Consider the following 56476-nt stretch of genomic DNA (forward strand, 5'->3'; position numbering starts at 1 on the left):
TCGTCTGCGCTGGCTCAGCTTGCCGCCTCGCCGCCGCCCCGTCTGGCGTCCCGTCTAGCACCTCAGCGCCGCCGGTGAGGGGCTATTTACGTATTCCCTCGGTGGGTCGCAACCCCTTTTTTCATTTTTCGTCATAAAAAATGCACGAAGGCCGGAAACCGCGTAAAAACAGGGCCACCAACGGACGGCCTTGGAGGAACGTAGCGCCCGCCCCCTCAGCTATGGGCGCAGACAAGCGGACTCCCGCGGCGCTTTGAGCCTGATCTGCGCTTGGCGGGACCACATAGTCCAGTAAATGGAGCCCTCCCATCAGACGCACTACACTAGAGAGATGTTCCTGACGCCACTCCTCGAGTCGGCCGTACCCCGGCTCAGACCATGAGCGACGAGGACAGAGACCACCAAAGGAACACGCGCGCGGCGGAGCCAGAGCATGGAGAGTAAGGGAGAGGAACGAGGCCAGACCTTCTGGCCAACCACAGGATCCTCAGCGCACAGGAAGAGCCCTGAAGCCCGAAACCAAAAAACGCCGCTTAATCCGAAGATTAAGCGGCGTTTCTATGGTGCCCAGGAGAGGACTCGAACCTCCACGGCCGTTAAGCCACTGGTACCTGAAACCAGCGCGTCTACCAATTCCGCCACCTGGGCACAGGTGGTGAGGGGCGTTTAAATATGTCCGCAGGGAGTGTCAACGCAGTTTTTGAAGTTTCTTCAACTTCCCCTCCGTGCGCCGCTTGCCCGGTCCTCGGTGGGCCGGTATTCAAGGTCAGATAGCTCACAGCGGGAGAAGGCAGATGAGCAAGCTCGTCACAATTTACGGCGGTTCCGGCTTTGTCGGACGCTACATCGCACGGCGCATGGCGAAACTCGGCTGGCGCGTGCGTGTCGCGGTGCGCCGGCCCAATGAAGCGCTCTTTGTGAAGCCCTATGGTTCGGTCGGTCAGGTGGAGCCGGTGTTCTGCAATATCCGCGACGACGAGTCGGTGCGCAGCGTGATGCATGGGGCGGATGCGGTGGTGAACTGCGTCGGCACCTTTGATGCGCGCGGCAAGAACAACTTCGACGCTGTGCAGTCCGAAGGCGCGGGCCGCATTGCCCGGATCGCCGCCGAAGAAGGTGTCGAGAGTTTCGTGCATCTGTCGGCGATCGGCGCCGATAAAGAGAGCGCCAGCAGCTATGCCCGCACCAAGGGGCTTGGCGAAGAGGCGGTGCTGGCCAGCTTCCCCAGCGCGATGATCCTGCGCCCGTCGGTGATCTTCGGCATGGAGGACAGTTTCTTCAACCGGTTCGCCGGGATGGCGCGGATGGGTCCGGTGCTGCCGCTGGTCGGTGCGGATATGAAGTTCCAGCCGGTTTACGTGGATAATGTCGCCGAAGCGGCTGAGAAGGGGCTGACCGGGGTGGCCGCGCCGGGCATCTATGAGCTTGGCGGGCCGGAAGTGAAAAGCTTCCGCGCCTTTATCGAAGAGATGCTGAGCGTGATCCGCCGCCGCAAGATGCTGCTGAACCTGCCTTTTGGGCTCGCTTCGGTGATGGGGCGCGTTTCGGAGTTTGTTCAGCGCATCACCGGCGGGCTGTTCACCGCGCCGATCACCCGCGATCAGGTGATCATGCTGCGCAAGGACAATGTGGTGTCGGACGGAGCCAAGGGGCTCAAGGATCTGGGGATCACCCCGGTTGCGCCCGAAGCGGTGCTGCCCGACTACCTGTGGCGCTTCCGTCCCGGCGGGCAATATGACGCCATCAAGGAATCGGCCGCCAGCCTGCGGACCGAGTGAGCGCAAAGCCGGCCCCGGGGCCGGCTTTTTCTTTGGCCGCCCACGGCTCACCCCCACATTCGGAGAAGAGGAAACCCAGATGACCGACCTTCCCCAAACCGGCAGCTGCCGCTGCGGCGCACTGCAGGTCGAAGTGAGCAAACCGCCCATGATGACCGCCGCCTGCCATTGCCGCGGCTGCCAGAAGATGAGCGCCAGCGCCTTTTCCCTGACGATGATGGTGCCGGGCGACGGATTTCGCGTGGTCTCCGGCACGCCAGTGAAGGGCGGGATCAAAGGGCCTGACCTCGATCACTATATGTGCGGCGAGTGTCAGAGCTGGGTGTTCACCCGGATCGTCGGGGTCGAGAATTTCGTGAATGTCCGCCCATCGATGTTCGAGGTGCCGGACTGGTGCACGCCTTATATCGAGACGATGACCGTGGACCGCCTCGACTGGGCGACCACACCGGCCGAGCATCACTATAAGGGATTCCCTCCCGAAGCGGATTTCCCGATGCTTCTGGAAGGCTACTCCAAGGCGCGCGGCTGAGCTCTGTTCTGAGCCGACTATGAAAAGCGGCGCGTGGAGGCCCCCACGCGCCGCTTTATTTTTACTCATGCCTCTGTCTCATGCGGGCCGCCAAGACCCGCCGGATCAGAAGTCGAGGTTCTCCACGCTCAGCGCGTTTTGCTGGATGAACTCGCGGCGCGGCTCCACCACGTCGCCCATCAGCTTGGTGAAGAGATCATCGGCCTCGGCCATGTCATCCACCTTCACCTGCAGCAGGGTGCGGGCATCGGGATCAAGCGTCGTCTCCCACAGCTGGCCGGGGTTCATCTCGCCCAGACCCTTATAGCGCTGCAGCGACAGGCCCTTCTCACCCTCTTCGAGAACCGCCTCGAGCAGGCCGAGCGGGCCAAAGATCGCCTGACGGCGGTCCTTGCGCTCCAGCGTTGCCGGGGTCTGATAGACCGCCTTCAGCGCATCGGTGAAGCTGCCGGTGCGGCGCGACTCGCCCGAGCGCAGCATCGGGCCGTCGAGCGTGCGGACCTCTTCAACGCCGCGCAGGATACGCGCGAGACGGATGCCACGATCCTGCGTGATCCGGCCCTGCCAGCCCTTCTCATACTCCAGCGCGATAAGATCGAGCCGCTGCGCCACCTTGTCGGCCACGCCCTGCAGGTCGCTCTCGACCGCGCCGGGCACGAAGGCCCCGGCGATCGCCGCCTGCTCGAGGATGTGGCGCGGGTAATGCGTCGGGAAGGCATCGAGCACGCGCTTGAGCTGCCGCGCCTCTTCGATCACGCGAACGAGGTCTTGCCCGGCGATCACCTCGCCGTTGCCGGTGGTCAGATGCGCGCCATCGACACCCTGATTGATCAGGTATTCATCAAGCGCGTTCTGGTCCTTCACATAGACCTCGGACTTGCCGCGGGTCACCTTATAGAGGGGCGGCTGCGCGATATAGAGATAGCCACCCTCGATCAGCTCCGGCATCTGCCGGTAGAAGAAGGTCAGCAGCAGCGTCCGGATGTGCGCGCCGTCGACGTCGGCGTCGGTCATCAGGATGATCTTGTGATAGCGCAGCTTCTCGATGTTGAACTCGTCGCGGCCAATGCCGGTGCCGAGCGCCATCACGAGGTTGCCGATCTCTTGGCTGCCGAGCATCCGGTCGAAACGCGCGCGCTCGACGTTGAGGATTTTACCCTTCAGCGGCAGGATCGCCTGCGTGCCCCGGTCGCGCCCGGTCTGCGCCGAGCCGCCTGCCGAGTCACCCTCGACGATGAAAAGCTCGGTCTTCGACGGGTCCTTCTCGGAGCAGTCCTTGAGCTTGCCGGCAAGATAGTTCACGTCCATCGCGGTCTTGCGACGGGTCAGTTCGCGGGCCTTGCGCGCGGCCTCGCGGGCCAGCGCCGCCTCGACGATCTTGCCGACGATCTGCTTGGCCTCATTGGGGTTCTCTTCGAACCACTCGGCCAGACGTTCGTTCATCATCCCCTCGACCGCCGGGCGCACCTCGGAGGAGACCAGCTTGTCCTTGGTCTGCGAGCTGAACTTCGGGTCGGGCACTTTCACCGACAGCACGCAGGTCAGACCCTCGCGGGCGTCATCGCCGGTGAAAGAGACCTTCTCTTTCTTGGCGATGCCCGAGGACTGCGCGTAGTTGTTGATGGTGCGGGTCAGCGCGCCGCGGAAGCCCGCCACATGGGTGCCGCCGTCGCGCTGCGGGATGTTGTTGGTGAAGGGCAGCACGTTTTCGTGGTAGCTGTCGTTCCACCACATGGCGATCTCGACGCCGATGCCATCCTTTTCGCCGGTCATATAGATCGGCTCGGGCATCACCGGCTGCTTGGAGCGGTCGAGATACTTCACGAACTCTTTCACGCCGCCTTCGTAATGCAGCTCGGTCTTGAGCGGCTCGGCGGGACGCTCGTCCTCAAGAATGATGCGCACGCCCGAGTTCAGGAACGCTAGCTCGCGCAGGCGCTTCTCCAGCGTCTCAAAGCTGTACTCAAGGTTGCTGAACGTGTCGGTCGAGGCAAGGAAGCGCACCTCGGTGCCCTGCTCGCCCTCGGCGTCGCCCACCACGCGCAGATGCTCCACGGTCTCGCCATGGCTGAACTTCGCGTAATGCTCCTTGCCGTTGCGCCAGATGCGCAGTTCGAGCCAGACCGAAAGCGCGTTCACCACGGAAACGCCCACGCCGTGCAGACCGCCCGACACCTTGTAGGAGTTCTGATCGAACTTACCGCCGGCGTGCAGCTGGGTCATGATGACCTCGGCCGCCGAGACACCCTCTTCCTGGTGCAGATCGACCGGAATGCCGCGGCCGTTGTCGCGCACCGAAACCGAGTTGTCGGCGTGAATCTTCACCCGGACAAAGTCCGCGTGGCCCGCCAGAGCCTCGTCGATGCCGTTGTCCACGACTTCGTAAACCATGTGGTGCAGGCCCGAGCCGTCATCCGTGTCCCCGATGTACATGCCGGGACGCTTACGGACAGCCTCCAAACCCTTGAGAACTTTGATGGAATCCGCGCCGTATTCCTGCGGTGCGCTTGCCGGTTCGGCCATGCCGCGATCCTTCGTGATTTTTGTTGATTTTATACGGTGTTCTGCCGCGATTGTCACGCCGATGACACAAGATTTGGTGTTAAACCGTGCGGTTTTCAACCACCGATTGCCCTTCCCGCTCGGTCACCTCGAGATGCTGCGCCCGCTCTCCCAGTTCCGCGAAAAGCTCCGGCCCCGTGCCCGTCATCCACGCCTGACTCCCGAGCGCGCAAATCTCGTCATAAAGCGCCGCGCGGCGACCCGCGTCGAGATGCGCCGCCACCTCGTCGAGCAGTAGAATGGGGGCCGCACCGGTCTCGGCGGCCAGCGCGCGGGCGTTGCTGAGAATGAGCGAGATCAGCAGCGCCTTCTGCTCGCCGGTCGAGCAATCCTCGGCGGGAACCCCCTTGGCGGCAAAGACCCCGCGCAGATCGGCGCGATGCGGCCCCACCAGCGTGCGCCCCGCCATCAGGTCCCGCGGACGGCTCGCCTCCAGCGCGGCGCGCAGATCGCTGGCGCTGTCCGGGCAGGGCTGCTCACCGTCGATGAGTTCAAGCTCGGCGGCCGGGAATTGCGTCTCGGCCTCGGCCTGCGCCCCCGCCAGCCGCGCCAGCGCCGCGCGGCGGTTGGCCTGCAGCGCGGCCCCCGCCTCGGCCATCTGCCCCTCGAGCGCGCCGTACCAGAAACCGTCGCGCACCTGATCGCGCAGCAGCCGGTTGCGCTCGCGCATGGCCTTCTCATAGGCGAGGCTCTGCTCGGCGTGGTCAGGGAAAAAACTCAGCGTCATCCGGTCGAGGAACCGCCGCCGCCCCTCGGGGCCCTCGATCCACAGCCGGTCCATCGACGGGATCAACCACAGCACCCGCGCCATCCGCCCCAATTGCACCTGCGGCGCGGCTTTGCCGTCGATATGCACCTGCCGCGCCGCGCCCGCCTCCGAGCGGAAGGTGATCTCATGCAGGCTGCCGCCGGTCTCCAGCAGCCCCTCGATCTTCCACCCCAGCGCCTCGGGGCGGCGCACCATCTCCTGCGCCGAGGCCCGGCGCATCCCGCGCCCCGGCGAGAACAGCGAGACCGCCTCGATCAGATTGGTCTTGCCAGCGCCATTGGGGCCATGGAGCGCCACGGGCCGCGCGTCGACCTCGACCGACGCATGGTGGTGCGAGCGGAAATGCGAGAGCGTGAGGCGAGTGAGATGGAGGGACATTGGATCGACAGCTTTCGCAGGAAGGCAGGCGCTGCTGAGCGTATTTTTGGAACAATGAAGGGCAGAAGCCGCGCCCCTGCCCTTCATTGTTCTTCAAATACGCATGGCGCGACCGAAGGCGGCGCGCGGCGCGGGTCAGACCCGCATCGGCATGACGACATAGACCGCAGACGTGTCGGTGCCTTCGCGCATCAGGGTCGGATCGCCCGAGGAGTTGAACATGAAAACGGCGTTCTCGCGGTCGACCTGGCTGGCGATCTCCAGCAGGTATTTCGCATTGAAGCCGATCTCCAGCGGCTCGTCGCCATAGGCCACGGCCAGCTCTTCCTCGGCAGCACCGCTGTCGGGGGCGTTGACCGAGAGCACGAGGCGGTCTTCATCCAGTTGCAGCTTCACCGCGCGCGAGCGTTCCGACGAGACGGTTGCCACGCGGTCCACCGCCTTGGCGAACTCGCCCGCGTCGACCTCGAGGCGGCGGGTGTTGTTCATCGGGATGACGCGCGAATAATCGGGGAAGGTGCCGTCGATGACCTTGGAGGTCAGCGTGATGTCGGGCGTGGCGAAGCGCACCTTGGTTTCCGAGACCGAGACCGCGATGTCCATATCATCCTCGTCGAGCAGCTTGCGCAGCTCGCCCACGGTCTTGCGCGGCACGATCACGCCGGGCATCTCCTCGGCGCCCGAAGGCAGCGGCGCGTCGATGCGCGCGAGGCGGTGACCATCGGTGGCGACGCAGCGCAGCACGCGGCCGTCTTCGCTGTCGGTGACATGCATGTAGACGCCGTTGAGGTAATAGCGCGTCTCTTCGGTCGAGATGGCAAATTTCGACTTGTCGAACAGCCGGCGCAGCACTTCGGCCTTGGCGCTGAAGTTCGACGAATATTCCGACGAGGCCATGACCGGGAAGTCTTCTTTCGGCAACGTCGCGAGGCTGAAGTTCGAGCGGCCCGCGGTCACCGTCAGGCGCCCTGCGGCATTGTCGGCGGCCAGTTGCACCAGCGCGCCATCGGGCAGCTTGCGCACGATTTCATGCAGGGTCACTGCCGAGACGGTGGTGGCGCCCGCCTGCTCGACAACCGCGGGGGCGCGGTCGAGCACTTCGATATCGAGATCGGTCGCGCGGAAGCTGGCCGTGTTCCCTTCGGCTTCGATCAGCACGTTCGCAAGGATCGGAATGGTGTTCCGGCGTTCGACCACCGATTGTGCCTGGCTGACTGCCTTGAGCAGTGTCGCCCGTTCTATGCTGACTTTCATCGCCCTGTTCCTCGGTTGGCCGGAGGGGCAGCTTGGCGCAAAACCGGAGCTACTCCAACCTGTTTTGGTGATTGATCAGATAGATTGCCTGCAGCGTCAAGGCCGCGGGGCCGCCCGAAGGCAGCCCCGTTCCCATTTGTGGTCGTGCGGTCTCAGGCTTGGCGCCTCAGGCTGAGGTGTCAGGCCTCGAGCGCGCGGCGCAAGAGCTCGATGTCATCGGCGATCTGGCTGTCCTGCATGCGCAGCTCTTCAATCCGCTTCACACCGTGCATGACCGTGGTGTGGTCGCGCCCGCCGAAACGGCGGCCGATCTCGGGCAGCGAGCGCGCGGTCAGCTGCTTGCACAGATACATCGCCACCTGACGCGGGCGGGCGAAGTTGCGCACGCGCTTGGGGCCGATCAGATCGCTGAGGCGGATGTTGTAGTGATCCGCCACTTTGCGCTGGATCTCTTCGATCGAGATCTTGCGGTCAGAGGCGCGCAGCACATCGGCAAGGCAATCCTGCGTCAGCTCCATGGTGATCGGCTGGCCGACCAGCGAGGCGAAGGCGAAGAGCCGGGTCAGCGCGCCTTCGAGCACGCGCACGTTGGTCGAGATGCGATGCGCGAGGAACTCGAGGATGCCATCGTCAAGCTGCAGCGAGGGATATTGCTTGCGGTAGGTGTCGACCTTCGACTGCAGGATGCCGAGACGCAGTTCGTAATCCGTCGGGTGCAGGTCGACCACGAGGCCGGACTGCAGGCGCGAGCGGATGCGGTTCTCAAGATCCTTGATCTCATCCGGCGCGCGGTCGGCCGAGATGACGATCTGCTTGTTCTGGTCCACCAGCGCGTTGAACGTGTGGAAGAACTCTTCCTGCGTCGAATCCTTGCCGGCGATGAACTGCACGTCGTCGACCATCAGCACGTCGACCGAGCGGAACAGCTCTTTGAAGTCCATCATGCGGCGCTCGCGCAGGGCCTGCACGAAACGGTACATGAACTGCTCTGCCGACAGATACAGCACGTTCAGATCCGGGCGGCGGTTGCGCAACTCCCAGGTGATCGCGTGCATCAGGTGCGTTTTACCAAGACCCACGCCGCCATAGAGGAACAGCGGGTTGAAGGTCACGGTCTCGGCCTCGGCCACGCGGCGCGCCGCGGCATGGGCCAGTTCGTTCGGTTTGCCGACGATGAAATTGTCGAAGGTGAACCGCGCGTCGAGCGGCGCGCTCGGCAGCAGATCACTGCCGCCCTGCGCGGTCGCAGCTGCGGTGCCTGCCTGCGTTCCTGCATAGCCGCTCGCCTGAGCTTCGGCCTGCACGCTTTGCAGCGCCGGTTCGGGCTTGTTCGCCGCTGCCGGGCGCGGGCTCGGTCGGCCCATGGCCGGACGCGGCGCATTGCTTACCCGAAATTGCAGGCGGCGGACCTGCGAATCCAATGTCGAGATCTGCGACAGCAGCAGGTCTCCGAAATTTTGCGAAACATAGGTGCCGATAAAATTTGTCGGCGCCAGGAAGACCGCCACCCCATCGGCCTCCAGTCCCTTATATTCAAGGGGTTTGATCCAGGTTCGATAATTGTTTTCCCCGATCGTGCTGCTCAGCCTGTCTTGCAGCGCGCCCCATTGTTCCTGCGTCATGTATCCCCGCTCCGTCTCTTCACCGGTTCTTCTGTCCCTCGGGCGACACACACATATGCCCGACCGAGCCAACCGCAGGGATGCAAGAACTGGCCCCATGCCAAAGGTGGCATGGACCGGGATGAGATATCTCTGTCCCAGTGATTTAGGAACGCAGGAAGACTCCCCGGGATTCCCAGTACCCCGAAGCGACCCCATGACGGTGCCTCAATCACCCATATTACAATTGGACTGGCAGGATGAATTCACCCCGGTTTCGGCGTCTGTGCAGCAGACTGCCGAAGCGACGGAAACGTTCCACGATTCCCGTGGTAGTGTCCCCGATTGCCTGTCCCCCCAGCGATGTGACTCGCCTGATGAAATTACCCCTCTTCCGCGAAGAGCGGCAACCGAACTTCAAACTTGACTCACCGGATTCCGAAAAAAGAATCTAGGGCTCCAAAATCTTGTGTGAGTCACAAAAAAAGGCACCACCAATGGCGATGCCTTTTCGGTCACACACTTTTGAGGTGTGTCATTTCAGTCGGGCAGAATGCCCTTAGCCGAGTGCTTTCACGCGCGACGAAAGACGCGACATTTTGCGTGCAGCGGTGTTCTTGTGGAAGACGCCTTTGGTGACGCCGCGCATCAGCTCGGGCTGTGCGGCGCTCAGTGCGGCGAAGGCTGCGTCCTTGTCGCCCGAAGCGATCGCTTCTTCGACTTTGCGCAGGTAGGTACGGATGCGCGAACGGCGTGCCTTGTTGACGGCGTAACGCTTTTCGTTCTGACGTGCGCGCTTTTTGGACTGGGGCGTGTTTGCCATGATGAAACGGTCCTTTTCTGTGGCCGATGGGCCTGGTTATGGCCGACGGCCTGGTCTGAATTTCGGACGCGCAATATCCACCAGACCCGGATCTGTCGTGCCGGACCGATTCTTGCCTTAGCGGGCATCACGCGCATGTAGCCGCGGCGCATACCCCATTTTCCGCCGGTTGCAAAGGGCATTGCCGGAAAACTTGGGGAATGGGCATGGAATCGGCTAGGATCGGGCTCCCGCGGGGGACCGCGGAGGGTTCTGACTGAAAGGAGGAGTCAGCCATGAACACCATCCAGATCACTCAGGCGGCGCAGGCGCTGTATCGGGCCCACGGCGGCAGGGCCGAAGCCGAGGCTGCCGCAAAGGTGCGTGAAAACGAGGAGAAAGGGGATACGGCAGAGGCCGAGACCTGGCGCGCCATTCAGGCGGCGATCCGGCAGGGGCGCGGCCCGCTTCAGGCCTGATCCCCTCTGACGCCAAAGGTGCAGCCCGTCCCCGCGGGGACGGGCCACGCAAAGCTTAGCGGTCGCGGAACTGCGGGGTCCGCTTTTCGAGGAAGGCCGACATGCCTTCCTTCTGGTCTTCGGTGGCAAAGAGCGAGTGGAACAGGCGGCGCTCGAACAGCAGCCCCTCGTCCAATGTCGTCTCGAAGGCGCGGTTGACCGCCTGTTTCGCGGCAATCGAGGCCAGCATCGACTTCTCGGCGATCTTGGCTGCGGCGCTTTGGGTCTCTTCCATCAGCTGCTTGACCGGCACGACGCGGCTCACCAGCCCCGAGCGCTCGGCCTCTTCGGCATCCATGAAGCGGCCCGTCAGATGCATGTCCATCGCCTTGGCCTTGCCGACGTAGCGCGGCAGACGCTGCGTGCCGCCGATCCCGGCGATGACGCCGAGGTTGATCTCGGGCTGGCCGAATTTCGCGGTCTCCGATGCGATGATGAAATCGCACATCATCGCCAGTTCGCATCCCCCGCCAAGCGCGTAGCCGCTGACCGCGGCGATCACCGGCTTGCGAACCTTCGAGACCGCCTCGGTGGCCGGTTCGAAGAAATCGCCGAGATACATCTCGACGAAGGTTTTTTCCGACATTTCCTTGATGTCGGCCCCGGCGGCGAACGCCTTGGCCGAGCCCGTCAGGATGATGCAGCGCACCTTGTCATTGGCATCCGCCTCGGTCAGCGCCTGCGCAAGCTCGCCAAGAAGCTGGCTGTTGAGCGCATTGAGGGCGTCCGGGCGGTTCAGGGTAATAGTGGCAACGTCGTCGTCTACTTCGACGATAATCGTCTCATAGGCCATGACTTCGGGCTCCCGTCCGTTGGCATTGTCGCGCAGCCTTACCAACTTGACCCCTGCAATCAAGCTATCTTTGGCAGTTCGGACAGTAGAAGGAAGAGCGGCCAGACTGCACGATCCTGTGAACGGTGTTTGCGCAACCGGCTGCGCGGCAGGGCTGGCCCTCGCGTCCGTAGACATCGAAGCTGTGCTGAAAATATCCAAGCTCGCCATCGGCTTGGCGATAATCTTTCAGCGAAGAGCCGCCCGCCGCGATGGCCTCGCTCAGCACTTGCCGGATGATCGGCACCAGCGCAGAGATGCGTTTTTCCGAGATTTTATTGACGCGGCGTGAAGGATGGATGCCGGCGCGGAACAAGGCTTCACAAACATAAATGTTGCCCAAACCCGCGACGATCTTTTGATCCAGAAGTGCCGTCTTGATCGGCATGCTGCGGCCCTTCAACGCCGCCACAAGGTGGGATTCGCTGAATTCATTGCCCAGCGGCTCCGGCCCGATCGCCGCGAGCAGCGGATGCGCCTCGGCGGTCGCGGTCTCCATCAAATCCATTGCGCCGAAACGTCGCGGGTCGTTGAAGGTGATGCGCGCGCCGCTCGCCATCTCAAAGACCACGTGGTCATGCTTTTCCGGTGCCGGGTGCTCATGCACGAATCTGCCCAGCGGATCGCCAGAGATCAGCATCCGCCCCGACATGCCAAGGTGGATCAGCAGCGTCTCACCCGTGTCGAGATCGCCCAGAATGTATTTCGACCGCCGCCGCAGCCGCAGCACCCGCGCCCCGGTCAGCCGTTCGGCCATCCGCTCGGGGAAGGGCCAGCGCAGATCGGGGCGGTTCACTTTCGCCTCGGCGATAAGCTCTCCTTCCATCACCGGAGCAAGTCCGGCACGGACGGTTTCCACCTCGGGAAGTTCGGGCATCACGGATCCTTTCGACTGGGCCGCATTGCAGCGCGGCGCGCGGGCTCTATAAGGAGTCTCGGACACAGGACGGCAAGGCCCATGACCAAAGAGACCGGAAAAACCACCCATTTTGGGTTCACCGACATCCCCGAGGAAGAGAAGGCTGGCCGCGTGCGCGGGGTCTTCGGGTCGGTCGCGTCGAAATACGACGTGATGAACGACGCCATGTCTTTCGGCATTCACCGCATCTGGAAGGACGCGATGATGGACTGGCTGGCGCCGCGCCCCGGGCAAAAACTGCTCGATGTGGCGGGCGGCACAGGCGACATCTCGTTCCGCTTCCTCAAGCGCGCGGTCCACGGCCACGCCACGGTCTGCGATCTGACCGAGCCGATGCTCGTCGAGGGCCGCAAGCGCGCCGAGGCGGCCTCTATGGCCGATGAGCTCGATTGGGTGGTCGGCGACGCCATGGCGCTGCCCTTCCCCGACAACAGCTTTGACGTCTACACGATCTCCTTCGGCATCCGGAACGTCACCCGCCCGCAAGAGGCGCTGAACGAAGCCTACCGCGTGCTGAAACCCGGTGGTCGCCTGATGGTGCTGGAATTCAGCCAGATCCCCAATGATCTGATGCAGAAGGTCTATGACCTTTATTCGTTCAACATCATTCCGCGCATGGGGCAGGCCATCGCCAACGACCGCGACAGTTATCAGTACCTGGTGGAATCGATCCGCAAGTTCCCCGATCAGGAAACCTTCCTCGGGATGCTGCGCGCGGCGGGCTTCGAGAACGCCAAATACCGCAACCTGAGCATGGGGATCGCCTGCCTGCATTCGGGCTGGAAGATCTGATATGAAGGGTCCCCACAACATCTGGCGGCTGGTGCGCACCGGCGCCACCTTCGAGCGGACCGGCGCCATGAGCGTGGTGCTCGACGCATTGGACGCGCCGCCGATGCTGCGCGCCGCGTCGAGAATCATCGCCAAGCCGTTCAAATGGCTCGGCTACGAGGGCGACCCCGCGATGCCGCCGGTGACCCGCGCGCTCTCGGCACTGGGACCCGCCTACATCAAATTCGGTCAGGTGCTCTCGACCCGCCCCGACGTGGTGGGCGAGGATCTGGCCAACCAGCTTCGGGTGCTGCAGGACAAGCTGCCGCCCTTCCCCACCGAGGCCGCGAAAACCCAGATTGAAGCCGAGCTTGGCGTCTCGGTCTCCGAGATTTTCTCGGAGTTCAGCCCGCCCGTCGCCGCCGCCTCCATCGCGCAGGTGCATAAGGCGCGCCTCACAGAGACTGGCGAAACCGTCGCGGTCAAAGTGCTGCGTCCCGGAATCGAGCGCGCCTTCCGCAAGGATATCGACGCCTTCTGGCTCGCGGCCGATGCCATCAACTTCCTTTCTCCCGCGTCGCGCCGTCTGCGTCCGCGCGATGTGATCGCCCATTTCGAGGGCGTGGTGAATGGCGAGCTGGACCTGCGGCTTGAAAGCGCCTCTGCCAGTGAGTTCGCCGCAAACACCGTGGATGACGAGGGCTTCCAGCTGCCCGAGGTGATCTGGGGCCTGTCGGGCCGCCGGGTGATGACCATGAGCTGGGCCGAGGGCGTGCCGCTTGGCGACAATGCCGCGATCGACGCCGCCGGTCATGACCGCGTCGCGCTGAGTGAGCGGGTGCTTCAGCTGTTCCTCAATCACGCGCTGCGCGACGGATTTTTCCACGCCGATATGCATCAGGGCAACCTGAAGGTGGCACCCAATGGCGACATCATCGCCTATGACTTCGGCATCATGGGGCATATCGACGAATACACCCGCCGGGTTTACGCCGAGATCCTTTATGGTTTCATTCGCCGCGACTACCGCCGCGTGGCCGAGGTGCACTTCGAGGCGGGCTATGTGCCCGCCGACCGCGACGTCGATGAGTTTGCCCGCGCCCTGCGCGCGGTGGGCGAGCCGATCTTCGGCATGGATTCGACCCGCATCTCTATGGGCCGACTGCTCAACTACCTCTTCGAGGTCACCGAGCGCTTTGGCATGGAAACCCGGACCGAGCTGATCCTGCTGCAGCGCACCATGGTGGTGGTCGAGGGCGTGGCCCGCTCGCTGAACCCGCATATGAACATCTGGAGCGTCGCCCGCCCGGTGGTCGAGCAATACATCAAGACCTCGATCGGCCCGCGCGCTGCGCTGCGCGATTTTGCCAAGACCGCGCGTGTCATGGCCCGTTTCGGTCCCCGTCTGCCCGGCCTGGTCGAAGACGCGCTGGTGCGCCAGACGCAGGGGCTTGCCGACGAGCTCGAGTCGAAATGGACCCGGCGCCTCGGCTGGGGGATCGCCGGGCTGCTGACCGGTGCGGGCGGCACGTTGATCCTGATGTCCATCCTCTGATCTTGTCTCCGGCCATCGCGCAACGCGGTGGCCGGAAACGCAGCACTGCCGATCCTCTGGCTCTGCGTTCTCGCCGCCCGAAAGGCCGTCGGCGCAGGCTCAATCCGCTGCGTTCCGCAAGGCTGTCACCTCCGCGACCTCGCGCATCACACCGCCGCGCAGCGTCAGAATGTTCACATCATCCAGCCGGGCGACCTCGTCGACCCGCAGATACGCGCCAACCTCGCGCGTTTCATCAAGGGTATCCTCGCGGTACACCTCCAACTCGACCTCATAGATACCATGCGACACCGTGGCACCGCTAAGATCGGTGCCATCCCACCTGTAACTCTCATCTCCGGCCCCCACCGCGATTCGGTTCTTGAGCGATCCATCTGCGCCACGGATCACCAGAACCGCGCTTTGCGCATCCTCGGGGACCTGCGTCACCAATTCCACCGGCGCGCCATCGAAATAAGCGGCGCCCATCGTGAGCGCTTCCATCCCGATCCAACCCGCCAGACGCTCAAGACCACTGCCCGTTGCCAGCCGCGTGAGCTCCGTCAGCAGTCCGTTTGTCAGAACCTGTTGTTCCACGGTGGAAAAGCTGGCCAGTTGCGAGGCATATTCCGTGGCATCCACCGGATTGAACGGATCTTGATTCTGCGCCTGAGTGGTCAGCATCTTGAGGAAGGTCTCAAAATCTCCGCTCAGTGACGCCGCATCGCTCACCTGCCCCGATGTCAGGTCAGCGGTCTGAGCTAGATTTGTCGCTGCTACTTCCATTTCTATCCCCTTCCGATCCAGAAACGCTCAGAGCCTGAGGTCCATCCCATTCGATTGGCGCTTACCCGACCTCGGCGCTTGCGTCGCCGCTGTGGTCACTTCCGCCGAGGGATGGGGCTGCCCTGCCCCGCGCAGCTTGCCGGGTGCGGGCTGACGGCCAGAACGCCCGCCGGCAAACGAAAAACTACTGCTCTGATATCCATGCTCCTGAAGGTATCGCACGAGCTGGTCCGCATGACGCCGTAGTAGTTCGAGCGTTTCCGGCCTGTCTGCGGTGATATGCAGGCTGACCCCTTGCTCAGAGTGTTTCATGTTGAAACTGACGCGGCCAAGCTCTTCGGGCTCGAGCTGCAATTCGACCCGACCGTCTTCCGCGCCGGTGATCGCTTCCGCAATCTGCCGGATCGGCGGTGCGATCCGTGCAGGCGGAATTGCCTCCCTGGAGGCAATGTCTCGCGGCTCGCTCTGGACAGTGCCCGATGTCAGCCCAGCCGACAGGTCCGATCGCTCCGAAGCAAGCTCACTGCCGAGTTTTGCCTTCAGTTTCGCCGCTGCCCGCTCCGACAGCGGCTGCTGCTCTAGAACCGGTTGGGTCGGTTTTGGCAGCTTAGCAAGGTGCTGAAAAACTCCGAGTGCCGCCGTTTCGACGCGAAAGCGCGTCAATTTTCAGGGTCTCTCGTCGATCTGGTGAAAAGGCGGCGCACCGGGGCCTGACGAGCGAGGCGAGAAGCGTGCTCCTCAGACCTTTTTCCGCACCCTGTTAGGCTTGTCCAAGAGATCGGGACGCACTGTACCAGACTGCGCCCTCGCCGTACGTGGGACCAGACGGACCTCCGTTTCGCGGCGGATTCGAGCCATCGAAGGCAGTGATTGCGTCACTCCGGCAGCGCGAATACCCACGGCTTCGGACCGGGAAGGAACTTGCCCCTGAGCTGGAAATCTTTCCTGCTCAGGCTGGAGATCCGCTGCAGAAGCCGATGACGACTGATCCGGGCGCCTCGGCTCGCTGGCTGTTTCCCTAAGGTCCGGAGGTTGGCTCTGGGCCTCGGCTGGCAGGCCTCTGCGCGGGTTCCGCTCTGCGCTCGGCAATTCACTTCCTTCTTTTGGCATCGATGGCGGAGGGCGCCGCATCGGATTTGCGTCCCTCTCGACCAGACGTTCTTCTGTCGTCGCGGCGCGATGCGATCTTCCAGAAAGGCTCTGAAAGGCCGTTTCTGTCACCACCGCGATCACTGCCTTTGCGTTGTCTGGAGCTTCATCCTGTTGTGGGCCGAAACTCTGGTCAGCAATATTGCGGGTCTTTGGGTCTGCGATCGGATGTGGCCCGCTGTCAGCTTCGATCAGCCTTCGCGATGCGGGAATTGCGGGCTCCGCCGGCCCTCGGGTACGTGCGCGAGACGGACCCTGCGGCGCGAAGTCCGACCGTTGCAGGTCGGTGTCATTCGCAAACCCCGATGACGGATGCATAGGCGCCGCGGGCGCGGCGCCCCGTCGAGGTGCCATGGCTGGAGCTTGCGTATCGTCTTCCCGCGGTGAGCTTGGCCGCTGCGCAGAGGGGCCCAGGGCCAATTTGACAGGAGGTTCGAAGTTTGGCGCAAGCTCCCGCGCAGCAAGTCTTTCCGCATGAACACGTATAGTCCCGTCACTTTGGGTTGTGAGGGGCCGCTCAGTTACTTCGCCCCGCCCTGCCGGCCATTTCATAGGTTGCAAGACTTCGTTGCGGGGCGCGATTGCCCTCGGATGGGTTTGGCGGCTAGTCACACGCTCCTCATCTTGGAGCCGGTGCCCGCCCAAACCGACTGAAGCCCGCCCCTCGCTTGGAAACGGCTCGGCCAAATCACTGCCCACTTGCGGCGCAAGCGGCGCGATTTCTCCCGCTTGGGTTTTAGGACCATGCACGTGGCGCAGTTCCACCGCCTCCGTTCGCAAGTTCTTTCCCCGACTTGCAGTTTCGGGATCTCCCTTAGGATAACCCCCGTCCCAAGGCGTTTCCTTCTGAGGATTCCCCGACACCGGCTCTTCAGCGCGATCTGCATCAGCCTTTGTCTGGGATGTGCTCAGTGGCTCCAAAGGCAATCGAGGGGCACTTCCATCGGCTCTTTCCGGGGTTTGAAGGGCCGGAAGAACAGGTAGCTCGCCCGTCGCAGTCGAGGTTATCGACACAGGGAGCTCACGCGAAATTTTCGCAGGTAACCCAAGGGCCTCGGATATTCGCGTGCGCGGTCTGCTAGCCTTTTCGTCGGCCTCTGCATCGGTGATCACAGAGGGCGCAACCACGGGTGGCACGACCGCAGGGACTAGCTCTCCGAGGGGACCTGTACCGTCTTCGACCGTTCGATGTGTGACCGGTATTGCCCGCTCGCTTCCCAGTTCCGAAACTGTTGAGCCATTCAATACAGGTATAGGACGATCATCTGGGCGCAGCCTCTCCCCTAGGCGCGGCAGAATATCGAGATAGGAATTCTCCGATATCTTAAATACAATCCCTCCTGATTCAATCGAGTCCTTATTTCCATTCTCAAGCTGAAGATTGAGCGCATCATGGAGTAACGGAGTAGGGGAAATTTCTTTATGAATAGAAAAACCGGCTGGAAATTCTATGAAGGCAACTTCATCCATTTCAACCGAAACATCAAAACAATCCACATCCCAATCTACGTCATTTTTCTGAAAAACTATGAGTTCTCCCTCGGATCGGTAGAAATCTGATCTAACGGAAGACTTCCCGACCGAACCATCCGAATGGACCTCACTCATCACATCCAAAAACTCGAAGTCACCTTTGTGACCTGCGGGCACGCCACCACTACTGGCCACTGTGGATGAGAATGGCAATGTTTGATCGATCCCAAGCTTCAACGATCCAACTTCAACAATTCCCAGAAAAACATTCATGCAGGCACCCTCTGAGACTTGAGTGAAATTTACCCATTGCGACCTAACAATTGCTTTACCAAAACCATTTTAAATATCTCCTGCTAAGTTGGCTTCGATCACAGGAGATCGCGATGACCGAGAATTCTGCAACTGTCGCTGGAAATCCCGGCGCACTTCTCAATCGTCTCTATATTTCACAAATGCTTCGGGTTTCCGGAGCGTTTTCGGCGCGTGAAAGCTTCGGCGGCGGCGCCGGGGAGGCTCAGTTTTCTTCTTTTCTTCGAGAGGAGATCGCGACGCAGGTCGCAGATAATCTGCAGATTCTGCCCGCGTCCCTGCTCCAGAAATGATGCCGCCCGCGGCACGCCAGACGCGGCAACAGAACGGAAGCACGCCCTCGGAAGCGCTCCTCGCGCTTCTGGAGGCAGAGCGCAGAACGATCTTGCACGGCAGGCTCGAGGAACTGGATCAGATCGTCCGGCGGAAAGAGGCGTTGCTTGCGCGTCTTGAGCGCGATCCAGGATCGCTTCGCCGGGCACCAAACCTGCGCGCCGTGCTGCAGCGAAATCACCAGTTGCTCGAGGCGGCGCTGCAGGGTCTTGCGGATGTGAAGGCACGCATCGACCGGCCCCGAGCGCTGCTCAATCGAATGGAGGTCTACGGTCCCTCCGGCCACAAGACTCAAATCGGCACGACCGAGATGCAGAGGATTTTCAAGAAACTTTAGGTCGACAAGCCCGGAGAGGGGACACAAATCGCTCGCGATTTAGCGTTGCCTTAAGAAGAGCAAGCCTAGCGTGTGAGGGCATCCCGAATGGATGGCGCAGGGGGGACAAGCTCTCCGGCTGCTTCGTCAGAACGACGTCCGAAGGGGCCGCGGCGGCAGGGCTGCAGTGGCCGATGGCAAAATGGCGCAAAGCGTCGAATCCAAGGACGAAAACCTAATGTCTAGCATCCTGACGAACAATGGCGCGATGGTCGCGCTGCAGACCCTCAAGTCTATCAATATGAACTTGGCTACGACCCAAGGCGAGATTTCCACCGGCAAAAGCGTCGCCAACGCCAAGGATAACGCGACCGTCTGAATCACCTTGGCGTTCGAGGAATAGGCCCGCTGCGTCTGGATCATGTCGGTCAGTTCCTGCGCCACATCGGTGGTCGATTCCTCGCGGGCGTAGGATTTGATGTCGCCCGTCGGCCCGTCGCCCGCATCCCATAGGAAATAGGATCCACTTTCCGGCGAGGGCTTGAAGGTCTGGTTGTCCATCGGGATCATGCCGTTGGGATTGGGCAGATCGGCGAGCGGAATCTGGTAGAGCGTCTTGCTGACCCCACTGTCATAGAGCGCGTTCACATAGCCATTCTCATCGACCTCGACCGAGACCATATTGCCCACCGGTGAGCCGTCCTTGGTGATGGCGATGGGGGCAAAGCTGTTGGAGAGCTGCGACAGACCGTTGCTGTCGCCAATCGCGCCAATGTCGAACTCGATCGGTCCACCGGCAACATTCACCGTAAGAAGGCCGGTCGCGCCGCTATAGGCGCCGCCGCTCACCGTGGTGACTGTGTTGATCGTCCCGCCGCTGCCCCGTGTGTCATCGAAGGTCACCACATATTCACCGATCACCGCGCCCGCAGAGGCGCTGTCGGTCATCACGATGGTCCATTCGTTGGACATGCCCGTCGCCGGCACGGTCGGTGTGAAGGTCAGGGAAATATTCTGCGACACGCCAAGATTGTCGAAATATTCGACCGAGAGCGTCTCGGAGGCTCCGTCAGAGACGTCCATCGTCGCGGTGGCTGGCAGGTTGAGGCTCATTTCCACGGCGGTGGTCGGATCGCCCTGAAGGTTGAGGCTGAACTGCACCGGTTCCATCCCGTCGACCGTGTCCCGCGGGAAGTTCGGTATCGTCCCATCGATATCTGCGGGCCAGCCCAGCAAGTAGTAGCCTGCCTCATTCGCGAGGTAGCCGTTTTCATTGATCCTGAAGGAGCCGGTGGAGGTGAGCAAAAGCTCGGGTTCACCGGGGCTTGCCTCATACTGGGGGCCAGCGACCACCGGCAGCATGCCCCTGCCCCGAACCGCAAGATCGGTGGCATTGCTGGTGGTGACCAGCGATCCCTTCTGATCCACCAGCCGCATGTTCGAGGACATCACCCCGCCCGCAGTATAGGACCGGCCGCCATCGGTCATCACGAGCGAGTTGAACTCGGTCTCGGCCCTTCGGTAGCCGTAGGTCGAGGAGTTGGCGATATTGTCAGAGATCGCCGCCAGCCGACTGGCATTCGCCGTGAGCCCCGAAACACCTGCGTTGAGAGACGAAGAGATGGTCATGGACGCGCCTTTCTGCTGTCACCTGTTCCCGTCCCCTCCGAGACTAAGGACGCGGGTTTAACGCCGCGCTAACAGGTAAAATCCCTAAGACTTCGCCCGCAGCCGCCAAGAGGACCGCCCAGAAAGCGGGAAGAGAGCCGAAGCCGCCCCTCATTTCTGGCGCAGGAAGATCACCTCGATCCGGCCATTGCGCGGGTCCATCGGGTTGGCGCGCGCAGGCTCGCGGTCCGCATGCGAGGTCACCCGCGCAATGCGCCCTTTCGGCACCCCCGCCTGCCCCAGCAACGCACGCATCTGCCCTGCCCGGTCCGCCGATCTTTCCCACGAGGAATCCCGCGCCAGAACGATCGGAGCGGCGGGCACATGGCCTTCGATGGCCAGCGGGTTGCGCACCATTTCTGCCGCTCTGGCGATGATCTGCGACAGCCGCCGCAGCAGATACGTCGGGCTGCCGTCAGGCTCGAAGAGCGGCGCATCGGCGGTCTCGAACAGTTCGACCACCAGCCCCTCATCTGTGACCCGCGTCACCACATGGCGCATCAACCCGTCATCGACCATGCTTTCGCCATGGCGCCCGGTGAGCCGGTCCCGCAGTTCCTCGAGCGCGGCCACTTCGGCGGCATCGGGCTCTGCGGTGCCGGAGCTCACGCTGCCCCGCGCCGCATGCATCTCTGTCGCCTGAAGCGAGGTCGAGCCGGTGCCCATGCGCGGCAGAACGTTCTCGGAGAAGGTGCTGTCCCCCCCCATGAGCCCGTCTCCGCCACCCGAAATCCGCGCCACCGCGATCGTCGGGTTGAAGTAATCCGCCAGCCCCTTGCGCTGTTTCTCGGTCGTCGCGTTGAGCAGCCACATCAGCATGAAGAAAGCCATCATCGCCGTCACGAAATCCGCATAGGCGACCTTCCAGGCGCCGCCATGATGCCCATGGCCGCCACCCTTTTTCTTCCGCTTGATGATGACTGGCGCGACATTGCTGTCGACGGCCATATCCACCACCTTCCAAACACCCCACACCAGCAATAGGCGCGCGCGGTTACCCCTGCCTTAAAACTTCCAAATGAGGACAGTTTCCGGGGCCAGAGGCCGGGTAGAGAGCCCGCAGAGCGCGTCATCCGACGTGCCGAGGATCCCACAGTTGCCGCTTTGCGCCGCCGGGATGAATGGACAGAGGGCAGAGAAAGCTCTAGCTCTGGGCAAAAGACGTCAGGGCAAGTTCAAGGGCAGGTGAGGGCAGGATGGCAAGACGGGCGGGTATCGCGGCACTTCTGGCCGGGGCGACGGCGCTTTCGAGCATCGCCTGGGCGGACAGTGTTCCGAGCTTCAACCTTTACGGCCTGCCGGGCCTCATCGACATGCCGGACGCGAACATGGCGCCCGACGCCACGCTGGCCCTGACCTATGGGCGTATGGGCACCGCCAACCGCGGCTCGCTCAGCTTCCAGATCATGCCGCGGATGATCGGCACCTTCCGCTACACCGGCATTGGCGATTTCGACCATCCGGCCTCGGTCGATGGCGTCTATTATGACCGCAGCTTCGATGTGCGTTTCCAGATCCTGACCGAGAGCAACTGGCGCCCCTCGGTGGTTGTCGGCCTGCAGGACTTCATCGGCACCGGCATCTACAGCGGCGAATATATCGTCGCGACCAAGACGCTTTACCCCGGTCTGCAAGTCACCGGTGGCCTCGGCTGGGGCCGACTGGCAAGCAATGGCGGCTTTGGCGGCTTTGGGGAACGCTCGCAAGAGGTGCTGGGCACCGGCGGCCAGCCCACCACAGACCGCTGGTTCCGCGGCGATATCGCGCCCTTCGGCGGCATCAGCTGGTCGCCGAACAAGCGCCTGACCTACAAGATCGAATATTCCTCGGACGCTTATGACACCGAAAGCGAACAGGCAGACTTCGAACAGAACAGCCCGATCAACCTCGGGCTCGACTATCATTTCGACGGCGGCACGCAGCTGTCGCTCTATCTGGCCCATGGCACCACGCTGGGCGCGCAGGTGACGCTGCCGATGAACCCCAAGACGCTGGGGGTGCCCGGCGGCATCGAAAGCGCGCCGAGCCCTGTGAAGCCGCGCCAGCCCGCGGATGTGAACGATCTGGGCTGGGCCAGCGATCTTGCCACTGCCGAAGCCTCGACCGAGGCTCGGCTGGCGAAGAGCCTCGAGCGGGATAACCTCGAACTGCAAGGCTTCCGACTGGAGCCGCGCCGCGCGACGCTGCGGCTGCGCAACGACAAATACGGCGCTCCGGCGCAGGCGATTGGCCGTGCCGCGCGCAGCATGAGCCGCGTGCTGCCCGCCTCGGTCGAAGAATTCGTCATCATCCCTTCGCAGAACGGCATGCCGGCCTCGACCGTGACCATGCGCCGCTCGGATATCGAGGCGCTGGAGAATGAGGCCGCCACCGACATGCTGGCGCGCACCCGCTTTGGCGAGGCCACCTCTGCCAATACGCCGCCGATGACACTCGACTCCTATCCGCGCTTCCGCTGGTCGCTGGCGCCCTATTACGCCTACAGCACTTTCGATCCCGAGGGCCCGCTGCGGCTCGACCTTGGCGCGTCCCTGCGCGGCACCTATGAGATCACGCCGAACATCGTGCTCAGCGGCTCGGTCAACAAGAAGATCTTTGGCAACCTCGACGACATCAACCGCGAGGACGAGTCGAAGCTGCCGCGCGTGCGCACCGATTACGGCGAGTTCGCCCGCGAGAGCGATCCGTCGATCCCGCGCCTGACGCTTGGTTTCTACGGCAAGCTGGCGCCCGAGCTTTATGGCCGTCTGACGCTTGGCTATCTCGAGCCGATGTATGCCGGTGCCTCGACCGAGGTGCTGTGGAAACCCGCCGACAGCCGCTTCGCGCTTGGGGCCGAAGTGAACTATGTGGAGCGGCGCGACTTTGACATGCTGTTTGGCGTGCAGGGCAATGAGACCACCGATCCGGTCAGCGGCATCACCCGCAGCTTCCCGCATGTGAACGGCCATATCTCGGCCTATTACGACTTCGGTCAGGGCTACAACGCGCAGCTTGATGTCGGGCGCTACATCGCGGGCGACTCCGGTGCGACGCTGACGGTCACCCGCGAATTCGTCAACGGCTGGCGCATCGGTGCCTTCGCGACGAAAACCGATGTCTCGTCCGAGGACTTTGGCGAGGGGTCGTTCGACAAGGGTCTGTTCATCACCATCCCGGTTGCCATCGGCACCGGCGAGCCGTCGCGTGCCGACAGCACGATCACCCTGCGGTCTGTGCAGCGTGACGGCGGTGCGAAGCTCAATATCGACGACCGGCTCTACGAGCGCATCCGCGAAAACCACGAGCCCGATGTGGCCGCATCCTGGGGGAGATTCTGGCGATGAGCTTCAAGACCCTGCGCCGCGCCGGTCTTTTTGCCGGGCTGCTGGCCACGCTGGCCGCCTGCGGCAACGACCAGACCCGCGATCCGATCTTTGAAGCCGCCTACACCGGCTTCTTCCAGAAATCCGACGCGGCAAGCCCCCAAGGGCTCACCGACGAGGTGATCGCGCAGACCCTTGCCGCGACCGACCTGCCGGTGATCCTGCTGCGTATCAACGCGCGCAACTCCGAAGCCATCGCCGCGCAGATCGAGCGCAATGGCGAGCATCGCACCTATGGGACCGCCGAACGTCAGGCCATCGTCCTGCGGCACGGCATGATCACCGGCACCCGCGGGCTTGGCGGCGATCTGATGTCGGTCGAGGAAGATGCGCTGCTGCGGCTCGTGCGGGGCCGCGGTACCGGCAATGTCGCCTATATGCAGCGGTTTCTCACCGCCGAGGACGTGACCCGCGAGATCAGCTATCGCTGCAACGTCGAGCCCGACGAGCGCGTCGATCTTGCGCAGGGACGGATCCGCGCCGGCGTGACGGAAATGCTCGCCGCCTGCACCAGCGAGGACGGCAAGCCCTTCGTCGACTATTACTTGGTGGATGGGTCCGGAGAGATCCTAGGCTCGCGGCAATGGCTGGGCGAAACCACCGGCTATGTGACGATGACGCAGCTGCAGAAGTGACGTCTAATGCAGCGAGATGCGCCTGATCACCGTCGCTGCCATGAGCTTGAGATCATAGCACAGGCTGCGGCGGCGGGCGTAGATCAGGTCGAGCTGGGCCTTGCGCGGCACGCAGCGGCGGCAATAGACGGCCTCGGTCTCGTCCGCATCGCGGCAGGGCGCCAGCAGCCGCTCTTCGGTCCGGTGAAAGGCGAGGGTGGCCAGCCCCGTCACGCCGGGCCGTGCGCGCAGCACTTTGCCGTAGAGTTCGGGGAACATCTCGGTGTAGCGGCGCAATGGCGGGCGCGGGCCGACAAAGCTGATGTCACCGCGCAGAATGTTCCAAAGCTGCGGCAGTTCATCGAGCCGGTAGCGTCTGAGAAATTTTCCCGTATGTGTGATGCGGGCGGTTTTATCACCGCCAGAGACGCCACGGTCAGCCCTATCGGGGCGCATGGTGCGGAATTTCCAGAGGCGAAACCCCTCGTCCGGCGTTTTCATCCGCTCCGAAAGATAAAGCACCGGGCGGCCATCGCGCAGCAGGATCGCAAGGCAGATCAGCAGGATCGGAAGACACAGCAAGACCAGCAGGAAGGCCGCCAGAATAATGTCGAGCAGCCGCTTCGAAAGCGTCATTTCCGTCCGTTCTCCGCAAGCAACTGCGCAACGCCGCGCAAAGAAATGCCAAGCCTCGGGAGCGCTGCCCAGCAAGCGACTTTTCCCAAGCGTCGAAACTGTCTATCACCTTGGCAGGAAGTTTAGAAACCCTCGGAAGTGTCCGGAGCTCATTGTGTCGAAACTCTCGCGTAACCTGATTGCCCTAGTTGCTGGCGTTGCCATTCTCGGAGGCTGTTCGCTGCCTCGCGGCGCCGCCGTGCAATCCGAGGTTCTGTCCGAGGCCGACGCCGAATACCCCAGCTTTCAGGTGATCGACGTGACACGGGCCAATATGCCGCTGATCGCGTCTTGGCCGCGCACCGGCCCCGAGATGGATCGCAACTGGCTTGGCACCTCGACCGGCGCCAACCAAAGCGTCATCCAGACCGGCGATCTCGTGAACATCCGCATTTGGGACAGTCAGGAAAACTCGCTGCTGACCAACCCGTCCGAGAAATCGACCGAGATGCCCAATGTCGAGGTTGGCGCGAACGGCGCGATCTTCCTGCCGTATGTGGATGAGGTGTTCATCCGCGGCCTGACCCCGAACTCGGCCCGGCAGCGCATCCAGAGCAAGCTCGAAGCGATCGTGCCGACCGCGCAGGTGCAGCTCAGCCTGACGCAGGGCCGCAGCAATTCGGTCGAGATGGTCGGCGGTGTTTCCTCGCCCGGCAGCTACGCGATGCCCTCGCGCAACTACAAGATCCTCGGCCTCATCGCAGATGCAGGCGGGATCAGCAGCACGATGAAGAACCCGCTGGTGCGCCTGATCCGGCAGGGCGCCACCTATGAGATTTCCGCCAACACCTTGCTGGGAAGCGGCTCTTACAACACGCTGCTGCTGCCCGGCGATACGGTGGTTGTCGAAGAAGATGACCGCACCTTCACCGGCATGGGCGCCTCGTCGCGGCAGACGGTGGTGAACTTCCCGAAGGAAGAGGTGAACGCGCTTGAGGCGCTGTCGCTGATGGGCGGCCTCTATGATGTGCGCGCCGATCCCAAGGGCGTCATGGTGCTGCGCGAATATTCCCCGCGCCAACTGCGCTCGGACGGCAGCGCGCCGAACATGCAGCAGGTGGTGTTTACCTTTGATCTGACCAGCGCTGACGGATTGTTCGCCGCACGCAAATTCCAGATCTACCCCGACGACGTGGTTCTGGCGACCGAGAGCCCGCTTGCAGGCCTGCAGACGCTGCTCAGCATCGTCAACAGCGGCGTGACCACCACGCAGCGCACGGTTTCTGCGGCGAATGCCTTCTGATCGCGTGATCTAAAGGTCTGAATAGAGAAGGGGCGCTCCAACCGGAGCGCCCCTTTTGCTTTGCGGTGTGACCGCGGGCGCAATGCCGCTTTGGTGCCGCTTAGTTTGAGAAGGTCGCGAGGTAGGCGTAAACGTCTTCCATGCCTTCGCGCAGCTTGAAGGTCATGCCGGAGCGGGCGCTTTTATCGTCGAGGAACTCCTGCAGAAACGCACTGGGGTCCTGCACGTAGGCCTCGAGCGATGCCTCATCCCAGACCAGACCCTTTTCGCCGGCTTCGACGATGGAGTCGCGATAGCGAAAGCCGTCCTCGGTGCCGGCGGTGCGGCCAACGACCCCATAAAGGTTCGGACCGGTGCGCCCGCCGCGCTGGATCGCCTCACCGGCATCATCCTGGATCATGTGACAGGCCCGGCAGCGGCGTTCGAAGGTTTTCTTGCCTTCCTCGACATCGCCTTCGGCCTGTGCGGTGCCTGCCATTGCGAGCAGGGCAAAGCTCAAAATCATCTTGGTTTTCATGACCATCTCCCGTTGCGCGTCTCCGTGAGACCTTCCTAGACCACATTGTTGCACCATGCGCTGCGACCTAATGACAGCGCGAGAGGAAATCGTGCTTCTTGACCTTGCGGCCACGGCAGAGGAAACAGACGCCTCGAAAGGAGGCGCGGCATGGCGCAGGACATTCCCGCTTGGATCGACGGCCAACTGGCTCCGGCGGACAAGCTCGACGTGCATCTCAAGGGGTTGCGGCACAAGGCTGTGTCGGTCTTTGTCATGCGCGGTGGGCAGACGCTGCTGCAGCGCCGCGCCCTTGGGAAGTACCACACGCCGGGTCTTTGGGCGAACACCTGCTGCACCCATCCGCATTGGGGCGAAGAGCCGCGCGACTGCGCCATTCGGCGGCTCGATGAAGAGCTTGGGCTGAAGGCGCTGGAGCCGCAGCACCGCGGGCAGGTCGAATACCGCGCCGAAGTGGGGGGCGGCATGACCGAGCATGAGGTGGTCGAGATCTATGTCGCCGAGGTTGGGGTAGGGGTCGAGCCCGCGCCGAACCCCGAGGAAGTGATGCAGACCGAGTGGCTGTCGCTTGATGCGCTGCGCGCCCGCATCGCCGCAGAGCCAGAGGCATTTACCCCGTGGCTGCGCATCTATCTTGCCGACCACGCCGAGATGATCCTCGGCTGAGGGGCGGGCGGTGCGCTACCGCCGCCGCTTGAGATAGACGTAATAGGCCCCGCCGCCGCCGTGCTTGATATGGGCCTCGGAGATTTGCAGCACGCATTGGCCCACGGGCGGCATCCGCAGCCATTGCGGCACCTGCGTCTTGAGCACACCGCGGCGGCGCGGCATCGGATCATGCGGGTCCTCGCGCATGCCCTTGCCGGTGATCACCAGCACCAGACGAAAGCCGCGCAGCTGCGCGCCAAGGATAAACCGCGCCAATTCGCCATGCGCCTGATCCAGCGTCATGCCATGCAGGTCGAGCCGCGCCTCGGGCTGCAGCTTGCCGCGCTTCAGGCGGCCAAAGGCCTTGGCATCCATGCGCACCGGGTCCTTGGCCAGCCGGTCCGAGGTGGAGGCGTAGAAATCATGCCGTTCCGCCGGGCTTGGCGCGCGTGCACCCAAGGCGAAATCTCCCATCGGATCGCGCGGCGGCGGCAGCGGTTTGCGCAGCTTGGAGGTCTTGGGTTTCGCGGACTTCGGGGCAGGGGTCTCGGGCGTCACTTTGCGACCGGGCAGCTTTTCGGCGCTGCGGGCGACCATTTCCCACAGTTCCACCTCGTCGGGACGCAGCTTTCGGCGGCTCAAAGCACCGACTCCGGCAAAAGCGCATAGGCGCGCTGGATCGGCAGAAGCACCACCAGCCGCCCCGGATCCTTCATCGTGCCAGCACGGCGTCCGGCCTCATCGCCGGTGCCCATGAAGATATCGGCCCGCTGCGGTCCCTTGATCGCCGAGCCGGTGTCCTGCGCGATCATCAGCCGGTGCATGGGCTCGGCGCCTTCTTTTTCGATCCACACCGGTGCGCCCAGCGGCACATAGGCGGGATCGACCGCAATCGAGCGCAGCGGCGTGATCGAGCGGTTCATCGCGCCAAGCGGGCCAAGCTCGGCCGGAACTTCGCTAACTTCGCGGAAAAAGACGTAAGACGGATTGTGATAAAGCAGCTCCAGCCCGGCCTCGGGGTTCTCACGCACCCAAGTCTTGATCACCTGCGCCGACACCTGATGCAGATCGAAGGTGCCGCGGCTGACCAACTCCTTGCCGATGGAGCGGTAGGGGTGGCCATTGGCACCGCCATACCCGACGCGCAGATGATGGCCATTGGGCAGGCGAATGCGGCCCGAGCCCTGAACCTGCAGAAAGAAAAGCTCTACCGGGTCATCGACCCAAGCGATCTCGAGCCCGCGATCCTTCATCACGTCGCCGCTGAGAATGTCGCGGCGCGACAGCCACGGCCCCTCGGTCTCGCCAATCTCGGGAGGCAGGCTGTAGATCGGGTAGGCATAGCGCTCGTCCGGCTGCAGCGCGCCGTTCAGCTCGGGCTCGAAATAGCCGGTGAACAGCCCGTCATGGCCTTCTTCCTCGGCATCCTCGGGTGCGCCCGAGATCAGCACCGGGCGGAACAGCAGCTCGAAGAAGCCGCGCGCGTCGTCGGTGTCTCGAGCCAGAGCGCAGAGCGATCCCCAGTCGGGATCGTTCATATCGCCACATGTGTTCAGAAAAACCGAAAGGGCGGCGGAATGATCATCCGTCGCCCATCCGTCGAGATCGCCGAAGCTCAGGATCTCGTAGCTGGTTTCGCTCTCCGCAGCGGCCATGGCACCTGTCAGCATTGCTCCTGTCAGCACGGCCGCCCGGATCGCGCGCCTCATTCGTCGGTCGCGACCAGCTGCCAGTTCGGATCGTCGCTACCCATGTTACGGGCATAGGTCCAGACGTCCTTCTGACGTTTCACCGAAGTTGGGCTGCCTTCGATGACCGCTCCAGTCGCATCTTTCACCACAGAGGTCAGCTCGCCGGTGTAGCGCACGGTGATCTCGGCCAGTTTCGTGACCTCGTCAAAGGTCGCTTCGGCGAGGGTCATCTCGCGCACGCCGACAAACTCGGCCTCGATGGTCAGACCCTGCTGACGGCGGCTTTCGAGCACCTCGGCAAAGCTGTCATAGACCTCGGGCGCAAGGAAAGGCTTCAGTTCCTCGACCTCGCCGCGCTCGAACCCCATGAGGATCATCTCATAGGCGCCACGGGCACCGCCAAGGAATTCGCCGACGTTGAAGCTCGGCTCAGCCGCCTTCATCTTGGCCAGCGCCTCTGCCGAGGGGCTGCCCTCGGGCACATGGTCGATGATGTCGTGGTCGGGTCCGCCTTCGATCACCTCGAAGTCACGGCGGGCGGTATCGCGCGAGGCCGGTGCCTGCACAGGAGGCTTCTCGAAACCGTCGCGTGTGCCCAGCACGCTGCGCAGGCGCAGGATCAAAAAGATCGCGATCGCGGCAAGAACCAGCAGCTGGACGATCGGCATATTCATCGGCACCTCATGGGCAAACATGGAAAATTCATCGGTGCCTTCCTATGTAGGCACTGGGCGGCGCCAAGTCTACCGGTGCACGCTCAGCGAAAAAGGAGTGAGGCCATGTGGCTTTTTCTGGCATTCGTCGCAGTGCCGCTGATCGAGATTGCACTGTTCATTCAGGTCGGGGGGCTTATCGGGCTCTGGCCAACGCTGATGATCGTGCTGCTGACCGCCATCTTGGGCACCGCGCTGGTCCGGCGCGAGGGGCTGCGGGCGCTGTCTGACCTGCAAAACTCGTTCTCGCAGCTGCAGGACCCGACGCGGCCGCTGGCGCATGGCGCGATGATCCTGTTTTCCGGCGCACTGCTGCTGACCCCCGGTTTCTTTACCGATGCCTGCGGGTTCGCGCTGCTGATCCCGGCGGTGCGCGACGCGGTGATGCGGTTCATCTCGAGCCGGATCAAGGTACAGCGCTTTGAAATGGGCGGGCAGGGGCCGCGCACGCAGGCCGGTCCCGGCACGCATCAAGGGCCGCAGGCGGAACGCTATCGTCCCGGCCCGCGCGAAGATGATGTGATCGAGGGCGACTATACCGAGGTGCCCCCGTCGAAACGTCCCAATCACCCGGGGTCAGGCTGGACTAAGCATTGAGCCGCCTATCCCGGGCTGCTATTCGGTATACAAAATTCCAACAGGAGCTTTCCATGGCTGAAGTAGCAACCGAGAACGGCGCCGCTGCCGAACAGACCCCGGCACCGGTGAAGATGAACGTCCTCGCGCAGTTCGTGCGCGACATGAGCTTCGAGAACATCCTCGCGCAGAAGGGTGTCAGCGGCGACGTGCAGCCTGACGTTCAGGTTCAGGTCAACCTCGACGCCAAAAAGCGCTCGGCCGAGAACCAGTACGAAGTGGTGATGAAGCTGAAGGTCGAGTCCAAGTCGAAGTCGAACGGCGACATGCTGTTCCTTCTCGAACTGGATTACGCCGGTGTCTTCAACATCGAAGGCGTGCCGCAAGAGCAACTGCACCCGTTCCTGCTGATCGAGTGCCCGCGGATGCTCTTCCCGTTCGTGCGCCGCATCGTGTCGGATGTGACCCGTGACGGTGGCTTCCCGCCGCTGAACCTCGAGACCATCGATTTCGTCGCGCTTTACCGCAACGAGATCGCGCGCCGTCAGCAGGCTGCTGCGGCGGCTGGCGAAGAGCGCAAGCTCGACGCCTAAGCTTGGATGCGGGGCGTCAGCCCCGCGACCACAGCGCGTTTTCTCCGAGTTTCTCGACAAAGGCGGCGTGAGCCGCCTTTTCTTCTTCGGTCAGCCGCGAGGGCAGGGGCTGCGCCCGGCGCTGCGGACGCCATTCTTCTTCACCGCCGGATGCGTTGCGGCCCGAAGACACCGGCGCGAGCACCAGATCCGGCTGCTTGCCACCGATCAGTTCCAGATAGACTTCCGCCAGGATCTCACTGTCGAGCAGCGCGCCGTGCAGCGTCCGGCTGGAGTTGTCGATGCCGAAACGGCGGCAGAGCGCATCCAGCGACGCCGGAGAGCCGGGAAATTTCTTGCGCGCGATCATCAGCGTGTCGATGGCGCAATCTTTCGGAAGCTGCGGACGGTTCGCCCACTTCAACTCGGCGTTGAGAAATTTCACGTCGAACGTGGCGTTGTGAATGACCAGCTTGGCGTCGGTGCCGACGAAGGCGATGAACTCATCGACGATTTTGGCAAACACCGGCTTGTCGCGCAGGAAATCATCGCCCAGCCCGTGCACCTCGAACGCCTCCTGCGGCATCGATCGCTCGGGGTTGATGTACTGGTGATAGACCTTGCCCGTCGGCACGTGATTATAAAGCTCGACCGCGCCGATCTCGACGATGCGGTCGCCCTGTTCCGGCTCGAAGCCGGTGGTTTCAGTGTCGAGAACGATCTCACGCATCGATCCGCCTTTCGATTTCTCTCAGCACATCCTGAACCTGCGCGCGCGCGTGGTCCAGCGTGTCGGTTGTGATCACAAAATCCGCGCGGGCGCATTTTTCGTCGTTTGGCATTTGCCGCGCAAGAATGCGATCCAGATCCTCGGCGCTCATGGTGCCACGGGCCAGAACCCGCGCGCGTTGCACATCTGCCGGGATGGTCACGCAGGCCACCGCGTCAAACTCGGCTTCGGAACCGGTCTCATACAGCAGGGGAATGTCGAAGACACCGATTTTTCCGGCATTCCCTTCGGCAAACTCCGCGCGGTCGCGCCGGACGAGGGGATGCACGATCTCTTCGATCCGCTTCAGCGCCGCCGGGTCCCCGGCGATCACCTCGCGCAGGGATTCACGTGAAACCATGCCGTCCTTGATCGCCTGCGGAAAGATCTCTTGGATCGGCACCACCGCCGCGCCGCCCACGCCATAGAGCCGATGCACCGCCGCATCGGCATCCCAGACCGCGCAACCCGCCTCGGCGAAGAACGCCGCGGTTTGCGATTTTCCCATGCCGATGGAGCCGGTGAGGCCGAGGCGGAAGCGCATCACAGCACCGCGGCGCGGGCGTCGGCATCCACCACCGGGCGCTTGCCGAACCAGCGTTCGAAACCGGGCACCGCCTGATGCAGCAACATGCCCAGACCGTCGACGCAGGTGCAGCCGAGCTCGCGCCCGATGCGCAACAGCCGGGTCTCGAGCGGGGTATAGACAATGTCGGTGACCAACGTTCCCGGACGCAGACCATCCAGCGGCACCCGCAGTTCCGGCTTGCCGACCATGCCAAGCGAGCTTGTGTTGACCACCGTCGCTGCGTCTTCGAGCACATTGCCCGCGCGGACCCAGTCCACCACATGCACGCGCTGGCCAAAATCCTCGCGCAGAGCTTCGGCGCGCGTCCGGGTCCGGTTGCTGAGATAAAGCTTGGGCACCCCCGCATCGAGCAGCGAGGCAATCACTGCCCGCGAAGCGCCGCCCGCACCCAGCACTACGGCCGGACCGCTGGCCGCCTGCCAGTCAGGCGCGCTCTGACGCAGGTTCTCGATAAAGCCGTAGCCGTCGGTGTTGTCCGCATAGATGCTGCCGTCGTCGCGGAAGGTCAGCGTGTTGGCCGCGCCGATCAGCGTCGCCCGGTCCGAGACCACATCGGCGATTTCCATCACCCGCTCTTTATGCGGAATGGTGATGTTCACCCCAACGAACCCGATCTGCGGCAGCAGCCGAAGCGTCTCGGCCAGTTTGGCGGCGGGCACATCCATCGGGATGTAATGCCCCGGCAGCCCGTAGCGCTTCAGCCAGTGGCCGTGCAGCAGGGGCGAGCGGGAATGCGCGATGGGCGAGCCAATGACGCCCGCGAGCGGAATCTTGTGGTCGGTCATCCGGCAATGATCCCCCGTCCCTGCAAAAAGGCCAGAAGCTCGAGCAGCGGCAGGCCGAGAATGGTGAAATGACTGCCCTCGATGCTGGCAAACAGGCGCACGCCCTCTTCCTCCAGCTTGAAGCCGCCGACGGAGCTGCGCAGGCTTTCCCAGTTTCGCTCTATATAGTCGTCGAGATACGCTTCGGAAAACTCGCGCATCCGCAGCCGCGCCACACCCACATGGCGCCAGACCGGCTCGGCGTTTTCATAGATGACCGCAGCCGACAGCAGGCTGAGCCGCTGGCCCCGCAACTCCATCAACTGCGCACGGGCCTCTTCGGGGCTGCGCGGCTTGGAATAGAGCGTGCCGTTGCAGCTCAGCACCTGATCGCAACCCAGCACCAGCGCGCCGGGGTTTTTGTCGGAGACTTTGCGCGCCTTATACTCGGCCAAGGCGTCGGCGACGTCACGCGGCGGAGCGCCCTCCGCGAGAAGTGAGTCGCGAATCGACTCTTCATCGACGCGCGCGACCTCGATTCCAAAGGAAACGCCCGCCGCGCGGAGCAGTTCGGCGCGGATTTGCGAGCCGGAGGCGAGGATGAGCGGAAGACACATGTGGATAAACCTGTTCGCAGCCTTGGGTCTTTATCAGAGGAAGCTTCTGGGGAAAATCGTCCGCAGTTTCAAGGCTGGGGAGATCTCTCCGGTTTCACGATGTTCCACGGTGATTCCTGAGTCTGTGGGTTTGGAAAACTCCTCGCTGTGGAGAAGCTCGTGGACGACCACCTGTTTAAGATCTTTCCACAATGAAGCAAAACCCCGAGAGATCCCTTGCTGCGTTGATCCAAAGGCCGATTCCTCCAAAACTGCGCCAAGGGATCTCCGCAGATCTATCCACAGGATCTCTCCACGTGGACGAAAGCCCCTGAACCATTTGATCCACCGGTCTGGGGCTCCCCTAAAAACAAAATCATCTCTCTTTTTTCTTTCTTTAATTTGAGAGAGACCGGGGCCCGCCCAGACCCGCCGCCGGGAATTGACTTCGACGGGGGGAGGGGATAGGCATTCTCTCAACACCCGTCCGGGTGGGATCTTCCCGAAAGACATGACAAAGAACGGCCGACCGCGGCCCGGAGGACTGCATGACAAGTGCCGAAAGCACTGAACGGCTGAACCTGTCCGATCTGAAGGCGCAAAGCCCGAAAGATCTCCTCGCCATGGCCGAGGAGCTCGACATCGAGAACGCCTCGACCATGCGCAAAGGCGAGATGATGTTCCAAATTCTCCGCGAGCGTGCGGATGAGGGTTGGACCATCTTCGGCGACGGCGTTCTTGAGGTGCTGCAGGACGGCTTTGGCTTCCTTCGCTCGCCCGAGGCGAACTATCTGCCGGGTCCCGATGACATCTATGTCTCGCCCGAGATGATCCGGAAGTATTCGCTGCGCACCGGCGACACCATCGAAGGTGAGATCCGAGCACCCGACAATGAAGAGCGCTACTTCGCGCTGGTCGACGTCTCTGCGATCAACTTCGAAGACCCCGAACGCGCCCGTCACAAGATCGCCTTCGACAACCTGACGCCGCTCTATCCTGACGAGCGTCTGAAGATGGAAATCGAGGACCCGACGATCAAGGACAAATCGGCCCGGATCATCGATCTGGTCGCGCCGATCGGTAAGGGCCAGCGTTCGCTCATCGTGGCGCCGCCGCGGACCGGTAAGACGGTTCTGCTGCAGAACATCGCGACCTCGATCGAGAAGAACCACCCCGAGTGCTATCTGATCGTCCTGCTGATCGACGAACGCCCGGAAGAAGTGACCGACATGCAGCGTTCGGTGAAGGGTGAGGTTGTCTCCTCGACCTTCGACGAGCCCGCCACGCGCCACGTTGCCGTCTCGGAGATGGTCATCGAAAAGGCCAAGCGCCTTGTGGAGCACAAACGAGATGTTGTGATCCTTCTCGACTCGATTACAAGACTTGGTAGGGCGTTCAACACCGTCGTACCGTCGTCGGGCAAAGTTCTGACCGGTGGTGTCGATGCCAACGCGCTGCAGCGTCCGAAGCGCTTCTTCGGTGCCGCGCGGAACATCGAAGAGGGTGGCTCGCTCACCATCATCGCCACCGCGCTGATCGACACCGGCTCGCGCATGGACGAGGTGATCTTCGAAGAATTCAAAGGCACCGGCAACTCCGAGATCGTGCTCGACCGCAAGGTGGCCGACAAGCGCGTCTTCCCGGCGATCGACATTCTCAAGTCCGGCACCCGGAAAGAGGACCTGCTCACCGACAAGGTCGACCTGCAAAAAACCTTCGTGCTGCGCCGTATCCTCAACCCGATGGGCACGACGGACGCGATCGAGTTCTTGCTCTCCAAGCTTAAGCAGACGAAGACGAACGGCGAATTCTTCGACTCCATGAACAGCTAAACATAAACCGCAAAGGAGGCGGGGATGGATACGATCTTCGCACTTGCCAGCGCGGTCGGCAAAGCAGGCGTTTCCGTGGTGAGGGTTTCCGGACCCTCCGCATGGGACGCCTGTTCTCGTCTTTGCGGCGACATTCCCGCGCCGCGCCGCACCGCGCTGCGCCGCCTGACCGATGGGGCAGGGCAAATCCTCGACGAAGCGCTGGTTCTGGTCTTCGAAGAGGGTAAAAGCTTTACCGGCGAACGTACCGTCGAATTTCATCTGCACGGCAGCATCGCGATCCTGCGCGCCGTTCTGCGTGAACTTGGCGCGATGGACGGGATCCGTCAGGCCGAGCCCGGAGAATTCACCCGGCGCGCACTGGAGCATGACCGCCTCGACCTGACACAGGTCGAAGCGCTGGCAGATCTGATCGAGGCCGAGACCGAAAGCCAGCGCAATCAGGCGATGACCGTCTTTGCCGGCGCACTTGGGCAAAAGGTCGAAGCCTGGCGCGAGGATTTGATCTTCGCGGCCTCTCTACTTGAGGTCACCATTGATTTCGCCGACGAGGAAGTGCCCGTCGACGTCTCGGACGACGTTCGCGCCGCGCTCCTGAAAGTGAAATCCGAGGTCGACCGCGAACTGGCGGGCGTCGATGCGGCGGAACGCATCCGCAGCGGCTTCGAGGTCGCCATTGTTGGGCGTCCGAATGTGGGCAAATCCAGCCTGCTCAACGTGCTCGCCGGTCGCGACGCCGCGATCACTTCGGAACATGCGGGGACGACCCGTGATGTGATCGAGGTGCGCATGGAAATCGCCGGGCTCCCGGTGACGTTGCTCGACACCGCAGGTTTGCGCGATGCGGCGGATCCGGTCGAAAAGATCGGCATCCAACGCGCACGCGACCGCGCTGAACTGGCAGATCTGAGGGTTTTCCTGCTCGAAGCGGATGAGACCTTGGATGTCTCTCCGCGCGAGGGCGACATCATTCGCCGGTCCAAGGGAGATATCTCCGGCGACGCAGAGGCGATTTCTGCAAGCACGGGGCAGGGCATTGATGCGCTCGTCGCGCAAATTGGCGAGACATTGTCCGAGCGCGTTCAATCCAGCGGTCTCGCCACACGCGAACGTCACCGGCTGGCCTTTGCCGAAGGCAGCGCAGCCCTTGAAACCGCGCTGGAATTGCTTGATTTCGGACCCGAGCGGTATGATATCGCTGCAGAGGAAGTCCGGGTCTCGATTCGACGCCTTGAAGCCCTGATCGGCCGCGTCGACGTTGAGAATCTGCTGGACAAGATCTTCTCGAGCTTCTGCCTGGGTAAGTAAGGAGTGTTTCACGTGAAACAACTCGACTTTGACGTCGTTGTCGTCGGCGGTGGTCACGCCGGTACCGAAGCCGCTGCTGCAGCGGCCCGTTTTGGTGCGCGCACCGCTCTGGTCACGCTGACGCGGGGCGGAATCGGCGTAATGTCCTGCAATCCGGCGATTGGTGGCCTCGGCAAAGGCCACCTCGTGCGCGAAATCGACGCCATGGATGGTGTGATGGGCCGTGTCGCGGATCAGGCGGGTATTCAGTTCCGCCTTTTGAACCGCCGCAAAGGCCCCGCCGTTCAAGGACCGCGCGCGCAGGCCGACCGCAAACTCTACCGCGAAGCCATGCTGCGCGAAATGGAGGCCGCACCGAACCTTTCGATCGTGGAAGGCGAGGTGACCGACCTTATGAAGTCGGGAGATCTCGTGCAGGGCGTGGTTCTTGCCGACGGATCCGAGCTGAAAGCCGGCGCCGTCGTGCTGACCACGGGTACTTTCCTGCGGGGTGTCATCCACATTGGCGATCAAAAGCGTCCCGGCGGCCGGATGGGCGATAAGCCCGCGGTGAAGCTTGCCGAACGTCTGGATGAGTTGGCTTTGCCGCTCGGACGGCTCAAAACCGGCACGCCGCCGCGTCTGGATGGGCGCACAATCAATTGGGACATTCTGGAAAGCCAGCCCGGTGACGAAGATCCGGTGCTCTTCTCCTTCATGTCGAAGGCGCCTTACGCGCGGCAGATCTCTTGCGGGATCACCCACACCAATGCACGCACGCACGAGCTGATCCGCGACAATCTGAGCAGATCCGCCATGTATGGCGGCCATATCGAGGGCATTGGCCCCCGATACTGCCCCTCGATCGAGGACAAGATCGTGCGCTTTGCCGATAAGGAGTCGCATCAGATCTTCCTCGAGCCCGAGGGGCTCGACGATCACACGGTGTATCCGAACGGAATTTCGACCTCGCTGCCCGAGGACGTGCAGGACGCCTATGTCCGCTCGATCGTTGGTCTGGAGAACGCGCGCATTCTGCAGCCCGGATACGCGATCGAATATGACTACGTCGATCCGCGTGCGCTGGACCTGCGGCTTTCGGTGAAAGCTGTCTCTGGCCTTTATCTCGCCGGGCAGATCAACGGTACCACGGGGTATGAGGAAGCCGCGGCACAAGGTCTTGTGGCAGGTCTCAATGCGGCCGCCCAAAGCTTGGGACGCGAGGAGATCACTTTCAGCCGGACCGACAGCTATATCGGCGTCATGATCGATGATCTGACGTCGCGCGGCGTGACCGAGCCCTACCGGATGTTCACTTCGCGCGCCGAATTCCGCCTTTCGCTGCGCGCCGACAATGCGGACCAGCGCCTCACGCCGCAGGCGCTAGAGATCGGCTGCGTGTCCGAAGCGCGCAAAGCTGCATTCCTTGAGAAGTCCGAAAAGCTCGAGCAGGGCAAGGGGATCCTCTCTGATCTCACCATGACGCCGCGGGAATTGACCGAGCTTGGCCTGAAGATGAACGCCGATGGCGCGCGCCGCAGCCTGTTCCAACTGCTGTCCTTCCCCGATATTTCGATGGAGTTTCTTCGGACCCATGTCCCGGATCTCGCGGAAATCGACGAAGAGATCGGCAGCCAGCTGGAAAAAGACGCGCTCTACGCCAATTACATCGATCGGCAACAGCGCGACGTTGAAGCGCTGAAGCGGGACGAGACCTATCAGGTCCCGGCAGACTTCGATTTTGCGAGCATCGAAGGGCTTTCCAACGAATTGAAGCAAAAGCTGGCGCATGCGCGCCCGTCGACGCTCGCTCAAGCGGCGAAAGTCGATGGGATGACGCCCGCGGCGCTGTCGCTTCTGCTGATCCGTCTCCGCCGCGTGGAAAAGGCGCGCAGCGCATGAGCTTTCCGGACCTTGGCGGCGGCCTCAGTGTTTCACGTGAAACATGGGACCGCCTCGAGCACTACACCGACCTTCTGAAGAAGTGGAATCCGCGGATCAACCTCGTTTCGCCAAGCACACTCGACGAGGCTTGGACGCGGCATATCGTGGATTCCGCTCAGATCTGGCAGATCCCGCAGGAAAAACCTGCGCATTGGGCGGATCTGGGCAGTGGCGGAGGGTTTCCCGGGCTGGTCGTGGCCATCCTGCGCGACGAGTTCGCACCGGATATGAGGGTCACGCTGGTGGAAAGTGACCAGAGGAAATGCGCGTTTCTGCGGACGGTTCTGCGGGAAACGGGCGCGACGGCTAATGTCGAAGCGCGCCGTATCGAAGAGATCCCGTCGCTGAGGGCCGATGTGCTCAGCGCGCGTGCGCTGGCGTCTTTGAATAAACTTCTTGGTTTCGCTGATCACCACTTGAGCGAGACCGGCATGGCGCTCTTCCCAAAGGGCGCGCAGGCGGAAAAAGAAATCGCCGAAGCACGCAAGATGTGGCAGTTTGAACTGACACGGCATACAAGCCTTACTGATCCCAATGCGGTTGTCTTGCAAATCGGAGTGCCGACTCATGTCTGATACCTTCCGGCCCGGCGCGGCCAAGATCGTAGCCATTGCCAATCAGAAGGGCGGGGTGGGCAAGACCACGACGACGATCAACCTTGGCGCGGCGCTGGCAGAGCGCGGCATGAAGGTTCTGGTGGTCGACCTCGACCCGCAGGGGAACTCGTCCACCGGGCTCGGAATCGAGCCTGAGGCGCGCGAATACACCGCGTACGAGCTGCTTCTCGAAGATGCGCCGCTGTCGGATATGATCCTTTCGACGGAAACGCCGAACCTGCAGCTGATCCCGGCAACGGTTGATCTGGCCTCGGCGGACATCGAACTCGTCGCCAACGAAAAGCGCAGCTTCCTTCTGCATGATGCGCTGCGGCAGGCGGATATGGCCCAGTTCGGCTTTGATTTCGTTCTGATCGACTGCCCGCCCTCGCTGAACCTTCTGACGGTGAACGCGATGGTCGCGGCGCATTCCATTCTGGTGCCGCTGCAGAGCGAGTTCTTCGCGCTGGAAGGTCTGTCGCAGCTTATGCTGACGATCCGCGAAGTGCGGCAGAGCGCCAATCCCGATCTTCGGATCGAGGGGATTGTGCTGACGATGTTCGACGCGCGGAACAACCTGTCGCGCATGGTGGAAGAGGACGCGCGCGCCAACCTCGGTGATCTGGTGTTCAACACCGTGATCCCGCGGAACGTGCGGGTGAGCGAGGCGCCGTCTTATGCGTGCCCGGTCCTGACTTACGACACAAATTCGAAGGGTGCGCTGGCCTATCGCGCCCTCGCAGAAGAACTGCTGCGCAACAATGCGCAGATGGCGGCATAACCAAAAAATACGTCACGAGAGGGCAGAAATGGCAGAGAAACGCGAAATGCGGCGGGGGCTCGGACGTGGGCTTTCGGCGCTTATGTCCGACGTCGACGTCCGGCCTGCCGAGGCCGAGGCGGATACGACACCAAGGACACCTGATCGCATGATCCCGATCGAGAAACTCTTCCCCAACAAAGATCAGCCGCGCCGGACCTTCACGCCGGACCAGCTCAACGAGCTAGCGGAATCGATCCGCGTGAAGGGCATTATCCAGCCGATCATCGTCCGGCCGCGTCCGGGGTCAGAAGGCGAGTTCGAGATCGTCGCGGGCGAGCGTCGCTGGCGCGCCGCGCAGATGGCGCAGCTGCACGAAGTCCCTGCGCTGGTGCGCGAGTTCGACGACATCGAAGTGCTCGAAGTCGCGATCATCGAGAACATCCAGCGGGCGGATCTGAACTCGATCGAAGAGGCGGCGGGCTACAAGCAGCTGATGAACCGTTTCGGGCATACGCAGGAAAAGATCGCCGAAGCGCTTGGCAAAAGCCGCAGTCATATCGCGAACCTGCTGCGGCTGCTGAACCTGCCGGAGTCGGTGCAGACCATGGTGGTCGAGGGGCAGTTGACCGCGGGCCATGCGCGTACGCTGGTCACGGCAGAGAACCCCGAAGAGGTCGCCAAGGAGATCGTGCGCCGCAAGCTGTCGGTTCGTCAGGCCGAGCAACTGGCGAAGCCGCAGCCGCAGAAAGAGCAGAGCCCGTCTCGAACCAGCCTTGCAGGGTCTGAAAAGGACGCTGACACCCGCGCGCTTGAGGGAGATCTCTCGGCGGCTGTTGGGATGAAAGTCGCGATCCAGAACCAGCCGGGGCAGGAGAATGGCAAGCTGACGATCAGCTACCGGACCTTCGAGGAACTCGACAAGCTTTGCGCCATCCTCAGCGCGGCACGCTGAAGAGATCTCCACAGGATCCTGTGGAGAGATCTCGCAACCGCGTCAGGCATATTCTCTGAGGAAACAAGGGGTAGCGGTTTGATGCTCAGATCCCTCTAGATCTGGCAGATCGGCCCGGAAAACACCCTGAAAACACGAAGGCCGAGCCATAGTGGCTCGGCCTTTTACGTTTCACCTGTCTCGCACGATCAGATCTGTCCACAGGATCTCTGCCGGATCTGCACAGGATCCTGTGGGTATGTTCCACGTGGATCAGGAGGTGAGAAGCTCGGCAATCACGCCGTTGAGCACAAGCCGCCCCTCGGTGGTGGCGCCAAGGAGATCTCCCTCGCGCCACAGAAGGCCCAAGTCCTGAAGGTCGGCGATCTTCTGCGCGGGCAGGGGTGTCGGGGAGATCTCGGCAAGTCGAGACAGCAAAATGCCTTCGGCGAGACGCAGACCCATCATCACGAACTCGGTCATGATGTCTGACGTATCCAGCGGATCGAAGACGCTGTCGGCGCGATGGGCTTCGGCCTTTTCGATCCATGCGCCGGGCATCTTCCATGCCTCGGTCGCGTGGCGAACGCCGTTCACGGTGACGCGCCCATGCGCGCCGGGGCCGACGCCGACGTAATCGCCGCCGCGCCAGTAGACCAGATTGTGCCGCGACTGCGCGCCGGGCAGCGCGTGGTTCGACACTTCATAGGGCGCAAAGCCCGCCTTGGCGGTGATCTCTTGTGTGGCAAGGAACATGTCGGCGGCGAGGTCCTCGCCCGGCAGATGCTTCATCTGGCCACGCTGCGCGCGCTCCCAGAACATCGTGCCTTCCTCGATGGTCAGCTGGTAGAGCGACAGGTGATCGCCGGCGAGATCGAGCGCCTCGCGCAGTTCCACTTCCCAGTCGGCAATGCTCTGGTTTTCGCGGGCATAGATCAGGTCGAAGTTCACGCGGTCAAAGACGGACTTCGCGGTGCCGAGCGCTGCAATCGCCTCATCGACGTCATGCAGCCGCCCGAGGCGGCGCAGATCATTGGGACGCAGGCTCTGAATGCCCATCGAGACCCTGTTTACACCCGCCTCGCGGAAGCCCTCGAACTTCGACACTTCGACAGAGCGGGGATTGGCCTCGAGCGTGATCTCGATGTCATTGGCCCATGTCCAATGCTCGCGCGCCGCATCGAGCACGGCCTGAACGGTGGCAGGCTCCATCAGCGAAGGAGTGCCGCCACCGAAATAGATCGAGTTGAGATGACGCCCCGAGGTCATCTCGCCATAGCGGCGGACCTCGGAGCTCAGCGCTTCGGCCCAGCGGGTCTGGTCGATCGACCGGACGACGTGGCTGTTGAAGTCGCAATAGGGGCATTTGGCCTCGCAGAAAGGCCAATGCACGTAGAGGCCGAAGCCTCCTTCACGCCAGGTTTCAGGCCCGGACTTAGGCATCGTCTTGGGCAAAGCAGCCCTTCACGAATTTGGCAAAGGCATCGGCGCGGTGGCTGATGCGGTTTTTCTCGTCGCTGCCCATCTCGGCGAAGGTGATCTCATAGCCCTCGGGCTGAAAGATCGGGTCGTAGCCGTGACCATTGTCGCCGCGCATCGGCCAGACCACGCGGCCTTCCATCACGCCGGGGAACACCGCGTCGGTGCCATCGGGCCACGCCAGAACCAGCGTGCAGTTGAAACGCGCGGTCCAGGGCTGTTCGGCGCCGGTCTGGCGCAGGGCGTCATGGGTCTTGCCCATGGCCATGATGAAGTCGCGGCCTTGGCCGGTTTCGGCCCAATCGGCGGTATAGACACCGGGGGCACCGTCCAGAGCGTCGACCGAGATGCCGCTGTCATCGGCGAGGGCGGGCAGGCCGGTGGCCTTTGCCGCCGCATGCGCCTTGATGCGGGCGTTCTCGACGAAAGTGGTGCCGGTTTCCTCGGGTTCGGGAAGGTCAAGCTCCTTGGCGCCCACGACCTCGATGCCGAAGGGCTTCAGCAGATCGGTGATCTCTTCGAGCTTGCCGGCATTGTGGGTCGCGACGAGCAGCTTCTTGTCGGTGAACTTGCGGGTCATGCGGTGGCCGCCAGTTGAGCCTCGACCAACTTCGAAACGCCCGCTTCAGCGAGGTCCATCAGCTTGTTCATCTGGTCGCGGCTGAAGGTGGCGCCCTCGGCGGACATCTGAACTTCGATCAGCTGGCCATCGCCGCGCAGGATGAAGTTGCCGTCGACACCGGCCTCGGAATCCTCGGCATAGTCGAGATCAAGCACCGGCTGACCGGCGTAAATGCCGCAGCTCACAGCCGCCACCGGGGTCAGCGGATCGCTTTTGATCATACCGGCCTTCATCAGCTTGTTCACCGCAAGGCGCAGCGCGACCCAGCCGCCGGTGATCGCGGCGCAGCGGGTGCCGCCATCGGCTTGGATCACGTCGCAGTCGATGGTGATCTGACGCTCGCCAAGCGCAACCCGGTCGACACCGGCGCGGAGCGAGCGGCCGATCAGGCGCTGGATCTCGACGGTGCGGCCACCCTGTTTTCCGCTCGACGCCTCGCGGCGCATGCGCGAGCCGGTGGAGCGCGGCAGCATGCCGTATTCCGCCGTCACCCAGCCAAGGCCCGAGCCTTTGACGAAGGGCGGCACGCGCTCTTCGAGCGTGGCGGTGCAGATGAGGTGGGTATCGCCCATTTTGATCAGGCAAGACCCTTCGGCATGTTTCGTGACACCTGTCTCGATTGAAACGGCGCGCATATCACTTAGATCTCGTCCTGAAGGTCTCATTCGGTGCCTCTTATCCTAGTCGCGCTCGGGATACTGGTGCAGATGCTTTGCCGCAACCCCGATTGACGGGGCGCGAGAGGCACCTTTAATGACCCTGAACAGCCGGAGTTTAGGATGAAAGAGGGTAACCGTCTTCTTGATGAAATGAACGATCGCTCGCGCGAGGTGTTTCGCCGTGTGGTTGAGAGCTATCTCGAGACGGGCGAGCCGGTCGGTTCGCGCACCCTGACGCGCAGCCTGTCCGAGAAGGTCTCGGCGGCGACGATCCGCAACGTGATGCAGGATCTGGAATATCTCGGCCTGCTCGACAGCCCGCATGTTTCCGCCGGGCGCGTGCCGACGCAGGTGGGGCTGCGGATGTTCGTCGACGGGCTGCTGGAAGTGCGCGATCTGGATATGTCCGACCGCGAGGCGCTGGACGCCACGACCTCCAATCGCAGTGACGATGTGGGCGGCCTGCTCGACCGGGTCGGCGCGGCGCTCTCGGGGGTGACCCATGGCGCTTCGCTGGTGTTGACGCCCAAACATGAGGCACCGGTCAAGCATATCGAGTTTGTCTCGCTGGGCCATGACCGCGCGCTTGTGGTGCTGGTGTTTGCCGATGGTCACGTCGAGAACCGCCTCTTCACCCCGCCACCGGGACAGACCCCAAGCTCGATGCGCGAGGCGGCGAATTTCCTCAACGCGCTGATCGAGGGCAAAACGCTGTCGGAACTGCGCGGCGAGATCGGGCGGCAGATCAGTGCGCGGCGGCAAGAGATCGACGCGCTGGCCGCGGCTCTGATCGAAACCGGCATGGCGGCGTGGGAGAAGGACGCCGACAATTCGGCCCGTCTGATCGTGCGCGGCACGGCGAATCTTCTGGGTCAGGACAGCGAGGTCGAAGAGCTCGACCGCATTCGCTCGCTGTTTGACGACCTCGAGCGCAAGCGGGATATCGCCGAGTTCCTTCAGCTTGCCGAAGCAGGCGACGGGGTCCGCATTTTTATCGGCTCGGAGAACAAACTTTTCTCACTTTCGGGTTCCTCTCTGGTGGTGTCTCCATATATGAACGCGGATCGAAAGATAATCGGTGCGGTTGGGGTCATCGGACCCACGCGGCTCAACTACGGGCGGATCGTACCCATCGTGGACTACACGGCACAGCTGGTCGGCAGGCTGATTGCTGAGCGGAGCTAGAGGTTAGACATGGCAGACGCGAATAAAGACGAATTTCTCGACGATATCGAGGCGGCAGAGGCCGAAGCCCTCGCGAGCGAGATGGAAGAGATGGACGACGAGGCGATCGCGCTGGACGAACTGCGCGCTGAGCGTGACGAATACAAAGACCGCTTCATGCGGGCGCTGGCGGATGCCGAGAACGCGCGCAAGCGCGCCGACAAGGACCGCCGCGAGGCGCAGCAATACGGCGGCTCGAAGCTGGCCCGTGACCTGCTGCCGGTCTACGACAACCTCAACCGCGCGCTGAACGCCGCGCGCGAGGCCGAGGCGGCAGAGGCGCTGATCGAAGGTGTGGAGCTGACCCTTCGCGAGCTGCTGAACGTGTTCAGCAAGCACGGCATGACCGCGATCACCCCCGAGGTGGGCGACAAGTTCGACCCCAAGCACCACGAGGCGATGTTCGAAGCCCCGGTGCCCGGCACCAAAGCGGGCGAGATCATTCAGGTCTCGGCAGAGGGCTTCATGCTCTACGACCGGCTGCTGCGTCCGGCGCAGGTCGGCGTTAGCTCGATGCAGGGCTGATCTCGTCACAGTGAAAAACGGAAAACCCCCGGTCGAAAGGCCGGGGGTTTTTCTTTTGGGCGTTGCGCTGATCCGTCCGGAGCAAAGGCCGAAGGCCGCCGGGCGAGCGACTGCCCGTCCCTGCGGGCTGGCGCTTTGTCGCCTTTGTGGAACGCTCGAAGGTCGCCCGGACTTGGCCGGTATAAAGCGAAGACCGCGATCGTAGCAGCGCCAGCCTACGGGCAGGCGCTCACCCGGCTTTCGTTTCACGTGAACCCACCTGCAGTGCATGTTTCACGTGAGTCCGGCTTACCCCTTCAACAGAGACTTCAGATCGTAAAGCGCCTGCAGCGCGTCGCGCGGGGTCATCTCGTCGGGCAGCAGCGTCGCCAGCTTCTCTTCCACCTCCGAGGGGCCTTTCGGTGCCGCAACAGGCTCTGGTTTCGCCGCTGCCGAGAATAGCGGCAGATCGTCGATCAGCGCCTTGGGCGAGGTCCGGCCCCGTTCGCCTTCCTCCAGCGCGCTCAGCACGTCGCGGGCACGGGCGATCACCGCGGGCGGCAAACCCGCCAACTGCGCCACTTGCACGCCGTAAGAGCGGTCGGCTGCCCCTTCGCGCACCTCGTGCAGGAAGATCACCTCGCCGTCCCATTCCTTCACCGCGACGGTGGCATTGCTGACTCCCTCGAGCTTGGCAGCCAGCTGCGTCAGCTCGTGGTAATGCGTGGCGAAGAGCCCGCGCACGCGGTTCACGCCGTGAAGGTGCTCCAGCGTCGCCCATGCGATCGACAGGCCATCATAGGTGGCGGTGCCGCGGCCAATCTCGTCGAGGATCACCAGCGCGCGGTCGTCAGCCTGATTGAGGATCGCGGCGGTCTCGACCATCTCGACCATGAAGGTCGAGCGCCCGCGCGCCAGATCGTCAGAGGCGCCGACGCGGCTGAAAATCTGGCTGACCACCCCCAGATGCGCGCGGTCCGCAGGCACATAGGAGCCCATCTGCGCCAGCAGGGCGATCAGCGCGTTCTGCCGCAGGTAGGTCGATTTACCCGCCATGTTCGGGCCGGTCAGCAGCGTCACCGACGCGCCCTCGCCATTGGCGTTCAAGGCACAATCATTGGCGATGAAGGGCGCGCCGCCCTGTTGTTGTAGCGCGCGTTCGACCACCGGGTGACGGCCCGCGACAATCTCGAAGGCGCGGCTGTCATCCACTTGCGGGCGGCACCAGTTCTGCGCCTTGGCCAGATCGGAAAGGCCAAGCGCCACATCGAACTCGGACAGCGCCAGCCCGGTCTCTGACACCTGCGGCGCGCGGGCCAGAATGGCACCTTTCAGGCTTTCATAGAGCCGCTTTTCAATCTCCAGCGCCTCGTTCCCGGCGTTGAGGATGCGGGTTTCCAGCTCGGTCAGCTCGACCGTGGTGAAGCGTACCTGATTGGCGGTGGTCTGGCGGTGGATGAAGGTCTCGTTCAGCGGCGCCGACATCATCTTTTCGGCGTGGGTCGCCGTGGTCTCGATGAAGTAGCCCAGCACGTTGTTGTGCTTGATCTTCAGCGAGTTCACCCCGGCCATTTCGGCATATTTCGCCTGCATAGAGGCGATCACACCGCGGCCTTCGTCCCGCAGGGTGCGCGCCTCGTCGAGTTGCGCGTCGTAGCCGGGTGCGACGAAACCACCGTCACGCACCATCAGCGGCGGCTCGGCAACCAGCGCCGCCTCGAGCAGCGCGATCAGCTCGTCATGGCCGGTGAGTGTTTCACGTGCATCGGCCAGCAAGGGGGGCAATTCGGCACTGTTTAGGGTCTCGGCGATCTCTTCGGCCTGCGCCAGCGCGTTGCGCACGGCGGCCAGATCGCGCGGCCCGCCCCGGTCGAGCCCGAGGCGCGAGAGCGCGCGGTCAAGGTCGGGCACCTTGCGCAGACCATCGCGCAGCTGCGGTGCCTCCGGCGCGCCCATCGCCCAATCCAGAGCCTGAAGCCGCCCTTCGATCACGCCAAGATTGCGCGAAGGGGAAGAAACTCGCCTTTCTAATAGCCGCGCGCCGCCGGGCGTCACCGTCCGGTCGATCACCGACAGTAGCGATCCGGCGCGACCGCCGTTCATCGAATGGGTCAGTTCAAGATTGCGCCGGGTGGCGGCGTCGATCTGCAGCAGGTTCGACACGGCATCGCGCTGCGGCGGGCGCAGCAGCGGCAGGCGGCCTTTCTGCGTGATGTCGAGATAGTCGACCAGCGCGCCCATGGCCGAAAGCTCGGGCCGCTCGAACGCGCCGAAGCCCGAGAGGGTCTGCACGGAAAAGAGCCTTTTCAGGCGGTCCTCGGCCCCGGCACTGTCAAAAGACGCAGCCCCAAGCGGCGTGGGGAAAATGCCGAGATCGCTCAGCACCGGGCGCAGATCTTCGTCGGTGCTTTCCGAGACCAGCACTTCCGAGGGCGCGAGCCGCGCCAGTTCGGCACCGATGCGGGCGCGGGCGAGGGGCATCACGTGAAACGCGCCGGTGGAAATATCGCACCACGCCAGCGCCCAATCGTCCCGAACACGGCCCAAAGCGGCAAGATAGTTGTGGCGGCGCGCTTCCAGCAGCGACTCTTCGGTGAGCGTGCCGGGGGTCACCAGCCGCACCACGTCGCGTTTCACCACCGATTTATGGCCACGCTTCTTGGCCTCGGCGGGGCTTTCCAATTGCTCGCCGACAGCGACGCGAAAGCCCTTGCGGATCAGCGTCAGCAGGTAGCCCTCGGCGGCATGCACCGGAACGCCGCACATGGGGATGTCATCGCCCGCATGCTTGCCGCGCTTGGTCAGCGCGATGTCGAGAGCTTCCGCCGCCGCCACCGCGTCGTCGAAGAACATCTCGTAGAAGTCGCCCATCCTGTAGAACAAGAGCGCGTCCGGATACTGCGCTTTGATCTCAAGATATTGCGCCATCATCGGCGTGACTGCCGTCATGTAGTCCCCCAGTGCTGCTTTGTGCTGGTTTAGCAAAGCCCCGAGGGGCGGCGAAAGGCGAAATGCAATCAGTTGAGCAGAGCCTTCCCCTGCGCTAAGAGGAACGCCGCTCATAGTCGAGGGAAGCACGCTCATGTCGAAATCCAAGTTCACCCGTGAAGAGGCGCTGGCCTTCCATCTCGAGCCGACGCCCGGCAAGTGGGAAGTGCAGGCCACAGTGCCGATGACCACGCAGCGCGACCTGAGCCTTGCCTATTCGCCCGGCGTCGCCGTGCCCTGCGAGGAAATCGCCGAAAACCCCGAACTGGCCTATGATTACACCAACAAGGGCAACCTCGTTGCGGTGATCTCGAACGGCACTGCGGTGCTGGGTCTCGGCAATCTTGGCGCGCTCGGTGGCAAGCCGGTGATGGAAGGCAAATCGGTGCTCTTCAAGCGCTTTGCCGATGTGAACTCGGTCGACATCGAACTCGACACCGAGGATCCCGAGGAATTCATCAAGGCCTGCAAGCTGATGGGGCCGACCTTCGGCGGCATAAACCTCGAGGACATCAAGGCGCCCGAATGCTTCATTATCGAGCAGCGCCTGAAGGAAGAGATGGACATCCCGGTCTTCCACGACGACCAGCACGGCACGGCGGTGATCTGCGCCGCGGGCCTGATCAACGCGTTGCACCTCTCGGGCAAGAAGATCGAAGAGGTGAAGATCGTGCTCAACGGCGCGGGCGCGGCGGGCATCGCCTGCCTCGAGCTGCTGAAGTCGATGGGCGCGCAGCATGACAATTGCATCATGTGCGACACCAAGGGCGTGATCTATCAGGGCCGCACCGAGGGCATGAACCAGTGGAAGTCGGCCCATGCGGCCAACACCTCCCTGCGCACGCTCGAAGAGGCGATGGTTGGCGCCGACGTGTTCCTTGGCGTGTCTGCCAAGGGCGCGGTGACGCAGGACATGGTGAAAAGCATGGCCGACAACCCGGTGATCTTCGCCATGGCCAACCCCGATCCCGAGATCACCCCCGAAGAGGCGCATGAAGTCCGCGTCGACGCCATCGTCGCCACCGGCCGTTCGGACTACCCGAACCAGGTGAACAACGTTCTGGGCTTTCCTTATCTCTTCCGCGGCGCGCTCGACATTCACGCGCGCTCGATCAACGACGAGATGAAGATCGCCTGCGCCGAGGCGCTGGCCGAACTGGCGCGCGAGGATGTGCCGGACGAGGTGGCGCTGGCCTATGGCAAATCGCTGACCTTCGGGCGCGACTACATCATCCCCACGCCGTTTGATCCGCGCCTCATCCACCGCATTCCGCCCGCCGTCGCCAAAGCGGGCATGGACACCGGCGCGGCGCGCCGTCCGATCATCGACATGGATGCCTATCAGGCGGGCCTCATGGGCCGTATGGATCCCACCGCCTCGGTGCTGCGCAGCATCAACAGCCGGGCGCGGGCCGCACAGGCGCGGATGATCTTTGCCGAGGGCGACGACCCGCGCGTGCTGCGCGCGGCGGTCATGTATCAGCGCAACGGCTTCGGCAAGGCGATCGTCGTGGGCCGCGAGGCGGATGTGAAAGAGAAGCTCGAGGCCAGCGGCCTTGCCGATGCGGTGCGCGAGATCAAGGTGGTCAACGCCGCCAACACCGAGCACCTCGAGACCTACAAAGAGTTTCTCTACCAGCGCCTGCAGCGCAAGGGCTACGACCGGCAGGACGTGCACCGTCTGGCGGCGCGCGATCGCCATGTGTTCGCCTCGCTGCTCCTGGCGCATGGCCATGGCGACGGTCTGATCACCGGCGCGACGCGCAAGTCGGCGCATGTGATGGAAGCGATCAATCAGGTGTTCGACGCCGATGCCGAAAGCGGCGTGGCGGGCGTCACCGCGCTGCTCCACAAGGGCCGCATCGTGCTGATCAGCGACACGCTGGTGCATGAATGGCCCGAAGCCGAGGATCTGGCGAATATCGCAGAGCGCGCCGCCGGGGTCGCCCGTCACCTCGGGCTCGAGCCGCGGGTGGCCTTCGTGTCCTTCTCGACCTTTGGCTATCCGGTGTCGGAACGCGCCTCGAAGATGCATCGCGCGCCGATGGTCCTCGACCAGCGCGGCGTCGACTTCGAATACGAGGGCGAGATGACCGTGGATGTGGCGCTCAACACCCGCGCGCAAGAGAACTACCCGTTCCAGCGCCTGAGCGGCCCGGCGAACATCCTCGTGGTGCCGGCGCGGCACTCGGCCTCGATCTCGGTCAAACTGATGCAGGAGATGGCGGGGGCGACGGTGATCGGCCCGATCCTCGCAGGCATCGACAGTTCGATCCAGATTTGCTCGACGACGATGACCGCCAATGACATCCTCAACATGGCGGTTCTGGCGGCCTGCAAGGTCGGCTGATCCGATGTCTGCGCCTGCCGGGCCTTACCGGCAGGCGTATTTTTGAGAACAATGAAAGGGCAGGGCGCAGCATGGCGATCTTCAACCTCGGGTCGATCAATGCCGACATGACCTATCGGCTGCCGCATCTGCTGGCGCCGGGCGAGACGCTGGCGACCAGCCGGCTGACGCGTGGGCTGGGCGGCAAGGGGGCCAATATGTCGGTGGCCGCGGCGCGCGCCGGGGCGCGGGTGGTGCATCTTGGGGCCGTCGGGCCCGACGGGCGCTGGGCGATCGAGCGGCTGACCGAATACGGCGTCGACACGCGGCAGATCACAGTGATCGACGAGACCACCGGCCATGCCATCATCATGCTCGATGCCGATGCCGAGAACAGCATCCTGATCTATCCCGGTGCCAACCGCGCCCTGTCACCCGAACGCGTCGAGGCCGGTCTTGAAGAGGCCGGACCCGAAGACATCTTCGTGTTCCAGAACGAGACCAACCTGCAGCGCGAGGCCGCCGAGATCGCCTCGCGACGCGGGCTGCGCGTGGCCTATGCGGCGGCGCCCTTCGATGCCGAGGCGGTGACTGCCGTGCTGCCGCTGCTCGATCTGCTGGTGCTCAACGAGGTCGAGGCGGCGCAGCTCGAAGAGGCGACGGGGCAGGGCATCGAGAGCATTCCGGTGCGCGACGTGGTGGTGACGCTGGGCGCCAAGGGCTGCCGCTGGATCAACACCGACAGCGGCGAGAGCCGAAATTTCGCCGCGCTGCCGGTCACCCCGGTGGACACCACCGGCGCGGGTGACACCTTCACGGGCTACCTGCTGGCCGGGCTCGACCGGGCGCTGCCGATGGCGACGGCGATCGAACTGGCGCAGCGCGCCGCGGCGCTGATGGTTATGCGCGAGGGCACTGCCGACGTGATCCCCGACCTCAAGGACGTCACCGAGCACCGCTTCTGACCGGCGTTCTTCCTCTTGGTTGAAATATCCCGGGGAGTCCGCGTCAGCGGACGGGGCAGAGCCCCTCAGCCCCCGGCAAAGGGCGCGGCGCTGCCCCACAGCTGCCGCACCCGCGCATCCCGCCCGCAGGCTTCGCGATAGCGCTTATAGGCCGAGGCCTGCCGGAGCGGGCCGAAGCGGGTCAGTACGAGGCTGTCGCCCTTGTAGTAATCCTGATGATGGCCCTCGGCTGGCCAGAAGCGCCCCGCGGGCAGGATCGGGGTGACGATCTTCTGCCCCAAGGCGGCCTGCGCCTGAGCTTTCGCGGTTTCCGCGACCGCGCGCTGCGCCCCGCCAGTGACGAAGATCGCGGTGCGATAGCTCTCGCCCCTGTCGCAGAACTGCCCACCCGCGTCGGTCGGGTCGATCGAGCGGAAGAACAGCGCGTAAAGCTCCTCTGCCGAGACGCGGGCGTCATCGAAGATGATCCGCACCGCCTCATAATGCCCGGTGCCGCCCGCGCTGACCTGTTTGTAGCTGGGGTTGGCGATCCTCCCGCCGGTATACCCCGAGATCGCTTCGCGCACGCCTTTCACCTTCTCGAAATCGGCTTCGACGCACCAGAAACAGCCACCGGCGACCACGATCTCTCCGGCCCGAACTGCCGCGGGCAAAGCAAATGCGGGCGCCGCCAGCGCAAGGCCCAGCAGGCATTTCATCAGCAGCCGTCTCATGATCTCTCCTCCGCTTTGCCTCAGGCTGCGGGGGGCTGCGGGTCTAATCAACGAAAATCGGTGATCTTCACCCTATGGTGACGGCGGCTTTGGCGTGCAGACCCGCGGTGCGCAAGATTGACAGCTGGCGTTGCGTCAGCGCAGAGAGGGGGCCGGAAACGCAGCGCACCCGCGCTATCGACTTGGAGTTAGTAGAACAATGAGACTGGCCATGTGGTCCGGGCCGCGCAATCTGTCGACGGCGCTGATGTATTCCTTCGGCAATCGCGCCGATTTTCACGTGGTGGACGAGCCCTTTTACGGCCCCTACCTGCGGCTCACGGGTCTCGAGCATCCGATGGGCGATGCGATCAAGCAAAGCCGCCCCGAGAGTGCCGAAGAGGTGGCGCAGAGCCTGCTCGGGCCGATCCCGGGCGGCAAGCCGCATGTCTATCACAAGCATATGGTGCAGCACATGATCGACGGCATCCCGCGTGGGTTCATGGCGGACTGCGTCAACGTCTTCCTGATCCGCCACCCGGCGCGCGTGGTGGCGAGTTTCACCAAGGGCTGGGAGGCGGCCACCGCCGAGGACATGGGGTTTCGCCAGCAGGCCGAGCTTTACGACGAGATGCGCGCCGCCGGGCAAAGCCCGGTGGTGATCGACAGCGCCGACATCCGGCGTGACCCCGAGGTCATGCTGCGCCGCCTGTGCGACGCCATCGGTCTCAGCTTCGATCCGGCGATGCTGGCGTGGCCCGCGGGCGGCCACGCGCAGGATGGCGTCTGGGCACCGCATTGGTATGGCTCGGTGCATCGCTCGACCGGTTTTGCCGGTGCCGAAGGGCCGCTGCCCGAGCTGTCCGAAGAGGCTGCGCAGGTCGCCGATGAGGCGCTGCCGCTCTACGAACGGCTCCGCGCCGAGGCGCTCTGAGCACAGCGCGGCGGGGGTGTTTTGGGACACTTCCGCCGCCTTGCAGGTGCCGGCAAACGCGCGCCCGAAAAAGATTCACAAAAAATGTAGAAAAAACTTCGCGCCGCTGAAACTCAGTGTCGCAGCCCTGCGTGTATAGGAAAGCGTCGTGCGGAATAGCCCGCTTTGCTCCTGTGGGTTGCTGGATGGCGTAAGGTTAACGGTACGAGTTGAGCCGCCCGAGGTCTGCCGCGTCTTAGGTTTTATTAAGATGTGTGGTGCAAGTTTACGCAGTGGGCCGCGGAACAAGACGGTGAAGATAGACGGTTAGAAATTCGGGATCGGACACGGGCTTTGGCCGCATATTCGCGGCTTGTCCGGCGTCCCCTTGCAAGGGCGTGCTTGCGTATCCCCACCTTTGCACGTCCTTGGCCGCTTCCGGTGTCGTGACCGGAAGCGGCCATTTTTATTTGGTCTTCAGGACTTTTTATTCGTTCTTCAGAATGACGTGTGTGCCGCGTCAGCCTGCCAGTGCGGCGCTTGTCACCGGGCAGCGGCTGCCCTCGTAGAGCGCGTCGAGCACCTCGGCGAAGACGCCGGGCGCGGAAGGCAGCGCTTCAAACAGCGTCATGCAAGAGCGCAACTTCAAAGCATCGACCGGCCCAAGGATCGCTTCGGGTGTCTTGCCCTTACGAAGCAGAAGCAGCCCCGCGCATTTCTCGAGCCGCGCCCCGAGCAGCGGATGCGCGAGATAGGCCTGTGCCTCGGCGGCGTCGCGCAGACCGAAATGGCGGGCGCGGGGAGAGCGGCCCAGCTCGGCCAATTGCGGAAACACCCACCAGATCCAATGGGTGACCTTCTGACCCTGCCGCAGCTCGCGCGTCACCTGCGGCCAGACCTGCGCCTGCGCGTCGATGAATTCCTGAAGTTCAGCCATGCCGTGCCCTCCGCCTTCGTGGGCGAGCCTAGCGCAGTGCGCGGCGGTTAGGGAGGAGGGTAGATGCCGCTAGAAGTAGGGGGCTCTGCCCCCGCCGCACGACCTGCGGCGCTGCTAGACGTAGGGGGCTCTGCCCCCGCCGCGCTGCGCGCGTCTTCCCCGGGATATTTGGGTCTAGACGAAGAGACGGAGGCTGCCGCTTCGTCTAGATAAAAATATCCCCGCCGGAGGCATGTCCGGCGGGGATCATTCGGGTCAGCGCTGGGAAAGGGCTCAGCCTTTCAGGCGGCGGTTCCGCGCGGCCAGCAGCTTCAGGCGCAGGGCGTTGAGCTGGATGAAACCCGCCGCGTCCTGCTGGTCGTAGGCACCGGCGTCATCCTCAAAAGTCACATGCGCCTCGGAATAAAGCGAGTGATCCGACCAGCGCGCCACGGTGCGCGCCGAGCCCTTGTAGAGCTTCAGGCGGACGGTGCCGCTGACATGCTCTTGGCTCTTGTCGATCAGCGCCTGCAGCATCTCGCGCTCGGGCGAGAACCAGAAACCGTTGTAGATCAGCTCGGCGTAGCGCGGCATGATCGAATCCTTGAGGTGACCGGCGCCGGAATCCAGCGTGATCTGCTCGATGCCGCGGTGCGCTTCGAGCAGCACGGTGCCGCCCGGGGTCTCGTAGATGCCGCGCGACTTCATGCCGACGAAACGGTTTTCCACCAGGTCCAGAACGCCGATGCCATGCTTGCCGCCCAGCTCGTTGAGCTTGGTGAGGATCGTCGCGGGCGACATCGCCTCGCCGTTGATCGCCACGGCGTCACCCTGTTCGAAGGTCACTTCGATGTACTCGGGCTCGTTCGGCGCCTGCTCGACCGGCACGGTGCGCTGCAGCACGTAGTCGGGGGCCTGCTCGGCGGGGTTTTCCAGCACCTTGCCCTCGGAGGAGGTGTGCAGAAGGTTCGCATCGACCGAGAAGGGCGCTTCGCCGCGCTTGTCCTTGGCGATCGGGATCTGGTTCTTCTCGGCGAAGTCGATGAGCTTCGTGCGCGAGGTGAGATCCCACAGGCGCCACGGCGCGATCACCTTGATGTCGGGGTTCAGCGCATAGCAGGCCAGCTCGAAGCGGACCTGATCGTTGCCCTTGCCGGTGGCGCCATGGGCGACGGCATCGGCACCGGTCGCGGCGGCGATCTCGACAAGGCGCTTGGAGATCAGCGGGCGGGCGATCGAGGTGCCCAGCAGGTAGAGCCCCTCGTAAAGCGCGTTGGCGCGGAACATCGGGAAGACGAAATCACGCACGAACTCTTCGCGCAGGTCTTCGATGTAAATTTCACTCACGCCCAGCATCTCTGCCTTGGCGCGGGCGGGTTCCAGCTCTTCCCCCTGACCGAGATCGGCGGTGAAGGTGACAACCTCGCAGCCGTATTCGGCTTGCAGCCATTTCAGGATGATCGAGGTGTCGAGGCCCCCGGAATAGGCCAGGACGACTTTCTTGGGCGCGGACATGGACATTCCCTCACGTATGAACTGGCTTCGCGCATTACTGCCTTTTATCATCGGGGGCAAGGATCGCCCGTTGACCTGCGGGGTCCATATGCTAGCGATCGCCGGGTGAATTTCGAAAAGGTGGGGTTTTTGATGAAGGGCTGGCGGATTTTCCTGCATTCCCTGCGCATGGTGATCGACAATCTGGGCACCGCGCTGCGCGTCTCGCTGGTGCTCTATCTGGTGCAGGTGGCCAGCCAGATCGCCACCTATCTGCATCCCATGCAGACCGATGCTTCTGGCGGACCGGTGACTGTGATCGGAGTTCCGGCGCTGGTGCTGGTGGTGCTGGCGGTGCTGGCGAGCCTCTGGATCGCCGTGGCATGGCATCGCTTCGTGCTGACCGGAGAGACGCCGCGCGGCTGGCTGCCGCGTTGGCATGGCGGCGAGATCCTCGGCTACTTCGGGCGGTCGATCATGATCGGGTTGGTGATCTTTCTCGGGCTCATGGTCGCGGCCATCCCGGTGGCGCTGATCAGCGCGGGACTGCCGGGGCTGGCGCCGATCCTCGTCTTCGGTCTGGTGGGGCTTGGCGGTTATCTGTTCTTCCGCCTCGGGCTGATCCTGCCCGCCGCTGCGGTGGGCGAGCGGCTGAGCCTCAAGGACGCGTGGAAGGCCACCAAGGACGACGACGGCGCGGTGATCACGCTGGCGCTTGT

52 protein-coding genes and 1 tRNA gene (1 of these 53 cut by a window edge) are annotated in these 56476 nt (G+C 63.2%); 25 read left to right on the forward strand and 28 right to left on the reverse strand.

Going from position 1 to position 56476, the window contains the following annotated elements; genetic code table 11:
- Positions 1-561 precede the first annotated feature (561 nt).
- Positions 562-648: transfer RNA gene (locus tag G0A00_RS02500), tRNA-Leu, on the reverse strand.
- A gap of 146 nt (positions 649-794) precedes the next feature.
- On the opposite strand from G0A00_RS02500, the gene G0A00_RS02505 reads away from it, so the two are divergent.
- Both G0A00_RS02505 and G0A00_RS02510 read left to right on the forward strand, forming a co-directional pair.
- Entirely contained in the window at positions 795-1778 is a 984-nt protein-coding gene (locus tag G0A00_RS02505) for a complex I NDUFA9 subunit family protein (protein WP_164178418.1), read from the forward strand.
- Positions 1779-1857: 79 nt separating this feature from the next.
- On the forward strand, positions 1858-2310 hold the full coding sequence (locus tag G0A00_RS02510) for a GFA family protein (protein WP_164178420.1): 453 nt from the start codon (positions 1858-1860) through the stop codon (positions 2308-2310).
- Between the two features lie 105 nt (positions 2311-2415).
- Here G0A00_RS02510 and gyrB read toward each other — a convergent pair whose 3' ends face one another.
- The 5 genes from gyrB to rpsT all read right to left on the reverse strand — a co-directional run bounded on the left by gyrB (position 2416) and on the right by rpsT (position 9697).
- Positions 2416-4833 carry a DNA topoisomerase (ATP-hydrolyzing) subunit B gene (gene gyrB / locus G0A00_RS02515; protein WP_164178422.1) on the reverse strand — a complete coding sequence of 806 codons (2418 nt, stop codon included), beginning with the start codon at positions 4831-4833 and terminating at the stop codon, positions 2416-2418.
- A gap of 79 nt (positions 4834-4912) precedes the next feature.
- Positions 4913-6019: a DNA replication/repair protein RecF gene (gene recF / locus G0A00_RS02520; RefSeq protein WP_164178424.1), complete on the reverse strand. Its 1107-nt coding sequence runs from the start codon at positions 6017-6019 to the stop codon at positions 4913-4915.
- Positions 6020-6154: 135 nt separating this feature from the next.
- Positions 6155-7273: a DNA polymerase III subunit beta gene (gene dnaN / locus G0A00_RS02525; protein WP_066103513.1), complete on the reverse strand. Its 1119-nt coding sequence runs from the start codon at positions 7271-7273 to the stop codon at positions 6155-6157.
- A 179-nt stretch (positions 7274-7452) separates the two neighbouring features.
- A complete protein-coding gene (dnaA, locus tag G0A00_RS02530; RefSeq protein ID WP_235952855.1) occupies positions 7453-8895 on the reverse strand; it encodes a chromosomal replication initiator protein DnaA in 1443 nt (480 codons plus the stop codon).
- 538 nt (positions 8896-9433) lie between these two features.
- Positions 9434-9697: a 30S ribosomal protein S20 gene (rpsT, locus tag G0A00_RS02535; protein ID WP_164178428.1), complete on the reverse strand. Its 264-nt coding sequence runs from the start codon at positions 9695-9697 to the stop codon at positions 9434-9436.
- A gap of 275 nt (positions 9698-9972) precedes the next feature.
- Here rpsT and G0A00_RS02540 point away from each other — a divergent pair, with 275 nt between their 5' ends.
- Positions 9973-10155 carry a hypothetical protein gene (locus G0A00_RS02540; RefSeq protein ID WP_066103507.1) on the forward strand — a complete coding sequence of 61 codons (183 nt, stop codon included), beginning with the start codon at positions 9973-9975 and terminating at the stop codon, positions 10153-10155.
- A gap of 55 nt (positions 10156-10210) precedes the next feature.
- Here G0A00_RS02540 and G0A00_RS02545 read toward each other — a convergent pair whose 3' ends face one another.
- A complete protein-coding gene (locus G0A00_RS02545) occupies positions 10211-10987 on the reverse strand; it encodes an enoyl-CoA hydratase (RefSeq protein ID WP_066103506.1) in 777 nt (258 codons plus the stop codon).
- 64 nt (positions 10988-11051) lie between these two features.
- Entirely contained in the window at positions 11052-11903 is an 852-nt protein-coding gene (gene mutM / locus G0A00_RS02550) for a bifunctional DNA-formamidopyrimidine glycosylase/DNA-(apurinic or apyrimidinic site) lyase (RefSeq protein WP_164178431.1), read from the reverse strand.
- An 81-nt stretch (positions 11904-11984) separates the two neighbouring features.
- On the opposite strand from mutM, the gene ubiE reads away from it, so the two are divergent.
- Positions 11985-12737, forward strand: coding sequence for a bifunctional demethylmenaquinone methyltransferase/2-methoxy-6-polyprenyl-1,4-benzoquinol methylase UbiE (gene ubiE / locus G0A00_RS02555; RefSeq protein ID WP_164178433.1), 753 nt, complete (start codon positions 11985-11987; stop codon positions 12735-12737).
- Between the two features lies 1 nt (position 12738).
- Positions 12739-14271: a 2-polyprenylphenol 6-hydroxylase gene (gene ubiB, locus G0A00_RS02560; protein ID WP_164178435.1), complete on the forward strand. Its 1533-nt coding sequence runs from the start codon at positions 12739-12741 to the stop codon at positions 14269-14271.
- Between the two features lie 99 nt (positions 14272-14370).
- Here the strand turns inward: ubiB and G0A00_RS02565 are convergent, their stop codons facing one another.
- Complete coding sequence (locus tag G0A00_RS02565; RefSeq protein WP_164178436.1) at positions 14371-15036, reverse strand: flagellar hook capping FlgD N-terminal domain-containing protein; 666 nt, start codon at positions 15034-15036, stop codon at positions 14371-14373.
- Between the two features lie 27 nt (positions 15037-15063).
- On the reverse strand, positions 15064-15699 hold the full coding sequence (locus G0A00_RS02570; protein WP_164178438.1) for a flagellar hook-length control protein FliK: 636 nt from the start codon (positions 15697-15699) through the stop codon (positions 15064-15066).
- A 2345-nt stretch (positions 15700-18044) separates the two neighbouring features.
- On the opposite strand from G0A00_RS02570, the gene G0A00_RS02575 reads away from it, so the two are divergent.
- Positions 18045-18263 (forward strand): hypothetical protein, encoded by a 219-nt coding sequence (locus G0A00_RS02575; protein ID WP_164178440.1) that lies wholly within the window; start codon positions 18045-18047, stop codon positions 18261-18263.
- Entirely contained in the window at positions 18260-18640 is a 381-nt protein-coding gene (locus G0A00_RS02580) for a hypothetical protein (protein WP_164178442.1), read from the forward strand. The genes G0A00_RS02575 and G0A00_RS02580 overlap by 4 nt, the downstream gene beginning before the upstream one ends.
- Positions 18641-18766: 126 nt before the next feature.
- Here G0A00_RS02580 and G0A00_RS02585 read toward each other — a convergent pair whose 3' ends face one another.
- Positions 18767-20248 (reverse strand): flagellar hook protein FlgE, encoded by a 1482-nt coding sequence (locus G0A00_RS02585; protein ID WP_164178444.1) that lies wholly within the window; start codon positions 20246-20248, stop codon positions 18767-18769.
- A 150-nt stretch (positions 20249-20398) separates the two neighbouring features.
- Positions 20399-21235 (reverse strand): flagellar motor protein MotB, encoded by an 837-nt coding sequence (locus G0A00_RS02590; protein WP_164178446.1) that lies wholly within the window; start codon positions 21233-21235, stop codon positions 20399-20401.
- Between the two features lie 248 nt (positions 21236-21483).
- Here G0A00_RS02590 and G0A00_RS02595 point away from each other — a divergent pair, with 248 nt between their 5' ends.
- Together G0A00_RS02595 and G0A00_RS02600 are read left to right on the forward strand one after the other, a co-directional pair.
- Positions 21484-23613: a YjbH domain-containing protein gene (locus G0A00_RS02595; RefSeq protein WP_164178448.1), complete on the forward strand. Its 2130-nt coding sequence runs from the start codon at positions 21484-21486 to the stop codon at positions 23611-23613.
- A complete protein-coding gene (locus G0A00_RS02600; protein ID WP_164178450.1) occupies positions 23610-24287 on the forward strand; it encodes a YjbF family lipoprotein in 678 nt (225 codons plus the stop codon). The genes G0A00_RS02595 and G0A00_RS02600 overlap by 4 nt, the downstream gene beginning before the upstream one ends.
- A gap of 3 nt (positions 24288-24290) precedes the next feature.
- Here the strand turns inward: G0A00_RS02600 and G0A00_RS02605 are convergent, their stop codons facing one another.
- Positions 24291-24902: a sugar transferase gene (locus G0A00_RS02605; protein WP_164178452.1), complete on the reverse strand. Its 612-nt coding sequence runs from the start codon at positions 24900-24902 to the stop codon at positions 24291-24293.
- A gap of 154 nt (positions 24903-25056) precedes the next feature.
- Here G0A00_RS02605 and G0A00_RS02610 point away from each other — a divergent pair, with 154 nt between their 5' ends.
- Positions 25057-26184: a polysaccharide biosynthesis/export family protein gene (locus G0A00_RS02610; protein WP_368667652.1), complete on the forward strand. Its 1128-nt coding sequence runs from the start codon at positions 25057-25059 to the stop codon at positions 26182-26184.
- Positions 26185-26284: 100 nt separating this feature from the next.
- On the opposite strand, the gene G0A00_RS02615 is transcribed toward G0A00_RS02610, so the two are convergent.
- Positions 26285-26701, reverse strand: a complete 417-nt coding sequence (locus G0A00_RS02615) for a cytochrome c family protein (protein WP_164178456.1) — start codon at positions 26699-26701, stop codon at positions 26285-26287.
- Between the two features lie 150 nt (positions 26702-26851).
- Between G0A00_RS02615 and idi the strand changes: the two genes are divergently transcribed.
- The gene (idi, locus tag G0A00_RS02620; RefSeq protein WP_164178458.1) at positions 26852-27367 is read left to right on the forward strand and encodes an isopentenyl-diphosphate Delta-isomerase; all 516 of its coding nucleotides are present in this window, start codon (positions 26852-26854) and stop codon (positions 27365-27367) included.
- A 15-nt stretch (positions 27368-27382) separates the two neighbouring features.
- Here the strand turns inward: idi and G0A00_RS02625 are convergent, their stop codons facing one another.
- The 3 genes from G0A00_RS02625 to G0A00_RS02635 are packed head-to-tail and all read right to left on the reverse strand — an operon-like array spanning position 27383 to position 29714.
- Positions 27383-27991 (reverse strand): Smr/MutS family protein, encoded by a 609-nt coding sequence (locus G0A00_RS02625; protein WP_066103475.1) that lies wholly within the window; start codon positions 27989-27991, stop codon positions 27383-27385.
- Entirely contained in the window at positions 27988-29058 is a 1071-nt protein-coding gene (locus G0A00_RS02630; protein ID WP_164178460.1) for a murein transglycosylase A, read from the reverse strand. The genes G0A00_RS02625 and G0A00_RS02630 overlap by 4 nt, the downstream gene beginning before the upstream one ends.
- Positions 29055-29714, reverse strand: a complete 660-nt coding sequence (locus G0A00_RS02635) for a Tim44/TimA family putative adaptor protein (protein WP_164178864.1) — start codon at positions 29712-29714, stop codon at positions 29055-29057. Before G0A00_RS02635 ends, G0A00_RS02630 begins: the two co-directional genes overlap by 4 nt.
- Before the next feature lie 105 nt (positions 29715-29819).
- Between G0A00_RS02635 and G0A00_RS02640 the strand changes: the two genes are divergently transcribed.
- Both G0A00_RS02640 and secB read left to right on the forward strand, forming a co-directional pair.
- Positions 29820-30350, forward strand: a complete 531-nt coding sequence (locus G0A00_RS02640) for an FxsA family protein (protein WP_164178462.1) — start codon at positions 29820-29822, stop codon at positions 30348-30350.
- A 53-nt stretch (positions 30351-30403) separates the two neighbouring features.
- Entirely contained in the window at positions 30404-30922 is a 519-nt protein-coding gene (gene secB, locus G0A00_RS02645) for a protein-export chaperone SecB (RefSeq protein ID WP_164178465.1), read from the forward strand.
- Between the two features lie 16 nt (positions 30923-30938).
- Here secB and dnaQ read toward each other — a convergent pair whose 3' ends face one another.
- From dnaQ to G0A00_RS02665, 4 genes are read right to left on the reverse strand one after another with little or no spacing between them, the layout of a single operon-like run.
- Positions 30939-31631 (reverse strand): DNA polymerase III subunit epsilon, encoded by a 693-nt coding sequence (gene dnaQ, locus G0A00_RS02650; protein WP_164178467.1) that lies wholly within the window; start codon positions 31629-31631, stop codon positions 30939-30941.
- The gene (coaE, locus tag G0A00_RS02655) at positions 31624-32214 is read right to left on the reverse strand and encodes a dephospho-CoA kinase (protein ID WP_164178469.1); all 591 of its coding nucleotides are present in this window, start codon (positions 32212-32214) and stop codon (positions 31624-31626) included. The genes dnaQ and coaE overlap by 8 nt, the downstream gene beginning before the upstream one ends.
- Positions 32214-33044 carry a shikimate dehydrogenase gene (locus G0A00_RS02660; RefSeq protein ID WP_066103465.1) on the reverse strand — a complete coding sequence of 277 codons (831 nt, stop codon included), beginning with the start codon at positions 33042-33044 and terminating at the stop codon, positions 32214-32216. The genes coaE and G0A00_RS02660 overlap by 1 nt, the downstream gene beginning before the upstream one ends.
- A complete protein-coding gene (locus G0A00_RS02665) occupies positions 33041-33640 on the reverse strand; it encodes a nucleoside triphosphate pyrophosphatase (RefSeq protein WP_164178470.1) in 600 nt (199 codons plus the stop codon). The genes G0A00_RS02660 and G0A00_RS02665 overlap by 4 nt, the downstream gene beginning before the upstream one ends.
- A gap of 527 nt (positions 33641-34167) precedes the next feature.
- Between G0A00_RS02665 and rho the strand changes: the two genes are divergently transcribed.
- From rho to G0A00_RS02695, 6 genes are read left to right on the forward strand one after another with little or no spacing between them, the layout of a single operon-like run.
- A complete protein-coding gene (gene rho, locus G0A00_RS02670; protein ID WP_066103459.1) occupies positions 34168-35451 on the forward strand; it encodes a transcription termination factor Rho in 1284 nt (427 codons plus the stop codon).
- Between the two features lie 24 nt (positions 35452-35475).
- A complete protein-coding gene (gene mnmE, locus G0A00_RS02675) occupies positions 35476-36759 on the forward strand; it encodes a tRNA uridine-5-carboxymethylaminomethyl(34) synthesis GTPase MnmE (RefSeq protein WP_164178472.1) in 1284 nt (427 codons plus the stop codon).
- Positions 36760-36762: 3 nt separating this feature from the next.
- A complete protein-coding gene (mnmG, locus tag G0A00_RS02680) occupies positions 36763-38640 on the forward strand; it encodes a tRNA uridine-5-carboxymethylaminomethyl(34) synthesis enzyme MnmG (protein WP_164178474.1) in 1878 nt (625 codons plus the stop codon).
- Entirely contained in the window at positions 38637-39257 is a 621-nt protein-coding gene (rsmG, locus tag G0A00_RS02685) for a 16S rRNA (guanine(527)-N(7))-methyltransferase RsmG (RefSeq protein WP_164178475.1), read from the forward strand. The genes mnmG and rsmG overlap by 4 nt, the downstream gene beginning before the upstream one ends.
- On the forward strand, positions 39250-40059 hold the full coding sequence (locus G0A00_RS02690; protein WP_164178477.1) for a ParA family protein: 810 nt from the start codon (positions 39250-39252) through the stop codon (positions 40057-40059). The genes rsmG and G0A00_RS02690 overlap by 8 nt, the downstream gene beginning before the upstream one ends.
- 28 nt (positions 40060-40087) lie before the next feature.
- The gene (locus tag G0A00_RS02695; protein ID WP_066103445.1) at positions 40088-40993 is read left to right on the forward strand and encodes a ParB/RepB/Spo0J family partition protein; all 906 of its coding nucleotides are present in this window, start codon (positions 40088-40090) and stop codon (positions 40991-40993) included.
- Between the two features lie 252 nt (positions 40994-41245).
- On the opposite strand, the gene hemW is transcribed toward G0A00_RS02695, so the two are convergent.
- From hemW to rph, 3 genes are read right to left on the reverse strand one after another with little or no spacing between them, the layout of a single operon-like run.
- Positions 41246-42415 (reverse strand): radical SAM family heme chaperone HemW, encoded by a 1170-nt coding sequence (gene hemW, locus G0A00_RS02700; RefSeq protein WP_164178865.1) that lies wholly within the window; start codon positions 42413-42415, stop codon positions 41246-41248.
- Complete coding sequence (gene rdgB, locus G0A00_RS02705) at positions 42408-43031, reverse strand: RdgB/HAM1 family non-canonical purine NTP pyrophosphatase (protein WP_164178479.1); 624 nt, start codon at positions 43029-43031, stop codon at positions 42408-42410. Before rdgB ends, hemW begins: the two co-directional genes overlap by 8 nt.
- Positions 43028-43738 carry a ribonuclease PH gene (gene rph / locus G0A00_RS02710; protein WP_066103437.1) on the reverse strand — a complete coding sequence of 237 codons (711 nt, stop codon included), beginning with the start codon at positions 43736-43738 and terminating at the stop codon, positions 43028-43030. The genes rdgB and rph overlap by 4 nt, the downstream gene beginning before the upstream one ends.
- 114 nt (positions 43739-43852) lie before the next feature.
- Between rph and hrcA the strand changes: the two genes are divergently transcribed.
- On the forward strand, positions 43853-44917 hold the full coding sequence (gene hrcA / locus G0A00_RS02715) for a heat-inducible transcriptional repressor HrcA (protein ID WP_066103434.1): 1065 nt from the start codon (positions 43853-43855) through the stop codon (positions 44915-44917).
- 9 nt (positions 44918-44926) lie between these two features.
- Positions 44927-45481, forward strand: coding sequence for a nucleotide exchange factor GrpE (locus G0A00_RS02720; RefSeq protein ID WP_066103431.1), 555 nt, complete (start codon positions 44927-44929; stop codon positions 45479-45481).
- A 288-nt stretch (positions 45482-45769) separates the two neighbouring features.
- Here the strand turns inward: G0A00_RS02720 and mutS are convergent, their stop codons facing one another.
- Positions 45770-48409 carry a DNA mismatch repair protein MutS gene (mutS, locus tag G0A00_RS02725; RefSeq protein ID WP_235952856.1) on the reverse strand — a complete coding sequence of 880 codons (2640 nt, stop codon included), beginning with the start codon at positions 48407-48409 and terminating at the stop codon, positions 45770-45772.
- Between the two features lie 133 nt (positions 48410-48542).
- On the opposite strand from mutS, the gene G0A00_RS02730 reads away from it, so the two are divergent.
- Positions 48543-50798 (forward strand): NADP-dependent malic enzyme, encoded by a 2256-nt coding sequence (locus tag G0A00_RS02730; RefSeq protein ID WP_066103426.1) that lies wholly within the window; start codon positions 48543-48545, stop codon positions 50796-50798.
- A gap of 71 nt (positions 50799-50869) precedes the next feature.
- Positions 50870-51742 carry a ribokinase gene (locus G0A00_RS02735; protein WP_164178481.1) on the forward strand — a complete coding sequence of 291 codons (873 nt, stop codon included), beginning with the start codon at positions 50870-50872 and terminating at the stop codon, positions 51740-51742.
- 65 nt (positions 51743-51807) lie between these two features.
- Here the strand turns inward: G0A00_RS02735 and msrA are convergent, their stop codons facing one another.
- Positions 51808-52455 carry a peptide-methionine (S)-S-oxide reductase MsrA gene (gene msrA / locus G0A00_RS02740; protein WP_235952857.1) on the reverse strand — a complete coding sequence of 216 codons (648 nt, stop codon included), beginning with the start codon at positions 52453-52455 and terminating at the stop codon, positions 51808-51810.
- A 199-nt stretch (positions 52456-52654) separates the two neighbouring features.
- Between msrA and G0A00_RS02745 the strand changes: the two genes are divergently transcribed.
- Entirely contained in the window at positions 52655-53368 is a 714-nt protein-coding gene (locus tag G0A00_RS02745) for a sulfotransferase (protein ID WP_164178482.1), read from the forward strand.
- Positions 53369-53867: 499 nt separating this feature from the next.
- On the opposite strand, the gene G0A00_RS02750 is transcribed toward G0A00_RS02745, so the two are convergent.
- Complete coding sequence (locus tag G0A00_RS02750; protein ID WP_164178484.1) at positions 53868-54284, reverse strand: DUF1810 domain-containing protein; 417 nt, start codon at positions 54282-54284, stop codon at positions 53868-53870.
- A 273-nt stretch (positions 54285-54557) separates the two neighbouring features.
- Positions 54558-55778, reverse strand: a complete 1221-nt coding sequence (locus G0A00_RS02755; RefSeq protein ID WP_164178486.1) for an argininosuccinate synthase — start codon at positions 55776-55778, stop codon at positions 54558-54560.
- A 132-nt stretch (positions 55779-55910) separates the two neighbouring features.
- On the opposite strand from G0A00_RS02755, the gene G0A00_RS02760 reads away from it, so the two are divergent.
- Positions 55911-56476, forward strand: partial view of a hypothetical protein gene (locus G0A00_RS02760; protein WP_164178488.1) — the 5' portion only. Its footprint extends 172 nt past the window's final position; 566 of the gene's 738 nt are visible here — the first part of the coding sequence; the start codon lies at positions 55911-55913; the stop codon falls past the right edge of the window.

The sequence above is a fragment of the Salipiger sp. PrR002 genome (assembly GCF_010500775.1).
Taxonomy (GTDB): domain Bacteria; phylum Pseudomonadota; class Alphaproteobacteria; order Rhodobacterales; family Rhodobacteraceae; genus Salipiger.

Coding starts and splice junctions, on each gene's coding strand:
- G0A00_RS02505 (WP_164178418.1), top strand. CDS start 795: ATGAGCAAGCTCGTCACAATTTACGGCGGTTCCGGCTTTGTCGGACGC.
- G0A00_RS02510 (WP_164178420.1), top strand. CDS start 1,858: ATGACCGACCTTCCCCAAACCGGCAGCTGCCGCTGCGGCGCACTGCAG.
- gyrB (WP_164178422.1), bottom strand. CDS start 4,833: ATGGCCGAACCGGCAAGCGCACCGCAGGAATACGGCGCGGATTCCATC.
- recF (WP_164178424.1), bottom strand. CDS start 6,019: ATGTCCCTCCATCTCACTCGCCTCACGCTCTCGCATTTCCGCTCGCAC.
- dnaN (WP_066103513.1), bottom strand. CDS start 7,273: ATGAAAGTCAGCATAGAACGGGCGACACTGCTCAAGGCAGTCAGCCAG.
- dnaA (WP_235952855.1), bottom strand. CDS start 8,895: ATGACGCAGGAACAATGGGGCGCGCTGCAAGACAGGCTGAGCAGCACG.
- rpsT (WP_164178428.1), bottom strand. CDS start 9,697: ATGGCAAACACGCCCCAGTCCAAAAAGCGCGCACGTCAGAACGAAAAG.
- G0A00_RS02540 (WP_066103507.1), top strand. CDS start 9,973: ATGAACACCATCCAGATCACTCAGGCGGCGCAGGCGCTGTATCGGGCC.
- G0A00_RS02545 (WP_066103506.1), bottom strand. CDS start 10,987: ATGGCCTATGAGACGATTATCGTCGAAGTAGACGACGACGTTGCCACT.
- mutM (WP_164178431.1), bottom strand. CDS start 11,903: ATGCCCGAACTTCCCGAGGTGGAAACCGTCCGTGCCGGACTTGCTCCG.
- ubiE (WP_164178433.1), top strand. CDS start 11,985: ATGACCAAAGAGACCGGAAAAACCACCCATTTTGGGTTCACCGACATC.
- ubiB (WP_164178435.1), top strand. CDS start 12,739: ATGAAGGGTCCCCACAACATCTGGCGGCTGGTGCGCACCGGCGCCACC.
- G0A00_RS02565 (WP_164178436.1), bottom strand. CDS start 15,036: ATGGAAGTAGCAGCGACAAATCTAGCTCAGACCGCTGACCTGACATCG.
- G0A00_RS02575 (WP_164178440.1), top strand. CDS start 18,045: ATGACCGAGAATTCTGCAACTGTCGCTGGAAATCCCGGCGCACTTCTC.
- G0A00_RS02580 (WP_164178442.1), top strand. CDS start 18,260: ATGATGCCGCCCGCGGCACGCCAGACGCGGCAACAGAACGGAAGCACG.
- G0A00_RS02585 (WP_164178444.1), bottom strand. CDS start 20,248: ATGACCATCTCTTCGTCTCTCAACGCAGGTGTTTCGGGGCTCACGGCG.
- G0A00_RS02590 (WP_164178446.1), bottom strand. CDS start 21,235: ATGGCCGTCGACAGCAATGTCGCGCCAGTCATCATCAAGCGGAAGAAA.
- G0A00_RS02595 (WP_164178448.1), top strand. CDS start 21,484: ATGGCAAGACGGGCGGGTATCGCGGCACTTCTGGCCGGGGCGACGGCG.
- G0A00_RS02600 (WP_164178450.1), top strand. CDS start 23,610: ATGAGCTTCAAGACCCTGCGCCGCGCCGGTCTTTTTGCCGGGCTGCTG.
- G0A00_RS02605 (WP_164178452.1), bottom strand. CDS start 24,902: ATGACGCTTTCGAAGCGGCTGCTCGACATTATTCTGGCGGCCTTCCTG.
- G0A00_RS02615 (WP_164178456.1), bottom strand. CDS start 26,701: ATGAAAACCAAGATGATTTTGAGCTTTGCCCTGCTCGCAATGGCAGGC.
- idi (WP_164178458.1), top strand. CDS start 26,852: ATGGCGCAGGACATTCCCGCTTGGATCGACGGCCAACTGGCTCCGGCG.
- G0A00_RS02630 (WP_164178460.1), bottom strand. CDS start 29,058: ATGAGGCGCGCGATCCGGGCGGCCGTGCTGACAGGAGCAATGCTGACA.
- G0A00_RS02635 (WP_164178864.1), bottom strand. CDS start 29,714: ATGAATATGCCGATCGTCCAGCTGCTGGTTCTTGCCGCGATCGCGATC.
- G0A00_RS02640 (WP_164178462.1), top strand. CDS start 29,820: ATGTGGCTTTTTCTGGCATTCGTCGCAGTGCCGCTGATCGAGATTGCA.
- secB (WP_164178465.1), top strand. CDS start 30,404: ATGGCTGAAGTAGCAACCGAGAACGGCGCCGCTGCCGAACAGACCCCG.
- dnaQ (WP_164178467.1), bottom strand. CDS start 31,631: ATGCGTGAGATCGTTCTCGACACTGAAACCACCGGCTTCGAGCCGGAA.
- coaE (WP_164178469.1), bottom strand. CDS start 32,214: ATGCGCTTCCGCCTCGGCCTCACCGGCTCCATCGGCATGGGAAAATCG.
- G0A00_RS02660 (WP_066103465.1), bottom strand. CDS start 33,044: ATGACCGACCACAAGATTCCGCTCGCGGGCGTCATTGGCTCGCCCATC.
- G0A00_RS02665 (WP_164178470.1), bottom strand. CDS start 33,640: ATGTGTCTTCCGCTCATCCTCGCCTCCGGCTCGCAAATCCGCGCCGAA.
- rho (WP_066103459.1), top strand. CDS start 34,168: ATGACAAGTGCCGAAAGCACTGAACGGCTGAACCTGTCCGATCTGAAG.
- mnmE (WP_164178472.1), top strand. CDS start 35,476: ATGGATACGATCTTCGCACTTGCCAGCGCGGTCGGCAAAGCAGGCGTT.
- rsmG (WP_164178475.1), top strand. CDS start 38,637: ATGAGCTTTCCGGACCTTGGCGGCGGCCTCAGTGTTTCACGTGAAACA.
- G0A00_RS02690 (WP_164178477.1), top strand. CDS start 39,250: ATGTCTGATACCTTCCGGCCCGGCGCGGCCAAGATCGTAGCCATTGCC.
- G0A00_RS02695 (WP_066103445.1), top strand. CDS start 40,088: ATGGCAGAGAAACGCGAAATGCGGCGGGGGCTCGGACGTGGGCTTTCG.
- hemW (WP_164178865.1), bottom strand. CDS start 42,415: ATGCCTAAGTCCGGGCCTGAAACCTGGCGTGAAGGAGGCTTCGGCCTC.
- rdgB (WP_164178479.1), bottom strand. CDS start 43,031: ATGACCCGCAAGTTCACCGACAAGAAGCTGCTCGTCGCGACCCACAAT.
- rph (WP_066103437.1), bottom strand. CDS start 43,738: ATGAGACCTTCAGGACGAGATCTAAGTGATATGCGCGCCGTTTCAATC.
- hrcA (WP_066103434.1), top strand. CDS start 43,853: ATGAAAGAGGGTAACCGTCTTCTTGATGAAATGAACGATCGCTCGCGC.
- G0A00_RS02720 (WP_066103431.1), top strand. CDS start 44,927: ATGGCAGACGCGAATAAAGACGAATTTCTCGACGATATCGAGGCGGCA.
- mutS (WP_235952856.1), bottom strand. CDS start 48,409: ATGACGGCAGTCACGCCGATGATGGCGCAATATCTTGAGATCAAAGCG.
- G0A00_RS02730 (WP_066103426.1), top strand. CDS start 48,543: ATGTCGAAATCCAAGTTCACCCGTGAAGAGGCGCTGGCCTTCCATCTC.
- G0A00_RS02735 (WP_164178481.1), top strand. CDS start 50,870: ATGGCGATCTTCAACCTCGGGTCGATCAATGCCGACATGACCTATCGG.
- msrA (WP_235952857.1), bottom strand. CDS start 52,455: ATGAGACGGCTGCTGATGAAATGCCTGCTGGGCCTTGCGCTGGCGGCG.
- G0A00_RS02745 (WP_164178482.1), top strand. CDS start 52,655: ATGAGACTGGCCATGTGGTCCGGGCCGCGCAATCTGTCGACGGCGCTG.
- G0A00_RS02750 (WP_164178484.1), bottom strand. CDS start 54,284: ATGGCTGAACTTCAGGAATTCATCGACGCGCAGGCGCAGGTCTGGCCG.
- G0A00_RS02755 (WP_164178486.1), bottom strand. CDS start 55,778: ATGTCCGCGCCCAAGAAAGTCGTCCTGGCCTATTCCGGGGGCCTCGAC.